Genomic DNA, 57671 nt, shown 5'->3' with positions numbered 1-57671 from the left:
GACACCCCCCGCGTGACGCCCGCCGAACGGGAAGCCACGTTGCGCAAGCGCAATCTGGGCCTGCAGATGCGCAGACGCTGGTAGGAAATATCCGGCATCCCCACCGCAGGGGATGCCGGATATTTCCGCTGTCGGCAGCGACCGTTCAGCGCGGTTCGTCTTGCGCGGCGGCAACCATGCGCGACCAGTCGTTCAGGCGCCGCCACAATATCTCGCGCGTCGAAGCGAAATTGTGCATGTGCGCCATGCGCGGCACGATGTAGAGCGAGACGTCGCGGGAAGCGGAATAGGCCGCCGGCTCCCGATAGGGCTCCGGGCACGTATCCCGCTCGCCATCGCCCACAAGCACCGGCACCGTGATGCGGGCGGCATCTTCCGCGAAGGCGCCGGGCAGCATCATCTGCACCGCGCAATGCGGGATGGTGAGGCTGCCATAGATCGGCGTGGTCTGCCGGATCGGATATCCGCCCTTCATGTCGTCGTCCAGGATGTCGGCGGGCACGTCTTCCCAGTGGAATGGATAGACATAATCGACGCCCTCATGGTCGTGCTCGATATGGCTTTTGACCTCACCGCTCGCCACCTTGTCGAAACGGCGTATGCCATGTTCGAAAGCGGCCTTGTCGCGCTGCGGCAGGACGGTGTGAATGGCGCTGACGCCAAAGGGCGCGATCGCGTCGAACGTTGCGAAACGGCCCTGCGTCAATATGCTGACGCCACCGCCCATGGACTGCCCCATCCCCACCAGGAAAAGCGACGACAGGCGGGGAAAGCCCTGCGCCGCCGTACCCTCGATCAGGGAAGCCGCAATCTGCTTCACGCAGGAATCATGCGTCGCGGCCATCGTCTGGAAATCGATCTTCGACAGATCGGGCATGCTGCTTTCGCCAACGCCCACATGATCGATCGCGACGTGGATCATGCCGTGGCGGGCCTGCCATTCCGCCTCGTCATAGCCTTCATGACGATCGAAATTCATCATGAAATAGTGGCGCGAATATCCGCCACCCGGACAGGCGAAGATCGCGACCGGCCGGTCCGGCATGGCCGACGGATCGGGCAGGGTCAGCGTCACGGCCATTTCGACCTTGTCCCCCAAATGCGGTGCGGCCGCCGTGACATCGATACGCTTGTCTATTCTCAGCATGGATTCTCTCCCGATATTATCCCGCGGCACAGGATCGGTTGTTCATATGGTCGTGATGGTGTGGCGCCGGTGCGGCTCACCCCATTTCCTGCATCGTGACCCAACGCCTTTCGGCATTGGCCCGCTCGACTGCCTCGACCACGCGGTGCACGGCTGCGGCCTCGGTAAAGCTGGGCGATCCTTCCGTTCCGTGGTGAATGGCATCGACCATATTCCGGAACATCCAGTCCATGGCAGCGAAGGCGCGCGGTTCCGCCGTTGCGCCTTCGACGCCGGGAATGGCGTAGACTGCATCGTCCACCGTCACCTCCTCGCAGGTCCGCTGGCCATAGGTCAGCAGCCGCGCGTCGCCGGCATAGAGCTTGGCCGACGGAAAATTGCCGAAACTGTCGTCGACCAGCAGCAGCCGGCCCCTGTCGCCCCACACTTCCACGCGCCATCCTTCGGTGTCGGGCACGCACCATCCCGCCTGCAGGCTGCCGATCGCGCCATTTTCCATGCGCAGCACCGCGCTGCCCAGGTCGTGCGTTTCCGGGCGCAACACTTCGCCATTGGGCAGGAACCATTCGGGCACGCCGGTCGTCAACATGCCGGTCGCCTCCGCCACTGGGCCGATCAGATGCGTCAGGAACAGCAGCGAATGAGTCGCGAAATTGCGCCAGGCGCTGCCGCCGCTGCTCTTTTCCGCCAGCCAGTAATATGGGTCGGTATGCTCCGAATAGGCGCAATAGGCATAGGGTTTGTCGTTGGCGACGATCAGCGGCAACATGAGCTGCACGTTGAAGCCAAGCGGGCGGCCAATGAAACCTTCATCAATCATGCGCTTCATCTTCTGCGCATGCGGGGACCATCGGAACTGCGCGTCGACGACGCCGACGACCCCGGCCGCCTTTTGCGCGTCGCGCATCGCTTCGGCGTCGGACAGGCTGACCGCGAAGGGCAGGGCGTCATAGACATGCTTGCCGTTCTTCAGCGCGGCCATGACCATGGGAAAGCGGAAGGACGGCCGCGTGCCGACATCGATGATGTGCAGGTCCGGATCGGCCGACATTTCCTCATGGTTCCAATAGGCCTTGGGGATGTCATATTCGCGTGCGGCCCGCTCCGCCGTTTCCTGCCTGGATGTGCAGATGGCGGCGACTTCCACGCCCTCGATCCGGCGCCAGGCCGCGCCATGCACCTTGAGGCTCCAGTTGGCGCTGATGATCCCGACCTTGAGTGTATCCGCCATTGCCCTGCACCTTCATTCCGTTCTAATTGAACCAATCTGTCCAATTAAAATGGGGCCTGCGCAAGCAGGAAGGGGATCAGGAATATGATGATTGCGCGGCACGCCTCCCGTCGACGCGGTCGACCCACGGCCGACGAGGCGCAAGCGCGGGAGCAGGCCATCATGGAGGCTGCCGGGGCGCTGTTCGAGCAGCGTGGTTTTGCCGGCGTGACCATGGCGGAAGTGGCGCGCCGCGCCCGCATCAGCAAGACGACGCTCTATGCCCGCTATGCTGACAAGCCTGCCCTGTTTCGCGCGATCTGCAGCTATGCCTGCCGCGTCCCGGCGCACCGCTTCGCTGCGGTCGCGACAGAGGGGCGCGATCCGATCGACGTGCTCGCCGACTTTGCCGTCGCGATTGCCGAAGCGACTGCCGATCCCGCCGCCGATCGATTCCTCCGCCTCGTGATTTTCGAGGCCGGCCGCTTCCCTGAACTGGCGCGGCAGATCCTGCTGGAAAGCCGCGACGTGGCCGCGCCGCTGGTCCTCTGGCTGGAGGAGCTGGCGCGGGAGGGGCGGCTTGCCAGTCACGACCCGGCCCTGCTCGCGCGGCAATTCGGCGCGCTTGTCACCGGCGGCCATGATGGCCTGCTGCAATGTTCCGAACGGGAGTCGGGGGAACGGATCGCATCGGCGATGGCGTTGCTGACGCCGCTGTTCCGCAATGAAAAAGACCGACAATGAAAAAGACCGGCACGGATAACCGTGCCGGTCTTCTGGCATGTCTGCGCGCCCCTTATCCGCGCCGACACTCCATCTCAGGCGATTTCATGCTGCCTGGCCTGCGCGGTCGCCGGAGCGCCGCGTACACCACGCACCAGGCGGCCCGGAAGCGCGTCGGTCGCCTCGCCGTTGCGATAGGTCACGGCTCCGCTGACGAGGGTCGCGACATAACCCTTGGACTTTTGCGACAGCCGCTTGCCGCCTGCCGGAAGGTCCGCGATCACCTGCGGCCGGTGCAGGATCATGTTGGGCAGGTCCAGGACATTGATGTCCGCCTTGTACCCAACGCTGAGGACGCCGCGATCGCGCAGGCCCACGGAGTTTGCCGGCTGGCTAGTCAGCGCCTTGACCGCGGTGGGCAGGTCCAGCCCATCCCGGCCCAGCCGCCCAGTCAGCAGGTAGGTGGTATAGGCCGCGTCGCAGATCATGCCGTAATGCGCGCCGCCATCGCCCAGGGCGACGATCATATTGTCCTGCCCGATCAGGTCGCGACTCTTGGCCAGATATTCCGGCACGTCCGACGAATAGGAACACAGGATCGCGCGTCCTTCATCCTCCAGCAGCGCATCGTAGATCATCTCGCGCGGGTTGACGCCGCGCCGCGCCGCCTCCGCCTGGATGCTGTCTTCCGCCGCGAAATTATAATCGGCCGGATCGCCGATGCGGAACAGGGCGCTGATCGACTTGATCAGCCCGACGAAAGCGGGGTTGGGATCGTCCGGTTCCTCCGCGATCAGGCGCGCGCGAAGTTCGGGATCGCGCATGCGCGCCACCTTTTCCTCCAGGGGCAGCTTCGCCAGCGGACGGTAGCTGGGATTGAGCGAGAAGGGATGATAGCTGAGGTCCAGCCCATACATCACCCCCATCGGGCGCGGCATGAACTGGCAGCGTATGGCAAGACCGTCCTCCGCCGCCTGGCGCACGCCCGCGACATAGCCGTCCCAATTTTCCGGCCGGGTCGGCATGGCGATCAGGCTGAACGTCACGGGGACGCCCGCCTCCCGCGCGATGGTGCGGAAGATCTTCAGCTCTACCTCGGCATCATTGTCCAGATTGGGATTGCACTGGAAGGTGCCCGCGCCCGCATCCTTCAGACCCTCTGCCAGGGCCAGCACCTCGTCCAGTTCGGTCGTGACGGAGGGCGCGAGCTCGCCGGAACGGAAGCGGTGGAAAAGGTTGCGCGAACTGGCGACGCCCAGCGCGCCGGCCTTTACCGCCTCGCTGACGCAGCGGCGCATCTCGACCAGATCCTCCAGCGTCGGCGGTTCCAGATTGGCGCCCCGCTCGCCCATGACGAACACGCGCAGCGGGCTGTGCGGGATCTGCGTCGCGAAATCGACGTCGGACACGCGCTGTTCCAGCGCATCCAGATATTCGGGGAAGCTGTTCCAGTTGAACGGCACGCCTGCGGCCATGACGACTTCGGGGATGTCCTCGACGCCCTCCATCAGCTTGATCATCAATTGATGGTCGCCATCGCGCACCGGCGCGAATCCCACGCCGCAATTGCCCATCACCACGGTCGTGACGCCGTGATTGGATGAAGGGGCCATGCGGTTTTCCCAGGTGATCTGGCCGTCATAATGAGTGTGAACATCGACGAAGCCCGGCGTCACGGTCAGGCCGCGCGCATCGATTTCCTCGCGCGCCGACGCATCGATCGCGCCGATCTGCGTGATGATGCCATCCTTCACGCCGATATCGGCGACATAAGGCTGGGCTCCGGTGCCGTCCACGATTGTGCCGCCGCGGATCACCACATCGAATTGACTGCTCATGCCTCTCCTTTCAGAATCGCCGCAACGGAGTCGCGGAGATAAATAGTATGTGCTATTTATAGCATCCGCGAAGACAGGACAATGGCTTAATGACGCATGCATGACATTTCCGATCGGTCGACTGAGGTCATTGCGCGCCGCCGCCGCGCGCGGCGCTCCACGGCGGAAATCCGCGCGCTCATCCTCGATGCCGCCCGTGCCGTTTTTGCGGAGCGGGGTTTTTCCGGTGCGACCACGCGCCATATCGCTGCGCGCGCGGAAGTGTCGGAACCGCTGATCTTCAACAATTTCGGCAGCAAGGAGGCGCTGTTCACCGAAGCGGTGATAGAGCCTTTCAATGCCCGTTTCCGGGAATTCCTGGCCTTCAGCGATACCCTGCCGCCTGACCGGGAAGAACGCAGCATGCGTTATGTCCAGGCGCTCTACCCCTTTCTGCGCGACCATGCCGACCTGCTCCTGGCAATGGTCAAGTCCAGGGGGGACGTGGATCTGGCGGCCATTCATGGAATGGATGACTATTTCGCCCGGGCCGTGGCCCGGATCCGTTCGCAATATCAGCAGGCCGGACTGGAATTCGACGTGCCGCCGGAACTGATGGTTCGCTATGGCTTCGGCATGCTGGCAGGTTCGGTGCTGCTCGGCGACTGGTTCTTCCCCGAGGGCGGGCCGGATACGGACGTGGAGGAAGGCGTGCTGGCACGAATGCTTTTCAAGGCCAGCGAACCCAGGAAGGATTAGCTCTCCGTCCATCGATCCATCACATGGCCGAAATTCCATCGCCCGGCTTGGCGGAATGCCGGGCGGCCGCCATGGTCGCGCCCAAAAGGAGGCGCGGATGGCGATTGATTTCAGTGGGCAGGTGGCCGTGGTCACGGGTGCTGGCGGCGCACTCGGTTCGGCCTTCTGCCGGGAACTGGCGCGCCGGGGCGCGGCGGTGGTCGCCAATGATCTGGGCGGCGATCCGACGGGACAGGGCGGTTCCACCGGCTATGCGGACGCGGTCGTCGACGAACTTGCCGGGATGGGCGCCCGCGCGATCGCGAACTACGACACCGTCGCGACGGAGGCCGGGGGCCGGGCCATCATCGATGCCGCGCTGGACGCCTTCGGACGGGTGGACATCGTCATCTCCAACGCCGGGAACCAGCGCAACGGCGCCTTCGGCGCATTGAGCGAGGAGGATCTCGAATCCGTATTGGCGGTCCATCTGAAGGGCGCCTTCAACATATGCCAGCCCGCCTATCGCGCCATGACCCGCCAGGGCTATGGCCGGATCGTTCTGGTGAGTTCGCAATCGGGCGTGTTCGGCAATCCCTATCGCGCCAATTACGGCGCCGCCAAGACCGCGTTGATCGGCCTGATGAACGTCATCGCGCAGGAGGCGCCGGCCGGGATCGCCGTCAATACCCTGTTCCCCAACGCGCAGGGCGGCCGGCTGGGCGGCACGCCGATCGATCAGCGCCCGGACGTCGATTTCCTCAAGGCCGCCGGCGCGCGCACCCGCCATTTCATCGAGGGCATGAAGCCGGAATTCGTCGCCGCCCTGGCCTGTTACATGGCCAGTCGGGACTGCGCCTCCTCCCAGCACATGTATTCGGTGCTGGGCGGCAAATATTCGCGACTGTTCGTCGGCCTGACCCGCGGATGGTACAGCCCCGGCCCGGATGCGCCCGACTGTGACGACATCGCTGCCCATATTGGCCAGATTGACGATCGCGCCGACTATGACGTGCCGTTGAGCGGCCTGGACGAGATGGACACGGTGCTGGCGGCGCGGCGCGCCCTGGGGCTGGATGGGTGATCGCGGTGGACGCCCCCGTGGACAGGGATGACCATGCGCCGACGCGCGAACCGATTTCCAACGTCCTCGACGTGACGCAGTCCGGCCCCGACCGTTTCATCGGATCGGCCGGGGCGAGGAATCATATCGGATCGGTATTTGGCGGTCGCTTGCTCGCCCAGTCCCTGCTTTCGGCGATGAAGACGGTGGAGGCGCTGCCGGCCAGTTCGTTCCACGCCTATTTCCTGGCCGCCGGCCGCACCGACATGCCGATCGACTATCAGGTGACGCGCCTGCGCGACAGCCGTCGTTTCGCCAACCGCCTGATCACCGCCCGTCAGGATGGGCAGACGATTTTCACGATGATGGCCGAATTCCACGCGGCGGAGGATGGCTTCGTCCATCAGGACGCATCGATGCCCCTCGTGCCGCCGCCCGAAGAAGTGGCCTCGATCCAGCATTTCGTCCGCGAACGGGCGGGGGAACTGGCGCGGGCGGTCACCCATAATTTCGCGGCGGCGCTGGTCATAGAGATGCGCCCGATCGCACCGGAAAGCTACTTGCTGGCACGCCCTGCCGAGGCGGCGCGATCCTTCTGGTTCCGGCAGTCGGGGGCCGCCGCCGTCGACGATGCCCGGCTGCAGCAATGCCTGCTCGCCTTCGCCAGCGATTACTGGCTGGGCGGTGCATCGGCCATTCCGCATTTCCTGCCCACCAACAGCGGCGAATTCCTGATCACCAGCATGGATCATTCGATGTGGTTCCACCGCCCCGCCCGTTGCGAGGAGTGGATGTTGCATCAGACGTCCAGCCCCTCGGCCAGCGACGGGCTCGGCCTTTCCAGGGGTCAGATTTTCGACCGCGACGGCCGTCTCGTCGCCTCGACGGCGCAGGAATGCCTGTTGCGCCGATTGCGTGGTTGAGGCGGGCGGCTCACTCCGGCTGGTCGCCCTCCGGGTAGCGGCCCATCATCAGGTAGAACAGGGCCGCCAGGAAGAAACTGCCTGAACAGGCCATCAACGCAATGTCGTAGCCGCCGAAATGATCATAGGCCATGCCGATCAGGCTGGCGCCCATCGCAACGCCCAGCGCAATGCCCAGGGTCGACAGGCTGTAGATGGTGGCATAGCTGCGCAGCCCGAAATAGCGCGCGATCATGAAGGCCACGATATCGATCTCCGCGCCCTGGCCAAGCCCGATCATCAATACCGCGCCATAGAAAAGCGCGGGCGGCACGTCGTGCTGGAGCAGCAGCAGGCAGCCGATGGCAGGCGCGAAGTTGAGGACGAACGCGACTGCCGGAGCCCAGAAACGATCGACCAGAACGCCACTGAGCAAGGCCCCCATGGCTGCCGCTGCCCCCATGACCGACACGGCACCGACCGCGGCCAGGGCATCAAGACCCTTCTCCACCGCCAGAGGCTTCATCTGGGAAAGCAGCGCCACCACCGGCACATAGTTCAGGACGGAGGCCGCGATCAGGATGCGGACCTTCCCATTGGCCAACAGGGACAGGGCGCTGTCCGCGGGCGGAAGCGATCCGCGACCGGACCGCAACTCCATGGCGCGGGAGGGCACCCAGAACCAGATGAGAGGCAGGGCGACCAGAAGGATGAAGGCGGCAAGCAGCAGATAGCCGCCTGCCGTACCGAAGCGCAGCACCACGGGATAGAGCGCCATCGGCATCAATCCCCCCGCGACCGCCAGACCGGACCGGCCAATGGCCAGAGCCGTTCCCCGCGTCCGCTCGAACGCGCCGCTCAGGATGCGGGTGACGGTGATGCCGGTCGTTGCCATGCCGACCAGCGCAAAGCCGAAATGCACCACATAGAAATAGCCGAGCGACCCCCTCATCGAAGCGAGCAGGCCATAGCCGATGGCGGTCATCAGCAGGCCCGCCGACAATATCGGCCTGACCCCGTAACGATCGGTCATCCGGCCGATGACCGGCGCGATGAAGGCGATGATCAGGCCGAAGCTGTGAACGAAGGCTATGTCGCCGCGGGACCAGCCGAATTGCTGTTGCAGGGGCTCCACGAACAGGCTGGATACCGCCGGGTACAGGGAATAGCCCAGCGATCCTGCGAACAATGCCGCAACGCCCGGACGCCAGGCGCGCCCCCATTCCTGCGCGACAAGGCGCAACTGGGATGCTCCGGCGGCGGGGGGCTGGTGCTGGCTCATGCCCCTGTTTCTGCGCGAAAGCGCGTGATGGGAACAGCCGCCCCTCTTTTCTACGCATATGTGTAGGGAACGCATCTTCCGCTTGCCAATGTGGCGGCGGCGGTCGCACCTTCGCGAAGAGGTCGGTCAGGAGAGGGTGATGGTCGAGGAAGATATTGTCGTTGAGCGGCCGGGACAGGATGACGGCATCGTGCTGCTGACGCTCAACCGGCCCGCGCGGATGAACGCCCTGCTTCGCGAGACTGTCGCGCATTTCAACGGATTGCTGGACGAACTGGCGGCCGATCCCACGTGCCGGGCGGTGATCATCACTGGCGCCGGGCGCGGCTTCTGTTCTGGCCAGGACCTTGCCGCATCCAATCAGCGCAACCAGACGGGCGCCAGCGGCGTCATCGAGAAACTGCACTGGCAGCAGCAGTTCGCCGGCATGGGCGGACGCATCCGGGCCATGCCGAAGCTGGTGATCGCGGCCGTCAACGGCCCGGCCGTGGGCGCGGGCATGGCGATCGCGCTCAGCGCCGACGTGCGGATCGCGACCCCTGCCGCGAAATTTCTGGTGGCGGCGGTGCGGATCGGCCTGACCGGCGGCGAAAGCGGCATTTCCTATCTGCTGCCCCGCATGATCGGCGCCGCCCGCGCCTTCGACATCCTGCTGACCGGCCGCGCGATCGAGGCTGGGGAGGCCGAACGCATCGGCCTGGTCCGTTCGCTTTCGGAGCCGCAGTCGCTGATCGACGACAGCATCGCCTATGCGCGCTCCGTCCTTGCCAACAGCCCCTATTCCGTCGCCCATACCAAGGCGTTGATGTGGGCCAATCTGGACGCCGGCAGCTATGACGCCGCGATACAGGCGGAAAACCGCACCCAGATATTGGGCACGATGACAGAGGATTACAGGGAGGCGACCGCCGCCTTCATGGAAAAGCGGCCGCCCCGCTTCTCGGGACGATAGGGCCGGGGGTCCCGGCCGCCGCCTGATGCAGGCGGCCGGGCGCCACGCGCCGTCAGTCGACGATCCGCTTCACCGCCCGGTTGCGGTCCAGCGTGGGGTCGAGATAGCGGCCCACCGCATAGTCGCCCATGATCGTGGTGCGGCGGGCGCTGCGCGGCACGTTCAGCGGCACGCCCTCGGCATGGTGGATCATCCGCCAATTGTCCCACACCAGCATGTCGTTCCGCTGCCAGTCGTGGAAATAGGCATATCGCTCGTCGGTCAGATGAGCCGCCAGTTCGGCCAGCAGTGCATCGCTTTCGGCCCGATCCATGCCCAGAATATACTGCGCCTGCAATGGCGAGATCTTGAGTGCCTTGCGGCCCGTTTCCCTTTGCGTGATGACCATCGGATGGACCACGGGCGGGAAATCATATTTCGCCCCGCTCGATGGCTTGGCGCGCGGCAGGGCGCGCAGGTCCGCGGGCACGCCATATTTGCACTCCAGGAAGTCGGTCACGAAATGATAGACGACTTCCATGCCATCGATCTTCTCCTTCATCTCGGGCGACAGCCGTTCATAGGCCTCGATCGCATCGATGAACCCCGTCCGGCCAAGCTGCGTGGCCGGCTGTTCCATGCGCAGCACGGCGCCGCGCACGATGGTCGGCATGAAGCTCTGGTCCCAGTGCCAGGGAATATAGCCCGCCCGGTCATGGCCGCCGAAATTATAATCGGTCTGGAACCGGGGCTTGTCGTCCGCGGGATCATGTTTCAGCGTCATCATGAACTGGTTGTTGGGATCGTTCATGTCCGCCGTGGCGGCCGGTTCCATATCGCCGAACAGACGGCTCAGGCGCATCTGCGCTTCATCGTCGGCCTTCGGATCGCGGACCAGCAGCAGTCCCGCCTCGATCCATATGTCGCGAATGGCCTCGGCCGTGGCATCGTCCACCGGACGCGAAAGATCGACACCGATGATCTCCGCACCGAAACCGGGGCTGAGCGCGCGGACCTTGATCCCGGCTTTTTCCCGAACCTCGTTTTCCTTCAGCATTATCCTCTCCTCGCATATGCCGCCGGGCCGTGATGGCGGACCAGTGCGATCATGCTAAACCTTATCGGTCGCCTGTATAATCGGGCAATTTACGAAAAAACCATTCAGGATCATTGAACAATGATCTTGGGGGGACTTGGGGCAACTCATCAGAAATCTGATGACATCGTTCCGGGTCCTCCGGCACCGGCGCCTATTGCTTCCTCCATGCTATAAGGGCTGCCAAGGCGGGGTAGCGGACGGCGGCCCTGTGTCGGACGATGTCCCCAGGAAGGAATGGAAAAGGATGAACAGTTTTACCGCGACCCCATGGCCCAAGGACCGTGTGATGCCGGCCAGAAGCTGGGAAAGGCCCGCCGGCATGCGCGTCATTTCCAGCGACGATCATCTGATCGAGGAGCCGGGGCTGTGGGAAAACCGGCTGAAGGGCGCGGACAAGGATCGCGCGCCCAGATATTGGAAGGACGAGACAGGATTCCATCTGGAAGTCGACGGGCAAAATTACGACGTGCCCGGCCTGCCGCCGACCTTCCCCGAAGGACGCGAGGGTTTCTGGGACGTGCAGCAGCGCCTGGTCGACATGGATGCGGAGGGCATTGACGCCGCCATCATCTATCATGGCCGTCTCAACAGCCTGATCCGCATGCCGGACAAGGAATTCTGGTTCCGCTGCGTCGATGTCTGCAACGAATGGGCGGCGGAATGGAAGGAAGCCGCGCCGGACCGGCTGTACCCGGTCGCGCTGCTGCCGACCTTCCTGTGGCCGGAACGGACGAAGGACTATCTCCAGAAACTGAAGCAGCTCGGCTACAAGGCGATCGACATTCCGGTCAGTCCCAAGGGCGTGCGCTACAACAGCAAGGACATGGACCCGTTCTGGGAAGCGATCCAGGACAGCGGCTTCCCCGTGTCCTTCCACATCGGCGCCTATCTGCAATATAGCGGCCGGGGATCGCTGGGCGCGAACCTGAACGCCAATCTGATGCCCTTCACCGGGCTGTTCGGGCAGTTGGTCTTCTCCGGCGTGTTCGACCGTTTCCCCGGCCTGCGCGTGGTCTTCACCGAAGGCGGCGCGAGCTGGGTGCCCGGCACTCTGGAAAATGCCGACAAGGTCGCGCGCGATTATGCGACCGAATTGCGGCCCAAGCTGGCGCAGAAGCCGAGCTGGTACTGGCATAATCACTGTTACACCACCTTCATGGAAGACGATGTCGCGATGGAGAATATCGCGCGCATCGGCGACGGCCGGGTGATGTGGTCGACCGACTATCCGCACCCGGAAGGCGTGATGGGCAGCAGCGACGTGATCATGAAGCGCATTTTCGATACGGTTGGCGAACCCGCCGCGCGCAAGGTACTGGGTGACACAGCAGCCCAGCTCTGGGGCATCTGACAGAAACAGGGGCCCGGTGGCGACGGCGACCGGGCCGGGAAACGGACTTGCCCCATCATGTCGCTTGAGGAGATCGTTGCAGGGGCCATCGCGCAGCGGGCGGCGATGACCAGGCGACGACCGATCATCGTCGGCATCTGCGGTGCGCAGGGCAGCGGCAAGTCCACGCTGGCGGCTGCGCTGTGCCGCCGCCTGGACCGTGCGGTGACGCTGTCGCTCGACGATCTCTATCTGACGCGCCAGGACCGGGAAAGGCTGGCGCGCGACGTCCACCCCCTGCTTCGGACGCGCGGCGTGCCGGGCACGCATGATATCCCGCTGGGGATCCGCCTGCTCGACTCCATCGGATCGGGGAAGGACGTGGCTCTCCCGCGCTTCGACAAGGCGCGGGACGACCGATCGCCTCCGTCGGAGTGGCCAGTCGCCCCGGCCGATACGCAGGTGGTGCTCCTTGAAGGATGGTGCGTCGGCGCGATGCCCGAAGACGAAGCCGCGCTCCAGCATCCCGTCAACGCCCTGGAATCGGCGGAAGACCCGTCAGGAACCTGGCGATCGTTCGTGAACAGGGCGCTGGCCGGTCCCTATCAGCCATTGTTCGACCATATCGATTTTCTGGTGCTGCTCGCTGCGCCGGGCTGGGATGTGGTCGCCACCTGGCGAATGCAGCAGGAACAGGCGCTCAGGCTATCCGGCGCTGCCGGTCCGGGCGTCATGGACGATGCGCAGCTCATCCGGTTCATCAGCCACTATGAACGCCTGACACGCCACATTCTCGATGAAATGCCCGGCCGCGCCGATCTGCTGATCCAACTGGACGAACAGCGAGCGCCCCTGGCCGTGCGATTGAAGGAAGAATAGGACCTGGGCGAACCGCGGGCGTCATGACGGCTTGCCGGAACTCCAACTCATCGCTCCTTCGGCCTTGCGCCTTCGCAAAGTCTCCGCTTCGATCTCCAGCGCGCCGGCCAGCGTCGTCTCCGTTCCTTTATCGATGACGCTCTTGGACATGCGGATCAGCGCGGGATCATGCGCCGCGATCGCCTCTGCGATCTGCACCGCCCTGGGCAGCAGTTGTTCCGCCGGCAAAAGCTCATTCACCAGGCCCACGCGCAACGCCGTGGCGGCGTCGATGGGCTGGCAGCTCAGCATCATCTGGCGAGCAAAGCGCGCGCCCACCGCGCGGGGAAGGCGCGACCCCATACCACTGCCCGACAATGCGCCGATCTTCGCATGGGTATCGGCAAAGCGGGCATCATCGCTGGCCAATATGAAGTCGCAGCCCAGCGCCAGCTCCAGGCCGCCAGTATAGGCCGCACCGCCAACCGCGGCGATGATCGGCTTGCCCAGATGCGGCACGCGCTGGATCAGGGCTGTCACGGACTGGCGCGGCGCATCGGGGGCGGAGAAGGTCTTGAGGTCCAATCCAGCGCAAAAGGCGGGCGGCGTCCCGGTCAGCACGGCGACCCGCCAGCGGTCTTCCTGCACGAAAGCGTCGAACGCCGCATTCATGGCGTCGAGCAGCACGAGATCGATCGCATTGCGCTGCGCCGGCCGGTTCATCGTCAGCAGCAATATGCCTTCGCCGACTTCCTCCCTCCAAAGCACATCATTCAGCTTGGCGTTCATATCCGGCTCTCGAAAAATTCGATGACATCCTGCGCGAACGCCCGGGGTTCTTCCATTGCGGCGAAGTGGCCGCCCGCCTCCATCTTCGTCATGCGCGCCACATTATACTGCCGTTCAGCCAGCGCCCGGCTGGGCATCGGATAGAATTCGCCGGGGAAATGAGCGAGCGCCGTGGGAACCGGCACCGGGCCGGGCGCCAGTGCGTCGCCATGCAGCCCATAATACATCCAGATCGAGGACATCACATTGTCGGTGACAAGATAGCTCATGAGGTTGGTGATCAGGTGATCCTTGCTGAAACGGCTTTCTATGTGGCCCTTGGTATCGCCCCAGCGCCAGAATTTCTCGACCACCCACGCCGCCCAGCCGACCGGATTGTCATGCAGGGCAAGGCCGATCGTCTGCGGCTTGGTGGCATGTTCGTGATGATAACCGCTTTCCGCCTCCGTCACTGCGCGCACCTGCGTCCAATAGTCGAGCAATTCTGCGTCGGCATCGGCATCCGGTGACGGCGCCATGAAGAAATTGAGATGGATAGCCGGCACCACATCGGCGTGGCTGATGCCCAATTGCGTTGTCACAGCGGATCCCCAGTCGCCCCCCTGCGCGAAAAAGCGCTCATAACCGAGTATGTCGACCATCAATGTCCGCCACATGGCTGCAACGCGCGCCGGCCCGATGGGGCGGGGCGGGCGGCCCGACCAGCCATATCCGGGTAGGGAGGGAATGACGACGGAAAATCCGGCCTCGACCAGCAGCGGCATCGCGTCCTGAAACTCCACTACCGACCCCGGCCATCCGTGCGTTAACAGGATCGGCGGCTTTCGGGCGTCGCTGCCCTGCACATGGTAGAAGTGGATGGGAATACCCTCCACCTCCGCCATGAACTGCGGCCAGCGATTGAGTTTCTGCTCCTCCGCGCGCCAGTCATATGTCGAGCGCCAATAATCGACCAGTTCGGCCAGATATCGCGCATCCATGCCATATTTCCACTGGTCGGGATCGTCGGGCATATAGCCGATCCGGCTACATGCCAGCCTGTGTCCGATATGATCGAGCACAGCCTGCGGCACATCGATGCGAAAGGGGGTAGGGGTCAACGCGCCTCTCCTGATGATCGCCATTTCATAATCCCTCCCTTGCTTCACCGGATATGCACGGGCGGATGCATCACAGTCGTGATCGGGTCTTCGGAATCATGACAGGTTTGAAAACCGATGGTACGATGGCGTATCCTGAACAAAAAAGAACAGTAGAAAACCACCAATGGAGGGGCGCCCATGGGCATCGTCATCCGCTATCCCCGTATCGATTTTTCGAAGGTCCGGGCCCATTGGGCGCCCAATATCGCCTTCGCCCAATTCCAGAATGCGACCTCTATCATCCCCGCGCCTGTGGAGCCTTGGCTGATCAAGGTGCTGAACATGGCGATGGAATTCCTGCCCGCCGGTTCGGACCGGCTGCGAGAAGACATGGCCGCCTTTATCGCTCAGGAATCGCAGCATTATCGCCAGCATCAGAAGTTCAACAAGGTCATTGCGGCGCAAGGCTATCCTCAACTCGCCGAATTCGAGAAGAAGCTCGCCGACGACTTGGACGGCTTTATCAAAAACCGCTCGCTCAAATTCATGCTGGCCTATGCCGACGGTTTCGAATCGCTGGGCGCGGGGCAAGGCAGCATATGGTTCGAACGGATGGATGCGCTGACGGAGGGCGCCGATGCCAATGCCGTGGCGCTCTGGAAATGGCATATGGCCGAAGAGTTCGAACATCGGGAAGTATGCTTCCAGATCTATCACCGGATTTACAGTCGCGGCCTGTGGGGCAGGATCTGGAACGGCTATTTCTATCGTGTCTATGGCTGCATCTACGCCATGGTTCATCTTCAGGGCTATATGGCCCGGATGTTCTCCTATCTGATCGAACAGGACCGCAGGGCCATGACGAAAGTGGAGCAAGCCGCCCTTGACCGTGACATCAAGGCGCTCAACAATTTTCAGCGAAGGGTCTTCTTCCCGCAATTGCTCAAGAATTTGCTGCCCTGGTATGATCCGGCGAAAAAGCCGACTCCTGCCGGCCTTTTCGATTATCTGCGCCAGTTCGAAAGGCCCGAGGTTGCAGCCTGACAATCAGACCGGTTCATGCTGCCAGCGGATGAGGATCACAGGGTCCTGTAAAGTTCCTTCAGCGCGAACTTGATCACCTTGCCGGTGGAATTCATCGGCAGGGCGTCCAGGAAGGTGACCCCGCGGGGGATCTTGTAATTGGCGAGATTGGCCTTTGCCCAGCCGATCACTTCCTCTGCAGTGATCGACGAACCGGCCGAACGCACGATGAAGGCATGCCCCACCTCGCCCAGCCGTTGGTCGGGTACGCCGATGATGGCGGATTGATGGATTCCCGGCAGACCGGACATCTGCTTCTCGATCTCGGCCGGATAGACGTTGAAACCGCCGACGATGTACATGTCCTTCAGCCGGTCGGTAAGCTTCAGATAGCCGTCCGCGTCAAGGCAACCGACATCGCCCGAATGCAGCCAGCCCTCTGCGTCCAGCGTGGATAAGGTCGCCTCCGGATTGTCCAGATATTCGATCAGCAACTTGTTGTCGCGGATCAGCACTTCTCCCGGCTCGCCCACCGGTAAAGCGCGGCCATCCGGTCCGGCAATCCGGATTTCCGTGCCGGCAATCGCCGTGCCGACCGTATAGGCGATGCGCTCCATCGGATCGCCCGGCCGGGTGTGCGTGGCGGAACCGCAGCATTCGGTCATGCCATAGCCGGTGCTGATCTCCTGGATCGGGGTTTCCGCCTGAAGCCGCTTCATCAGTTCGATCGGCACCACGGTCGATCCCGTCGACATGAATCGCCAGCTGGAAATGTCCCAGTCGCGCCAGTTGGGAAAGGCCAGCATCTCCTGGAACACGGTGGGCGGGGCGGGCATGACCGTGATGCCGTTTTTCGCCACCAGGTCCAGGACGCTGGCCGGATCATAGGCTTCGGGCCAATAGAGCGTGCTGCCCGCGATCAATGACGCGACCCAGCCCGCCTTGTAGGAAGCATTGTGGGAGAAGGGGCCAAAGGCGGCATAGCGGTCGTCCGCCGTCTGCCGCGCAATGTCCACCCAGGCCTGACCTCCACCCAGCGACCGGCGGTGATCGAACAAAGCGCCCTTGGGTGCTCCCGTGGTACCGGACGTGAACATGAGATCAGCCAGCGTGTCGGGCTTCACCATTGCTTCGCGCTCGGCAAGCTGTGCATCGCTGCTGCTGTCGGCCAGGGCGAGAAAATCCTCGAACCGGATTTCGCCTTCGCCCAATTGCTGCGGTTCGGCACGCAGCACGATGCGGCGGCGCAGTTCGGGCATCGCCTCGTCCTTCAGCATGGCCGGATAATAGCGGCCAAGGAAATTGCCGATGGAAAACAGGCGCAGGATCTTGCCCCGGCGCACGATGTCGGACACCTCGCCGCCCTTGAGGCGCGTGTTGAGCGGCACCATGACGCCGGCGGCGCGTTGGATGCCGATGGCTATGGCGACCCATTCCCACATATTGGGCGCCCAGATGACGGCCCGGTCGCCCGGCTGGGCGCCATCCGCGATCAGCGCCTTTGCGACCAGATCGGCCTGGCGGTCGAGTTCGCGATAGCTGATCGCTCCGTCTGTCTGCGAAACCAGGGCAGGTCGGTCGCCGTGGCGCGCGGCTGCGCTACGCATAAGGGCGGGAATAGTCGTCGTCATGATGGCCTTTTCAGTGCTTTGCCGATGCCGCATGGCAGCATGGGCCGAACGTGCCTTTGAAGGAAGAACGGCCGCGACATAAGCGCGGTTGTGATGGCTGTCCTCATTGATCCAGACGGCGCAGGAAGTCGCCGCGCGCCGACCACACCATCCATGCCGCGAGCGGCCCCGCGGTCAGGAGGCAGGTGATGATCGACCAGCCGAGCTTCATGGGATCGCCAAAGACATAATCCGTCAGAAAGCCGATCAGCATCGGCCCCAGCGCATAGCCGCACAGATTGGAAGCCAGCACCATCAGCGCGGCGAACCGACCGCGCATCTCCACTGGGGCGATCATCTGCACGGCGGCCATGGTCGGGCCATAGCTTGAACCCATGGTCATCATCATCAGTGTGATCGCGCCGAACAGCAGCGTGAAATTGCCGAGCGCAAAGGCAGCGGCCAGGCAAGGAGGAATGGCGATGCAGAAGCCGCACAGCAGTCGCAGCGCCATGTCGCGGGTACCACGCGCGAAACGGTGGTCGATGAACAGGCCGAGCGACAGGCCACCGATGATACCGCCCAACGCGACCGCGAACGACATCATTGTTCCGACGTCCGCCGCGCTCGCGCCGAGCACCCGACGGGCATAGGTTGGGGTCCACACCATGGTGCCCTGTATGGCGACTGCCATCACCGCCGATCCCAGGATCAAGCCCAGCATTAGCCGCGGATGCGTGCCGATATGGCGGAAGAACGCGCCCCAGGTCGCCGCCCGCCGGTCCGGCGGGGTCAGGCTGCGGCGCTTCGGTTCCCGAAAGGCGAACGCCAGGAAGGCGATCAGCACGCCCGGCAGGCCCGTCACCACCAGCACCTGCCGCCATGGCGCAAGGCCAGAGAGCGGGCCGCCCAGCGGCTGCGCCGAAAATAGGGCGAGCAGATTGCCGCCAAGCGCATATGACAGCGATATGCCGATGACGCCGGACACGGAAAGACAGGCGATCGGGGTGGTCAGCCGGTGCCGGGGGAAGATGGACGACAGGAGCGACTGCCCCGCCGGCGATACCGCCGCCTCACCCGCGCCGACCAGCAGGCGACCAGCGAACAACTCGTGGTAGCTGCGCGCCAGCCCCGTGCCCGCTGCTGCTAGCGACCAGACCACTATGCCCGCGAACATGATTGCGCGCCGAGAATAGCGATCGACCAACCCACCGATCACCAATCCCATAAGTCCGTAGAACAGAGCGAAGGAAAGGCCTTGAACCAGGCTGATCTGGAAATCGTTGAGGCCAAGGTCCGCCCGCATTTCCGGGATCAGCACCGATATGACCTGTCGGTCGATCATCGACACGATCTGGAAGATCGTCAGGATGAACACCGTCCACCAGGCGCTGGCAGGACCATAATTGTCGGGCCAGTCGCTGCTGTTGTCGGGCCTCTCCGTTCGCGCCGGGGGTGGCAAGGGCGATCAGGCCTTCAGATGAGCAGGCAGTTCCTGCATGAAGACAGCCTTGACCTCCGTGAAGCCGTGTAGTCCCTCCACTCCGCCTTCGCGGCCCACGCCGGACTGTTTGAAGCCGCCATAGGGGATGGTGTAATCGATGACGCGGCCATTATGGCCGAAATTGCCGGTTCGAATGCGCCGGGCGACTTGATAGGCGCGCTCGACATCCTGGGTGAAGACGCCGCCCGACAGCCCGTAGATATTGTCGTTGGCGATGGCGATGGCCTCTTCCTCGCTGCCATAGGCGATGATCGTGCCGACGGGTCCGAAAATCTCCTCGCGGGCGATGGTCATGTCATTGCTGGCGTCGGTGAACAGCGTCGGTTCCACAAACCAGCCCCTGTCGAGATGCGTCGGGCGATTGCCGCCGGTGACGATGCGGGCGCCCTGCGCCTTGCCTTGCCGGATATAGTCGAAGACGCGGCCATGCTGGCGCTGGGTGACGAGCGGGCCCATCTGCGTGGTTTCGACGAAGGGATCGCCCACCTGCACATATTGCATTGCGGCGGCCATGGCCTCCTCCACTGCGCCCTTCAGAGACAGGGGTACCAATATGCGGCTGAACGCGGCGCATTGCTGGCCGCACAGCCCGACGAGGTTCGGCATGATGCCTTCCACGACCTTGCCGATGTCGGCGTCGTCCAGGACGATGGCGGCGGACTTGCCGCCCAGCTCGGTCGTGATGCGTCCCGACCGCGCGCTGACGATCGAGGCGATATTAAGGCCTGCGGCGGTCGAACCCGTGAAACTGACCTTGTCCACTCCTTCATGCCGGATCAGATGATCGGAGACGTCACGATCGGCCGTCAGTACGGAAAAGACGCCCTCCGGCACGCCTGCCGCTGCAATGCATTCGGCCAGGATCAGTGCTTCCAGCGGCGTTTCGGGCGATGGCTTGGCTATGATCGTGCAGCCGGCGGCCAGCGCGAAGGCCACCTTGAGCGAAAGGGTGGCGAGCGGGGCGTTCCACGGCACCACGGCGGCGACCACGCCCACCGGCTCGTGCACGACAATGGCATGGCCGCCAGCCAGTGCGGGCCGCACCTCCTCAAACCCCTTTTCGGCAAGATTGGCGGCGTAGGTGTAATAGCCGCCCATGAAGGGCGCGGTCATCGACGACTGCGAATAGGGCATGCCCACCTGCATCGACCAGGCGCGCGCGAAATCGTCGCTCCGCTTGGCCATCTCACCGGCGATGCGACGCAGATAGACGGCACGTTCCGGGCCGGTCATACGCGGCCACGGGCCATTGTCGAAGGCATCGCGCGCGACCGCGACGGCGCGATCCATGTCCGCAGTCGTTGCCTTGGCGACGCGGCCCACCTTCTCCTCGGTGGCGGGGGAGATGATCTCTATTCCATCGGACCCGGAAGAATTGGTCCAGCCGCCGCCAATGAACAGCTTCTCCGGGCTTGCGAGATTGACGAGCGTATCGGTCATGCGAAGTTCCTTCAGGATACGGCAAATATGGGCGGGACGCTGGTCAGGTCTCGACAACGACGGGCAGCGACAGGATGTTGGCGACGCCGCCGTCCACCGGCAGCATGTGGCCGGTGATATAGCCCGACGCATCGGACGCCAGGAACTGGACCGGGCCGACCATCTCCTTCGGATCGCCGAAACGGTCCAGTGCTATGGCGCTTCGGAAGATTTTCGCCCGCGCCGGGTTTCCGACCGTGGGCGCGGCCATGTCCGTGTCGAAGAAGCCGGGCGCTATGGCGTTGCAGGTCACGCCATGGGGGGCCAGATCCGCCGCGATCGATCGCGTCAGGCCGAGAACCGCATGCTTGCTGGCGACATAGGCGGACAGGTTGGGCCGCCCCGTGTCGGACACATAGGAGGCGAAATTGATGATCCGCCCCCATTTGCGCGCCACCATTCCCTTAGACAGGTCGCGGCACAGCAGATACATGGACGATACGTTCACATCGAACATGTTTTCCCAATGCGCCAGGGTGGACTGGTGGAGCGGCCCCCATCCGCCGATAGCCCCATTATTGACCAGTATGTCGATGCCGGGCTCTTCGGCGTTCAGCCTCTCGGTCGCGTTCTGCACAGCTTCCAGATCCGCCAGGTCGAAGGCGATCGTTCGCGCCTGACCGCCTGCCGCACGGATGTTCTCGGCCGTTTCTTCCAGTTTTGCGGCGTCGCGCGCGGCAAGGACAAGCGATGCCCCGGCTTCCGCAAGCCCCAGCGCGATCGCCCGGCCCAGGCCGCGAGAGGCGCCCGTGACCATCGCCGTGCGGCCTGCAAGCGAGAAAAGCCCCGTCATTTTGTCCTCATCCTTGGCCAGACCTTGTTCCGATGCAATCATAGCGTTGCCAGCGGCCCGATTTCGATGGCGCAAGTCCAGCCATCATAAGAGCGATGTTCGTCGTCAAGGTCCGCACAAGGCTTGTACACCCTTTGCGCTTCCCCGCTATGCACAGCAGCTTGGGAAAGGAGAAAGCCATCATGGTCGAGGCGCACAGCGTCGTGGAGGCGGAAGCCGATTATGTCATCGTCGGCGCCGGATCGGCCGGCTGCGTGCTCGCCAACCGGCTGAGCGCGAACGGCCGTCACAAGGTTGCGCTGCTGGAGGCGGGCGGCGACGACAGGCCGCTGCAGAATCTTCTCAACCCCGCGCAGGCGATGAGCACGATGAACATTCACGTGCCTGCAGGCTTCACCAGGATGCTGAAGGATCCTCGCGTCAATTGGAACTATATGACCGAACCCGATCCGGGATCGGACGGCAGGCGGCATGTGTTCCCGCGTGGCAAGGTTCTGGGCGGCTCCTCTTCCATCAACGGCATCATCTGGGTCCGTGGCCTGCCGGAGGATTATGACGGCTGGCGGCAAAGGGGACTGACCGGTTGGGGATGGGAAGACGCCGAAACCTATTTTCGCAAGATCGAAAATCAGCAGGGCGCGGATGTCGGCAGCGACCGGCCGGTCGGCCCCCTCAAGATAAGCGACGTGCCGATCCGACATCCCATGCTGGATGTTATGACCAGGGCCTTCGAGGAAGCTGGTGCCCCGATCTCCAACGATCTGAACGGCACCACCCGGGAAGGCGTGGCCCGTATCCGGCTCAACGCCTATAAGGGCATGCGCGTATCGGCGGCCGTTGCCTATCTGCATCCGGCGATGAAGCGGCCCAATCTCCAGGTCATCATTCACGCGCATGCCACGCGCGTCCTGTTCGAAGGCAGGAAAGCCGTGGGCATCGAATATTGGAAGGGCGGCCGCATCCGGCAGGTGCGCGCGCGCCGAGAGGTCATCCTGTCGGGCGGTGCGATCAATTCCCCCCAATTGCTGGAGCTGTCAGGCATAGGGCAGGGCGAGCGGCTGCGGGAGCTGGGCATTACGACGCTTGTCGACAGTCCGAATGTCGGTGAAAATCTCCAGGATCATTATGCGGCGATGGTTCGCGCCCGCCTCAAACCGGGTGCTGCGAGCTTCAACGCCATGTCGCGTGGCTTGCCGTTGGTGGGGCAGATGCTGCGTTTTGCCATGAACCGGACGGGTCTGCTGGCGCTGGGCGGCTCGAATCTGACCGCATTCCTCAAGTCCGATCCGTCGTTCGACCTGCCCGATCTGCAATTCTTCGCCAGCCCCGCGACGGTTGATTTCGAGGCGCTCGCGCTGAAGGGCGCGATGACGATGGAAAAGCTGCCCGGCATCACGGTGGGCGGTTATGTGATGCGGCCGCAGTCAAAGGGCTCGATCCATATCAGGAGCGGCGATTTCCATGACGCGCCGGCGATCAGGCCGAATTTCCTTTCGGCCGAAGCAGACTGCCGGGCGCAGGTCGGTTGTCTGCGCTGGGCACGCCGCGTCATGGAAAGTCCTGCCCTTGCCCCCTATTTCGATCATGAACTGACGCCGGGCGCGGCATTGCAGAGCGACGAGGAACTACTGGGCTTTGCCCGCTCCAGCGGGTCGACCGGCTATCATCAGGCGTCGACCTGCGCCATGGGCGTGGGGCCGGACGCGGTCGTTTCCGGAAAGCTGAAAGTCAACGGCGTGGAAGGCCTGCGGGTCGTCGATGCCTCTGTGATGCCCGCTGTCGTCTCAGGCAACACCAATGCGGCGACGATGATGATCGCGGAAAAGGGTTCCGACATGATCCTTGCCGAAACCTGACGAAGATCGCCCTTTCACTTCGCCCGGATGGAGCTGTTCAGCTCGGTTGGCGCACCTGCTCCCCAAACAGCAGGAGCGACTGGTCGGTGGGCAGTGCATCCCAGATCTGGCGCGCGGCTGTGTCTATGTCCATGACGCCGATGCCCAGTTCCATCTGCCTGCGCATCTGCGATGCAATGGGATAGTCGCTGTCGGCCATGGCGGCGACATGGCGGGTAAGAGCCGTGTCGACAAATCCCGGCCGCACTGCCGTCACCCAGATATTGTCCTTTCCGCGCAGCGCCAGTTCCCTGCGGGTAACGCGAACCCACATTTCCTGGGCGGCCTTGCCCGCGCAATAGACGCTCTGTCCTATGGTAGGTGAACGGGCGGAAGAAGAGGACATGAGGACCAGCCCCGCCTCTCCGGCAAAGCCGCTCTCCCCGACCGCGCGCACGAACATTTCCGCCAGCCGCAGGGGCGCGGCGACATTGGCGACAATGTCGCGGGCATAATCGTCGGGCGCGACCTCTCCGACAAAGCCGGTCATCCCCTTCATGTGCGCATTCTGGATGAAGATCGCGCGGGAGCCGCGGAACCGGCTGAGGTTGTCGGCAAAATGAGAGCCGACATCATTCCAGCTTGCCGGATCAGCGAGGTCCAGGAAGACGCTCTCATGGTCGGGATGGGGCCGTCGCGACAAGTTGACGACGCGCGCGTTGACATAAGGAACATTGCGCGCCAGGCCCAATCCTATGCCCTCGGTGGCGCCTGAAATCCATATCAGGCTGTCGCAATCGCAATGCGCATCTGTTGTTTCTGCATTTTGCATGTATGATCTTCATCATGACGGTCGTCCTGCTGTCAAATCACACTGTCGCACCATCGCATGGATGATGCCGCGGCCCATGCTGCTTGCACCCCTTGGCGGTGCAGGCCATGGACATTCCAATCACCATACAGATAGCCGGAGCCGATCCGATGGAATTGCGCCTCGATCCCGATCTTCAGACCTTCCGGACGGAAGTGCGCGCCTTTATCGACAGCGTATTGCCCGCTGAGATGAAGGAACGTCAGCGTCGCAAGGTTGCCAATAACGCCGCCGTGCCCGATCTGCTGGAATGGATGCGCATCCTCAACGCTCATGGCCGATCCGTGCCGCACTGGCCGGTGGAGTTTGGCGGTTGCGGTTGGACACCGATGCAGCTCTTCATCTTCAATGAGGAACTGTACAAGGCCGACGCCCCTGAATTCGACTGGGGCGGCACGCATATGCTGGGACCGGTGCTCTATACCTATGGTTCCGGTTATCTGAAGGACAGGTTCCTGCCCATGATCCGCGAAGGCGCGACCATGTGGGCGCAGGGCTTTTCCGAACCGGGGTCGGGTTCCGATCTCGCTTCGCTGCGCACCAGCGCCGAACTGGTCGGCGACAAATATATCGTCAACGGGCAGAAGATCTGGACCAGCGGCGCCGCCCACGCGGACTGGGGCTTTTTCCTGGTCCGCACCGACAAGAATGTGAAGCCGCAGCGCGGCATCAGCTTCCTCATCATCAAGATGGATACGCCGGGCGTCACCGTGCGCCAGATCCCGCAGATCAACGGCGAAGCGCATCTGTGCGAAGTGTTCCTGGACAATGTCGAGGTTCCAGCCGACCAGTTGATCGGGGAACCGGGTATGGGTTGGACCTACGCCAAGTTCCTGCTGGAGCATGAGCGCACCACGTCGAGCTTTATCTACTGGAGCAAGCGTGAACTGGCACGCGCGAAGGACATCGCGCTCGGCGAAATGACAGGAGGCCGCCGCGTCGCTGACGACCCTGCCTTCCGCGCCCGTTTCGCCAGAGCGGAGGCAGATCTGCTTGCGCTGGAATGGTCGGTTCTGCGCGTGCTGGCGCATGAGGAATTCGACGCGCCGGAGGCTGCCGCCGCCTCCGTGTTGAAAATCCGGGGTTCCGAACTGCAACAGGAAATCACCATGTTGCAGGTCGACGCCTTGGGCGCGAAGGCGCTGCGCTTCTTCGATGTGGCCCCTGCGCCTCCCCCTGCGCCCACGGATGTGTGGGCCGATTATGCCCCCGGCCGAACGACGGTGGCGCTGATCAACCGGGCGGCGACCATCTATGGCGGGTCGAAGCAGATCCAAAAGAATATTCTGGCCAAGCTCGCCTTCGGCCTCTGACAGGAAGACAGGAACAATGGATTTCGCGAAGTCCGACATTCAGACGATGCTTCTGGACAGCGCCGAACGGTTGCTGTCTGAAAATGCCGACGTCGAATATTGGCGGCATCAGCGATCGAGCGCGACGGGCTTTGACGAGGCACGCTGGATGCAGTTTGCGGAGCTGGGATGGCTTGCCCTGCCGGTGCCGGAAGCAGCGGGTGGTCTGGACGGCACGATAGAGGATATTGCGCTGCTCAACATTGCGCTGGGCAAGGCGCTGGCGACCGAACCCTATATCAGCACGATCGTGCTTGGGGGGCATGTGCTCAAGCAATCCGCGGACGAAGCGCGGGCGCTGGACCTGTTGGGCGAGGTTGCGGGCGGCACGCTGCGCATCGCGCTTGCGCATCAGGAAAATGGCGCTCATCCGCTCGACGTCGAGGTGACCGGTACCAGCGCCCGCCGTTCCGATGACGGATATATTGTGTCCGGCACGAAGATCATGGCGTTCGATGCGCCCAGCGCGGGGCAGTTGATCGTCTCGGCCCGTCTGGAGGGGGAAGAGGGCGTCGGCCTGTTCCTCGTGCCCGCCGATGCGCCCGGCCTTTCGGTTGAATCCTATGCGTTGGTCGATGGCACACGCGCCTCCGACATCGTCCTTGCCGACGTGACGCTCCCGTCCGCGGCTCTGCTGATCGGCGGTAATCGCGGCGCGGCGGTGCTGCGCGAGGCCATCGATCGTGCCTCGATCGCGCTGATGGCGCAGGCGGTCGGCGCGATGGAAGCCGCGAACAAGGTCTGTGGCGCCTATGTGCAGGAGCGCAAGCAGTTCGGGGTCGCCATCGGTTCCTTTCAGGCGATCCAGCATATCATGGCCGATAATTTCGTCGCCGCCCATCAGGCGCGTTCGATGCTCTACCACGCCTTGGCCAATGCGGATGAGGATGAGGCGACGCGGTCGGCCGCGCTTTCCGCCGCGCGCCTTGTCATCGGAGAGGCGGGGCAGACAGTCTCGCGCAATGGCATTCAGGTCCATGGCGGCTATGGGCTGACCGATGAATATGCGATCGGCCATTATTTTCGCCGGTTGATGTGCATGGAAAAACAATATGGTGACCTGATCCAGCATGGCGAACGCTTTGGCGACAGCATCTTCGGCTAAGCTCTGCAAGGGATCACGCGGTTGAGGGCCGGACCAGGCTCTTGCGGATCGCCTCACCCTGTGTCTTTGTGGTGCCATGACGGGACGGGCCAGGACTGAAGAAGGCGAGCGCAGCGTGGAGGCATGCCGCGCCGCTCTCGAAGTGCATTATGCGGTGCACCGCACCATCCCATCCATGGCGGGCCTTGCCAGGCTGTGGGATTATGCCAGCAAATCATCGGCATCCCGGCGCGTCGATCAGCTGATAGAGGCGGGCATATTGCTCTGGTCGGCCGACCGGCGACTGGCGCCCGGACCGGCCTTTCGCATCCTGCCCGATCCGCAGGTGCAGGTCGACGAGGTTCCGGCGCCCACCGCGGCCGACCCGCTTCAGGCGGCTCTGGCTGCCTGGGCGACAGACTATGATCCGCTGCTGGTTCGCTCCTACTCCGTCACGACGCGCCTGTTGCGCCTGGCCCGGAGCATGGAACGGCACATGACACTGTCGGCCGCGCGGGAAGGGCTGACATCCGGCGACGTGCTCCTGCTCGATGCCCTGTACCGCGTGGGACCGCCCCATCGCATCGCGCCCACCGCGCTCAAACATTATTTCCTGATGTCGCTTGCAGGCGTCGCCAAGCGGGTCGATCGGCTGGAGGCGCTGGGCTTTATTCGCCGGGTGCCCAATCCGGACGATCGGCGCGGTTTGTTCATCGAATTGACGGAGGCAGGCCACGCCGCGCTCACCAGGCTGGTCGAGCTCGACCGCTCCGCTCCGCATATCCTCTGGCCCACCGCGCTCAGCGAGCAGCAATATCATGCGATGATAGAATCACTGAATATCGCAGAAGCGCTGGTCGCGGAGCAGGATAGGAACGAACGTTCTCATCATTATCGTTCGCCCATGTGATAATATCCAGTTTAATTGACTTTCAGGCGCCTATTGCTCCAGCATATGCAAATCCAGGTGAACTAGTCAGGAGGGGTGATGCGCAGCCGATCGGAAAATGTGGGAACCGTTGCTGACCTGTCGAGCGGCATAGATGCAGCAGCGCTCATCCGCACGTCTCAGATAATCGCCGGCAATTTCGATGCGCTCGATCCCGCTCTTGTCGGCAGGGTGGAACGGTTCACGGGCTGGCTCAACGAACAGCCGCCCCTGCGTCCCGAACAGAAGTCGGATGTCGAGTTGCAACTGCGCAAGCTGCTTTCGACTCGCCTGCGGCTCGCGGCGGACCGGAAACGCATTCCCGCCATCGCAGAGGAAAAGATAGAGCGGCCCATTTTCGTCATCGGCTTCGGCCGGACCGGCACGACACTCATCCATTCGTTGCTGGCCGAGGACCCCGGCGCGCGTACCCCGCTCTGGTGGCATAGCCATTCGCCAAGCCCGCCGCCAGGCGAAGTGCCGGTAACGCCGGAGCGGATAGAACTCACGGCCAGGGAACTGGACGAGCTGCTGATGCGCGCGCCCGGCCTGCTCACGCTTCACCCCTATTGGGACAAGCGCGGCCATTGCCCGATCGAATGCGAGGAAATCTTCACCCTCGACTTTCAGAACGCCTATCCGTCGCTATTGTACAAGCTGCCGGCGCTGGCGATGATCCTGGACGCCAGCAATATCGCCGCGGCGTACAGCTTCCATCGCCAGTTCCTGCAACATTTGCAGTGGCAGCAGCCGACCGGCCATTGGGTAGCCAAGGGAATATACCACCAGTTCGCGCTGGATGCGCTGTTCGAGGCCTATCCCGACGCGCTGTGCATCTGGCCGCATCGCGACCCGGTTCAGGTCCATCCCTCGATCATGGCGATCACGGCGGTGCTTTATGGCGGTATCACCAACTGGCAGATGGATTTTCAGGCCCTCGGTCCAGCCTTTGTCGAAAGCATCGCGGCATCGCTGGCCGAAACGATGAAAAATCCGCTGGTTGACGATCCTCGCATTTTCCATGTCGATTTCCAGGACCTGACAAGTGACCCCGTGGATGTGATCCGGCGAGCCTATGGCCACTGGCAAATGGATTACACGCCCGAATTCGACAGCCGGATGCGGACGTGGCTGGCCGATCCGGCAAATGCTTCCAATCGCTATGGCCGCTATGATTACGCCCTGGAACCCTTCGGCCTCAGCCGCGAGATGATCGAAACGGCGTTCGAGGGTTATTCGCGGCGCTTCGGGCTGGGCCGGTTCGCCCGGGCCTGAGGCTCCACCATGCCGGATGCTGATCCTGGAGGAGGGCTGATGACCAATCCTGTCGCCAATGAGGATCAATTCGCTGCCGAAGCGGAGGTCCGCGCCATGTGGGACGAGGCGGCGACCAGGGCGGCGCGCAATCATTGCGCGCAGCTTTGGCGCGTGGGTCACGGCAGTGACGTGCCGCTGGAGGTCGAGCCGCTTTTCGACGGTGCGATGGACGCCTGGATGAGCAATTATCTTTTCAAGGCTGCGGCCCGCGACCCCGTTCGTCCCCGTTTCGTGCGCAACTTCATGCCGGGCCATTGCTGGAATGGTGCGGCCGTGCCCGATGCGCGCATGGGGGGAGACAATCCGGACAACTGCTATCGGCTGGCGGGCATCGCCCATGGCGGTCGCTATCGGATTACCGGCAAGGTCATCAATGCCTGCCCGGCGCATATATCCTTCACGCTGGTGGAGAATTGGGGCACGTCGATCACGACGCAGACGGTCGAGATCCCCGGAATCGATGTCGGGGACGACGGCGGCTTCGCCATCACGATCGATGACCAGCCTGCCGCCGGGCGGCGCAATCACATGACCACCAATCCGCGCGTCAAATTCCTGTTCGTGCGGGATTCCATGATGGATTGGGAAAGGGAAACCCCCTTGATCCTCGGGATCGAGCGGATCGATGCGCCTGCCGTCTCTCCCATGTCCTTCGAACAGCGTCTGGAGGAGGCGCTGCGTCGCGCGCGGGAGGAGGTGCCCCTCTATTACTGGTTCTTCCGCCTGTCGGCAGGGCATGCGATCAACAGCATGCCTCCGCCTTTGAGGACGGCCAGCGTCGGCGGCCTCGTCACGCAGGCAAGCAGCCTTGGCCGCCTGCATCTGGAGGATGACCAGGCGGCCATAATCCGCTTCGATCCAGCAGGCGCTGCCTATAACAGCCTGCAACTGGCCATGTGGTGGTATCGATCGGTGGATGCGCATCGCCTGCAAAGTGGCCTGTCCGCCATGCAGGCCGCGCCCGGCGGTGACGGATTGATCACGACAGTTGTGTCGGCGCGCGATCCGGGCATCGCCAACTGGGTACAGACTGACGGATTGCGTGACCTGTTGCCGATGATCCGCTGGCAGGGGCTGCCGGACAGGGTACAGGGCGGGGGACCAGTCCACTGGCTCGACATCGTGCCATTCGAGCAGGTTGATGCGCATCTGCCCGATGATATTGCCCGGCTGAGCCGGGAAGAACGTCTCGCGCAGATTGATGCGCGTCGTGGCGCCTGGTCGCGCAGGATCAATAGTTGACTAAAAACATCCTCATGCCCGGAAAAAAGCATCCGGTTTAAACGTTGATGCAACATTTTGCCGAAAAGATATGGATTATATAATCATCTGAAAATAAAGCCGGAAAAAATGACGCTGGAACTGTGTCCTGAAAACAACGGACCACTTAAATCATCTTCCCTATTCCAGCGCATATGCAAGATCGCCTATCTGATGATCCATAACATCCGCCAATCAGGGGTTTGGCCGAGCGGGAAATGGCGCTAGCTGGCGTTCATCCGTTCGCCGGCTTCAAAGCAAAGCTATAGGCCGGTTCCATCAGTCCCTGAGAGGATGCAATGACCTATCGACGCTATCTTGCCGCGACTTGCGCGGTTTTGTTCGTTTCCGCACCCGCCTTTGCTCAGGATGCCGCGTCGCCGCAGACCGACGGCGTGTCGACCGGGGACATTGTGGTCACCGCGCGCCGCCGCGACGAGGCGCTGCAGGATGTTCCGATCTCTGTCTCGGCCATTTCGGGCGAGCAGCTTTCGCGGTCGGGCGTGACCGACGTTCAGGGCCTGCAATACCGCACCCCTTCGCTCTCGATCACCAGCGCGCAGAGCCAGCGCAACACCATTGCCTTTTCGCTGCGCGGCCAGCGGACGCAGGAAACGCAGCTCTTCACCGATCCGCCGGTGGGCACCTATTTCGCCGAAGTGGTGCAGCCGCGCCCCTACGGCTTTGGGAACAGCCTGTATGACCTTGAATCGGTCCAAGTTCTGAAGGGCGTGCAGGGCACGCTGTTCGGCCGCAACATGACCGGCGGCGCGGTGCTGGTCGAGCCTGCCCATCCGAAGCTGGGCGAGTTCGCGGGCGAAGTTCGTGGCCAATATGGCAATTACGACATGCACGATATCTACGGGATGGTGAACGTTCCGGTCGGCGATTCCGTTGCCCTGCGCGTTTCGGGGAAGACCCGCGAGCGTGACGGCTGGGCGCACGACATAGGCAGCGGACTGCGTCTCGATAACCAGAATTACGACACCTTCCGCGTGTCGGCACTCGTGTCGCCGGGCAATGGCATTGAGTCGCTGACCGTGTTCGATTGGTTCAAGTCGCGCGAAAACGGCACCGCTTCCTTCCTGACCTCCATCAGCTATCCCTCGGCTCTCAGCAGATATGCCAACCTGGCCGATATTCCGGGGCAGTTTGCCGAAGCGCAGCGGCTTTTCCGCACGCAACGCTACACGCTCAATTCCGGTTCGGGCGACGGCAGCAATCTCGACGTGTTCGGGCTGCCGCGCGAAAGCATCAAGAATTGGGGAATCACGAACAAGACGACCTGGGAACTATCTGATAGCCTGACGCTGAAGAACATCTTTGGCTACCGCAAGCAGCGTCGGGATATCGTGCAGGACTATGATGGCATCCCGGCGTTCCTGATTGCGCCCTATCAATATTCGCGCTCACGCAATATTTCGGAAGAATTGCAACTCCAGGCCAAGATGTTCGACAATCGGCTCGATCTGATCGCCGGCGGCTATTATTTCGAGGAAAAGGGTATTGACGGCTCGCTCGCCAACACCCTGCCTCAGCTGAACATCCTGGCGGCAGGCCTCAATCCGGCGACGACCGACGCGTCGCTCTTCGTCACCAGCAATCCGGGTGAAGGCTATGCACGAACCGCGGCCGCCTTTGTTGCGGGCACCTTCAAGGTCACGGATCAGGTAAGCCTGTCGGGCGGTCTTCGCTACAATTACGACAAGCGGAAAATCACCGTGTCGCCGTCGCAGCCCAACTATCCCAATGCGGACGGTACCTTCGGCCGTTGTACTTTCAACCCGGTCGTCCCGGCGGGCTATGACACCACCGTCCGCCAGACCGGGCCATGCGCCTTCACCAACAGCAAGTCGTTCAAGGAATGGACCTACGACGCGACCCTGCAATATGAACCTACGCCGGAAGTGACGACCTATGCGTCTTATCGTCATGGTTTCCGGGCGGGTGGCTTTTCGACTCGGGCAACCGGTGTGGTCACGCTGGCACCCTTCCTCCCCGAATTCGTCGACGAATATGAAATCGGCCTGAAGACCAATCATCGGTTGGGTGGCGGTCGCCTGACCACCAGCACGGCGCTGTTCCGTCAGGATGGCAGCGATGTGCAGAAACAGCGCGCCACTTTCGTCGACGGCAATGTCTTCACCATCGTCGACAATACCGCCAAGCAGCGCAATGTCGGTGGCGAGTTCGAGGCGAACTTCAGCACCGACACCTTCTCGCTCGCGGCCTTCTATTCCTACACGAAGGTCAAGATCCGGGCAGGCCGCGTCGTGCTGGCCAATGGTCTGACCGAGTTCGAGCAGCGCGGCGTTCCCAAGCATCAGCTGGGCGCCACGGCGACGATTTCGCCGCCGGTCAGCGAAGATCTGGGCCAGCTCAACTTCATCATGAACTACACGTGGCGCAGCAAGATCTATCTTGACGATTTCGAGATTCAGGGCGTTCAGCCAGCCTATTCGCTGATCAACTTGCGTGCCGAACTCAACAATGTCGGCGGGTCGGGCGCTTCGGTCGCCGCCTTCGTCAACAATGCGCTCAACGAAACCTATCGCATCGGCGTGCTGGGACTCATCGCCGAGGGGTTGGGCTTCCAGAACAGCGTCTACGGCGAGCCGCGCACCTATGGCATCGAGGTGGGCTTCAAATTCTGATCCTGGATCAGGGTGAAAGCATCAAGGGGGCGCAGAGTTCTGCGCCCCCTTTTTCTTGCGCGTTGCTGTCTGGCATTCTGCGCCAAAAGGACGACGGAGAGTTTCATGAACAAGGCTTATCCTGCTGACGCATTGCCGCTGCCGTTGACGCCGGAGCAGATCAACAGCGCGTGGCTGACTCGCGCTCTGCGACAGCGACTGCCCGGCGTGTCGGTGAGCGACTCGCAGATCGTCGATATCATCCTTGGGACCTCGACCAAGATCCGCGTCCGGCTGACTGTGGAGGGGGAGGGTGCCGAACAGATCGGCGAAACCCTGATCGTCAAAGGCGGCTTTGAGGAGCACAGTCCGAAGATGGCTGCGATGTACGCCAATGAAACGCGCTTCTACGCCGATATTCAGCCCTTGATCCCCATGCCTTCGCCACGCGCCTATTTTGCCGGAACGGACCCGAATTCCCACCAGTCGATCGTCATCATGGAGGATCTGAAGCGGCCCGGCGTCGATTTCTGCGATGCGCTGCGTCCGCACAGCTTCGATCAGATTGCGCGCCGCATGGAAACCATGGCCGCCTATCATGCAGCGACCTGGGCTTCACCCCATTTCCAGACGGGCGGCCGCTGGGCCGACATCGCCAGCCGGTTCGACGGCTGGGGACTGGAGTATATGCGCCGCTATCTCGTTCCAGATATCTGGGCACATTATATGGCCTCGCCGCGCGGCGCGGCGGTGTCCACGCGGTTGCACGATCGTGCCTGGATGGAACGGGCGCTGATGACCATCGGTGACATTCAGCGCGCCCAACCCCGCTGCCTCATTCATGGCGACACGCATCTGGGCAATCTGTACATATTGGAGGACGGCACGCCCGGCTATTTCGACGCGCAGGTAGCGCAAACCGCCTGGCACCATGAAGTTTCCTACCATATCGTCTGTGCCGCCGACCTTGCCGATCGGGCCGCATGGGAGGGCGAACTGCTGCGCATCTATCTCGACGCGCTGGCGCGGGAAGGTGGTCCGGTTCTGGATTGGGACGAGGCATGGCTGGATTACAGGCGTTCCATCGTCTGGGGTCTGTTCATTTTCCTCACCAATGAGGTGAGGTTCCAGACGGAGGCCGTCAACACAGCTTATGCCGCCCGCTTCGGACAGGCCGCACTCGACCATGAACTCCGTCAGTTATTGCCATAGGAGGCCCTTCGGATAGCGTGGATCAGATGCTTCTTGCCTCTTGCTCGATGAACTGGTCGATCCTGGCGTTCAGCCGGTCGACCAGCGCGCGGTCCGACAGTTCCACAAAATAACCAAGTTGATCCACGGTATCGAGGTGGATCACCGCCGGATCGCCATTGGGCATCGTCGCGCCCCAGCTTTCGAATACGCATTCGACGCCATCGGGCCGCTGCGAAAGATCATCGACTGCATAGCCGAGGTGAAAAATGCCTTCGCCCCGTGTTTCCAGCCATTCTTTGGCATTGCCGTACCCGATGAGCGGCTCGATCATCTCCAGATAGACATCGCCCCATCGGGTGAAGGCGTTCCTGTTGGCAAAGCGGCCGTGCCAGTCGCGATAACGGCCCTCATAATCGGTATCGAGCCGCCAGAAAGGGCCGAGCCCCAGCAGGTTCCGATAATGCGCCATGCCCGCGTCGATATCGCGAACCACCACGCCGATCTGATAAAAGTCGCCCCGGAATTCCATCGCCATCCTCTCATCTGCTTTTCCGGCGTTCGACCTGTCGCGACGGGGCGTTCACCCCTCAGCTCTCGCGGCCTGCCGCTCCGGATTCCTTATGTTCCGCGATGTCCTAACCAGTGATCGGTTCCGATCGCTTGGAAATCGCTTTAGGCCTCGGCCTGGGCCTTGATCCGATCACGCAACAGGAATTTCTGGATCTTTCCCAAGGGCGTGCGCGGAAAATCATCCATCAGGAACAGATGGCGAGGCACCTTGTAATTCGCCATCTGCTCGCGACTCCATGCCGTCAGCTCCGCCAGCGTCAGCGCTTCGTCATCCTTCAGGATGACGCAGGCGGCGCAGACTTCGCCCATGCGATCATCGGGCCAGCCGATTATACATACATCGGCAATGGCGGGATGTTTGCGCAGGATATTTTCGACCTCGGCCGGATAGGCGTTGAAACCGCCGACGATGACGACATCCTTGAGACGGTCGAGGATGCGCAGCGTGCCGTCCTCCGCAATGCATCCCACGTCGCCGCTGTGAAGCCAGCCGTCTGCGTCGATCGTGGCTGCGGTCTGCTCCGGCTCCTCGAAATAGCCCTGCATCACCACCGGGCCACGGATCAGCAGTTCGCCGCTCTCGCCCGTGGGCAGCGGATTGCCCTGCGCATCGATGATCCGCAGCTCCACGCCGGGCAGCGGCTTGCCGACTGTCCGCGCGATTGTTTCAAAGCTGGCATCGGGATAGTTGACGGTGGCGAGCGCCGTGCACTCGGTCTGGCCGAAGCTGGTCAGGAACAGGTCGAACCCGAATATTTCCCTTCCGGCGCGGATCAGGTCGACAGGAACATTGGAAGCGCCAGTGTGCCCGACCCGCAGCGATGAAATGTCGAACGCGCCGAAACGGGGATGGTCCATCAGCGAGAGGAAAATCGTCGGCGGGCCCATCAACACGCTGATCCTTTCGCGCTCGATCAGCGAGAGCAGCGCCTCGGCGTCGAATGTGGACAGCGGATAGACGGTGATGCCCGCCACCAGCGCGGAAATCCAGCCAGACCTGTAGCCGAAACTGTGGAAGAAGGGATTGACGATGGCCATGCGATCGCCGGCCCGCAGGTCATTGGATTCGTTCCAGATGGCCGGCACCCACAATGCCTGGCCATGATTGTGCATCGCGCCCTTGGGCTGTCCGGTGGTGCCGCTGGTGAAAAGAATATCCGCGATCGTTTCCGGCGTCACGGCCGCAATATGTGCGGCAAGTTCCGCCTCATCGGCCTGCGCGCGCCGGAACATGTCAAAACCAGGTCCGTCCAGTGCTACGATATGGCTTAGCGCCGGCAGATCGCGCACCGGCCCGGCCGATCCCGGGCCTCCCCCCGCCTGGGTCAGCATGGCGGCATAGTCATTGCCCAGAAACCCCGTCACGGTGAACAGGATCCGGGCCCGCGTCTTGGCCAATATGTAGAGCGCCTCGCCACCCTTGAAGCGAGTGTTGATGGGCACCATGATGGCGCCGATGCTCTCCACCGCCGCCGCCGCGATCATCCACTCCGCGCTGTTGGGCGCCCAGATCGCGACCCTGTCCCCATAAGCGACGCCATGGGCGATCAGCGCACGGGCAAGATCATCGACCCGTTCCTTGAATTGCGCAAAGCTGATCCGTGTGCCGTCCTCCCCGACGATGAAGGGCGTGTCGCCATAACGCGCGGCGACATGCGCGATGACCTTCGGCAATGTGTGGTCAAGCGTCTTCGGCAGGTCGGAAAAATGTGGATTGGTCAAGGCTGTCGCGCCGATCACAGCAGTCCCTTTTCCTCAGACGTCTTGACGTCGGGAGAGACGCCGGCTTCGCGCATGGCTTCGATAACCGCCGTCGTGGCGGATGCGATGCACGGGAATCCGACATAGGGGGTGAGTTGCACCAGCAGTCCTTCCAGCTCCTGCGGAGTCAACCCGTTGGCGATGCCGATCTTCACATGGTTTTTCAATTCCAGCGACTGTCGCATGGCAATAAGGGCGGATATGACGGCCAAGCTCTTTTCCTTGGGAGCAATGCCCTGATGCCGCCAGGCGTCATGAAAAGCCCAGCTTGCCGCCATGCGCGGGATGGCCGAGCCAAAGCCATCGGCGGTGCATGCGTCGCGAAAGGCATTGCCGAACCCTTCGCCCATGATGCCGCTGATGAAGTCGACGCCCGATTTCTGCTTCTCGTCCAACTCAGCCATCCGATGTCTCCATGCATTATGATTGTCTGGCCTATGGGCGGCGGCTTGCCCACGTCAACAATGCCGCTGCCGCTATGGCTAGGTAGCATATAGTGATCGGTCATCTGATGGAGCCGGTACTCCATCGCCTATGTGATGGCAGGTCCGGGTCGATATTCGCGCCATCCGCTCAAGCCTATATAGGTTTGGACACTGGATACCCGACTTTCATGTCGCATGGCCCAGACAATATCGAAATGACGTCACGACCTTGGGGAAGGAAGATTATGTCTGCACAAATCAAGGCGACGGAAACTTCGCCTGTTTATTCCGGTCCGATCTTTGATGCCGACACGCATTTCTGGGAAACGGATGAAGCCTGGACGAAATATCTGCCCCAGGATGCTGCCGAACGCTATGGCGTGACGTTCAAGACAGGATCGGACGGCGACTTCGCCATGTATGTGGGGCCGCGCAAGGTGGAAATCAGCGCCGACCATCTTTTTGAGGATGGCCGTGTCCCCGCGCCCGGCAAATTGCACGAATGGCTGCGCGCCATGAAGGAGGGCAAGGCCGAGATCGACATGCACGTGCCCAAGAGCGCGGACATGATGGAACCCGAAGCGCGGGTGAAACTGCTCGACGCCTGGGACGTGCGTTCATCCATTCTCTTTGTCGGCAACATGATCACGGCCATCAGTTTCCTTGATGATCCGCGTTACGCTTATCCCGTGTTGAATGCCTATAATGGCTGGATGTACGACCAGTGGAAGTATAATTACAACGACCGCATCTTCTCATGCCCCATCATGACGCTCGACAATGTCGAGGAGGCCTGCAAGGCGCTGAAGGATGTGGTCGCGAAGGGCGCAAAGCTCATCCTGATGCCGATGGGCCCCTATAACGGCAAGGCGCCCGCGCATCCCGACCATGATCCCTTCTGGGCGATCGCCAATGAAGCAGGTATCCGGGTCGTCTTCCATGTGTCCGAGGCTATTTACCTGAAGGATCATATGGCGCTGTGGGGGGAGGGCATGCAGCAATCGCGCATCCGCCAGTCCGCTTTCGTATGGATGCACGGCTATTCGGAACGGCCGGTGATCGAGACGCTGTCGAGCTTCATCTTCTGGAATTTCTTCGAACGCTTTCCCAATGTGAGGCTGCTGTCGGCCGAAAATGGGGCCGAATGGGTGCCGTCCATGCTGGTGAAGATGGACAAGTGTCGGGGCATTGCGAAGAACGGCTATTGGCCCGCCGGGCAGTTGAAGGATCGGCCCAGCAACATCTTTGCCCGCCATGTTTCCGTCGTCGCCTATCCGGAGGATGACCTGAAATCCATCATCGATCAGGTCGGCAACGCCGATTGGGTCTTGATGGGATCGGACTATCCGCATGCAGAGGGCGTGGAGGAACCGCGGCTGTTCGCCGAGGAAGCGTGCAAGGATCTGTCGGCCACCGATGTGCGCAAGGTTATGTATGAAAACGGCATGCGCTTCATGGGGCTGCCTGCCTGAAGCTTGCCTTCGGCCGACAGGCTATCCGCCGCGCGTCAGCTTCCCGCTGATGCGCGGCGGCCCGCCTCCACCGTGGCGCTCAAAAGCCGGTCGAAATTCTGCTTCATCCTGGCGAGCGGAGCGGCCAGTATCAAGGCTCCCAGCATATCCCCGTCGGGGCCCATGACCGGCACCGCCAGTGCCGCAGTGTCGCTCAACATTTCCCCGAAACTGGCGCAATAGCCCTGCTTGCGAATTTCCGTCAGGCTGACGCGAATGGCGTCGGGATCGGTTCGAGTGCTGTCGGTCAGTTGCCGAAGATGGGCGCGGGCCAGATAGTCGTCTACCTGCTCCGGACCGGCAAAGGCCATGAGGACGCGGCCGGCGGCGCTCGCGTACAGGGGCGCGCGCAGCCCAGCCTGCATGGCATAGCGCACCGGTTGCGGGCTGTTGCTCGCTTCGGTGTAGATGGCCTGCCCGATTTCCCAATCGGCGATGGCGAATCCCACCGATTCGCGCGTTTCGGCAGCGAGCTGCTTGACGAGGGACCGGACCAGTTCGGGCGCTGACCAGTGGCGCACGATCCGGCTCGCGAAATGATACGCCGCCGGCCCCAAACGGTAGCGCCCTTCCTGACAGGACAGATAATGCATGTCGCACAGGCCCCGCAGCGTATCGATGAAGGTGCTTTTGGGTACTGTCATGATCGCGCTGAGCTCGGCCAGGCTCATGCCGTCCTGCTTCCCCGCCAGCAATACCAGCAGATCGAGCACACGCGTGATCGCCTTCGGTCCCCGCGCACGGATCTCCTCGACTTTGGCCTCTTGCATCTTCCCCGCCCGTCCCCTGTTTTCTGCTCAGCCTGCATAGCTATTCGAAAATTCGAACGCAATTCGAAAAATCGTTGGACATTATATTTGTGATGCGATACGAAAATCCGTGCAGCAGATGCAATTTCATGCATCCGCGGGAGGAGAGGAAAGCCAATGGCCACCAGCGCATCCCGGACCATTAAATCCGCGCATCGAGTGCTGGAGATCCTGGAATATTTCGATCAGGATCGCCGCGTCGCCACCGTCATGGAAATGTCGCGCACGCTGAACTATCCGCAATCCAGCACATCCGAACTGCTCCGCTGCCTGACGCGGCTGGGCTATCTCCACTATAACCGGGTACGTCGGACATACAGCCCCACCGCGCGAGTCGCTCTGCTGGGCGCCTGGGTGAAGCCCTCGCTGTTCCGGGGCGGACCGGTGCTGTCCGCGATTGACGAGATCGCCAAGCTGACCGGCGAAACGGTGCTTTTGTCCACCAGTTCCAACTATGTGCTGCAGCATCTGCACGTCATCCACGGCAATAATGAAGATGCGCTGGACGCCCATGCCGGTGACCAGCTCTCCATCTTGCACAGCACCCAGGGCCGTCTGCTGCTTTCGAGCTATCGCAACGAGGGGATCCGTTCGGCGGTCCATCGCCTGAACGCGGAGGAGACCGACCTGTCGCGCCACGTCCGTGTAGCGGAGCTGCTGTCCGAATTTGCCGTGCTGCGCGAGAAGGGCTGGACCATAGAGCAGGATCGCGACGGCGTTGGCTGCGTCGCCGTGTTGCTGCCCTTTGGCCGGAACATGGATCGCCTGACCGTAAGCGTCATCGCCCAGCCGGCCGTGATTGCCGCGCGTGGCCAGGAAATGCTGGACCTGCTGCTCAGCCGCAAGGAGAGCATTGCCGAACTGCATCTGGAGGAAGATGGCCAGGAGCAGGACAACAGCAACGTCGTGAAGATGCCGGAGACGATAAAGATCGCCAGCTACCGCCGCCATTTCGCCTGATAGCGCTGTCCGGGTTCTGCATGAACCGTGCGGTGCTGCCCCGCGGAACGGGTGAAATTCGGCTTGCGGATGCACCATTGCCACCAGCACCGCGCAAGGACGCAGTGCTGGTGCGCATGCTCTATGCGCCTGTCAACCCGGCTGACCTGTTGGCGATCGATGGTCGATATTCCTTCGATCTGCCTCAAGATCAACCGCTGGGGGCTGAAGGCGTGGGGCTGGTGGAAAGCGTGGGCGAGGCCGTTGTCGATCTCCGCCCGGGCGAACTGGTGATGCCGCTTGAGCGAGGCAATTGGTGCGCGATGCGCCTTCTGCCTCGCCGTCATCTCGTGGTGCTGTCGGACATTGACCCGGTACAGGCGGCCATGTTGCGCATCAATCCGCCCACCGCGCATCTGCTGCTGCGCCATGCGGGCATGCGTCCGGGCGAGGCGCTGATTCAAAATGGCGCAGGGTCGGTCGTCGCGCATTGGGTTCGCGCCTTTGCCGCCCGCATGGACATCAAGGTGATCGATGTCGTGCACAGGCCGCATCCGGCGACACCCCATGCGCTGTTGGACGGCGATCATCTGGCGGAGCGCGCGCGGGCTGCATCCGACGGTCGGCCCATCCGCGCCGCCCTGGATTGCGTGGCAGGTGCGGCAACCGGCCGGCTTGCCAGTTGCCTCGCGTCCGGCGGCCGGCTGCTGCTGTTCGGCCATCTTTCCGGCGACCCGATACAGGTGCGGTCGCAAGTGTTGACCGGCGGCGGCCTCTCGATCGCGGGTTTCAGCCTTCGCCCCGCTGAAGCGGCACTGGGTGCGGCTGGCGTGCACGCGATGTTCAAGGAACTGGCCGCGCTTCATGCGGCCGATCCGCCCGCCTTGCCGGTGCGCGCCATCATTCCGCTTTCCCGCGCTGATGAAGGGATCGCGCTCGCGCGGGCGGGAGGGAGCGGACGGATACTGTTCGATCTGGCGCAATGATATCGGGCATGTGAAGCCCTTGGCGTCGCCGTTGACTTGGAAGGCCGATGCCTGCTGGGGAAGAGGCTCTTATATGGGAACAGCGCGATGAAACTGGATTTTACGCCTGAGGAAACCGCCTTCCGCAATGAGGTGCGCGCTTTCCTCCAGCATGCCCTTCCGGACGATCTGCGGCGCAAGATGATCAACAGGGATCATCTGACCAAGGAGGATACGGTGCGGTGGCAGCGCATTCTCAATGCGCAGGGATGGGCGGTCACCCATTGGCCCGTGGAATATGGCGGCCAGGCGTGGACGCCGGCCCAGCGCTATATCTTCCAGGAGGAAATGGCGCTGGCCCACGCGCCGGAAGGATCGCCGTTCAATGTGAACATGATCGGCCCGGTGCTGTGCAAATTCGGCACGGCGGCGCAAAAGGAAAAATTCCTCGCCGCCACCGCCAATATCGACATCTGGTGGTGCCAGGGCTTTTCCGAACCGGGCGCCGGCTCCGACCTTGCCAGCCTGAAGACGACGGCGGTTCGTGACGGCGATCATTATGTTCTCAACGGCCAGAAGATCTGGACGACCCAGGCCCAGCACGCCGACTGGATGTTCGGGCTTTTCCGGACCGACAGCAGCGGCAAGAAGCAGCAGGGCATAACCTTTCTGCTGCTCGACATGAGGACGCCGGGGATCACCGTCCGCCCGATCGAGACGATCGATGGCGAACATGATGCCAATGAAGTCTTTTTCGACGACGTGCGCGTGCCGGTGGACAATGTCATTGGCGAGGAAGGCCGAGGCTGGGACGTGGCCAAGCATCTGCTGGGCAGCGAACGCAGCGGCATCGCCCGCATCGGCCTGTCGAAGGAGCGCCTTTCGCAACTGCGCGCGCTGGAAACCCGGCTTGCCGAAGAAGGCACGCTGGACGAGGAAGAGCAGCGCCGTCTGGCCCACAAGCTGGCCGAGGTGGAGGTGGAATTGCGCGCGCTGGAACTGACGCAGTTGCGCGTCGTCGCGGCGGATGCCCATGGCGGCGGCGCCAATGCAGCAGCGTCCATCCTGAAGGTCAAGGGCACGGAAATGCAGCAACGCATGACCGAACTGGTTGCCGAGCTTGCCGGTCCGGCTGGGCTGGCCATGCCGGACCATGACCATGCGCGCAACGATCCGGACGACGGCTGGGTCAGCGCCGCCGCGCCATTCTATTTCACGATGCGCAAGGTGTCGATCTTCGGCGGATCCAATGAGGTCCAGAAGAACATCATCGCCAAGACCATGTTGGGACTCTGACGCGCCATGGATTTCGACCTGAACGACGAACAAAAGATGTTGCAGGAAACCGTCACGCGCTTCGTGGCGGAAACCTATGACTTCCAGAAGCGCGAACATGCGCTCAAGACAGCCGATGGCTGGAGCCGGGAGGCCTATGCCGGGCTTGCGGAGATGGGCCTGCTCGCGCTGCCCTTCGCCGAAGAGGATGGCGGTTTCGGCGGCGGTGGCGTGGAAATGATGATCGTCATGGAAGCGCTGGGCCGCGGCCTGATGGTCGAGCCCTATTTCGCGACCGTGGTGCTTGCGGGCGGCGCGCTGCGCCATGGCGGCTCGGCGGGGCAGCGCGCGGACATTGTTCCCGGCATCGCCGCGGGCGAACGCATCCTGGCATTGGCACATAGTGAGAAGGGACTGCCGCGCCATATACTGGCGGCGCGCACGACCGCATCGCGATCGGGCGACGGATGGACCATCGACGGTTGCAAGATCGCCGTGATCCACGGCCAGAGCGCGGACACATTCATCGTCAGCGCAATGACGGAAGAGGGGCTATCGCTCTTCCTGGTGGACGCGGCGGCGAAGGGTGTGACGGTGGAGGGCAAGCGCGGCTATGACGGCGTTCCAGTCGCCACGGTGGCCCTTTCGGGCGTCCATGTAGCGAACGAAGCCCTCATCGGCGCGCCGGGGCAGGGGGAGGACATCCTCTCCCACGTGTTCGAGGAGGCGACCGCCGCCCTGGTCGCGGAATCGGTCGGCGCCATGGCCGAGACGTTCGACGTGACCGTGGACTATCTCAAGACCCGCCAGCAATTCGGTGTCGCCATCGGCAGTTTCCAGGCGCTTCAGCATCGCGCCGTCGAAATGCTGATGCAGCTTGAACTGTCGCGCAGCATGTCGATCCTCGCGGCGCTGTCGCTCGACATCGATGCCGATCAGCGGAGCCGCAACATTTCAGCCGCCAAGGCGCAGATCGGCAAGTCCGGCCGCATCATCGGTCAGGAGGCGGTGCAGATGCACGGCGCGATCGGCATCACGGCCGAATATAAGGTGGGCCACGCCTTCAAGCGGCTGACCGCCATTGACGCGCTGCTGGGCGACAGGGACTGGCACCTTGCCCGTCTTGCGAAAATGCGCGGCGTTTATCCTGTCGCCTGAAGCAGGTTCCATGGGGTCATGGGCGTGCCATGACCTCAGCCGGCCGATGCGGACCGGACCCGCGCCCAAAATGCTTGCGCTGCGGCATCCAGCATGTCGGCGCCATAGGTGATTAGCTCCTGCTCGACGCGATAGAGCATGGCCCATTCATAATGGATCGCCTCGCCGTTCGCTGCGCTCCGGCGATAAGCGCGGGCTTGGACGAATGCGCATTCCCGATCGATGCCGGTTATGGCGATGATCTCGTCGTGCCGTTCTTCCAGCGCCTCCGCGCAGGACGCGGCGAAACGGAGAAAGGCTTCGCGTCCGACCAGCGTCTCCTTCGTACCGCTCGGGCCGAACAGGCTGTGCACCACGTCCGGATGGAAATAGTCCGCCGGGGAAGGCCGGCCTTGCTCCCCGACAGGGAAAACATCGGGATGTTGCCGGCCGTCTGCCGTGAAGCCGAACATGCGCGTCAACAGCTTCACGGCATCGTTCGTCATCTAGAGGATCGTGCGCAAAAGTGGGAACCGGTTTTGCGCAAAAACGATGCGACATCAAAAGCATAGAGCGCGCTGCATGACCCGGATCTAACGCAGCGCGCTCCAGCCCTCATCCTTCGGCCGCCTTGCGAAGCATGACGGCGCGGTCGCCGTCGCGCACGACGACCAGACGCATGCCGGCCTTCATATAATTGACGAAATCGTCGAAGCTTTCGCGCACGCCCGGATTGATCGGGCGCAGATAGCTGTCCTTGTCGATTGTCAGCGTGACTTCGCCGATCCGGTCGGCATCCACGGTCACGGTCGTCGGGGTGAAGGACTTCACCGTCGCGGCGATGGCGCTGGGGTTGGCGGCAGACTGGACGCGCGAGTCGAAGGAGACGCGCAGCCGGTCGCTATTGTTGGGCAGGCCGCAATGCGGCGTGCAGGGATGCACGACCAGCACGTCGCCGGGCATATAATCCGTGGTGGCCCAGCTTTCGGCCGGGATCACGTCGCGCGGGATCGGGAAAGGATTGGGCTTGCCGACATTGTGGAAATAGCCGCGCTTGTTCTGGCCCACCGCCAGCGCCAGCCCGCCCATGTCGCGCGTGCAAGGGGTCAGGGATATCCAGACTGGGCGATAGTCCTGGATGCCGGGGCTGTAAAAGCCATCCTGGTGCACCGTGCCCAGCTTGCTCCGGGGCGGATAGGTTCGATATTGCACGATGGGTACGGAGCAGGCCGGCTCTCCCAGCACTTTTTCCATCACTGCCTGATTGGCGGGATCTTCGATCAGACGGGCGGCGATTCCGGCATAGAGGTCGCTTTCCTCCATGCCCCCCACCGACGGCTTGCCGGTCCATTTGCCCGTGGGATCGCCCGGCTCGACCAAGCCCATCTGGGCGGCCACGGCCAGCATTTCATCGCGGGCGCGGGCGACACTGTCCTGATCGAACACGCCGCGCAGCAGGATATAGCCCTTCTCCTCATAGAAGCGGTTGAGCGCTTCGGGATCGTCCAGCAGATGGTTGCAGCTTTCCAGTTCGCCCGCCGCGACGACATCCTGTACATCCAGGTCTTCAGCTTCCGGGCGATTGATTACATCGACGCTCATTTCTTCCTTCCTCTCCACTCGGGCCGGTCAACCTCCGGAGGCGCCGGGACGGGGCCATATTAACATGGCGCGCCTCTGGTGGGTGGGATGGTTTTCGTCGACTTTCGGCTGTTATTGATCATTGTCCCGCGTAAGAAGCTTCAGCATCTGCATCAACTTTTCATCCTGCCAGGCGGCGATTTCCGCTACGCTTCGGCCGGCGGCTGCTTCTTCCATCTGTTCGACCAGCATCGTCTGCAACGCCGGATCGGCCAGCGGCGGATCAGCCATGGTTTCCCAGCGCTTCACGATCCCCGGCGCGAATTTCGGCAGGAATTCGGCGAGGCCGCCAGCGCCGCCCGAAGTATGGAAGGTGGTGAACTGACCCTGGATGGCCCATTTCAGCGCGAAGCTGTGCTTCATCGCCTTGTCGATGTCGCCGACGCTTGCATAACCCTCCGCCACCAGCCGCACCGCTTCCCGGAACATGGCGGCGGTCAGCCGGTTGCCGATATGGCCGAATATCTCCCGCTTCAACCGGATCGGCTGTTTGCCCATCGCGGCGTAAAGCGCGAAGGCGGCGTCCACGGCTTCCCCGGTGGTACCTTCGCCGCCACCTACCTCCACCAGCGGGATCAGGTGCACGGGGTTGAACGGATGGCCCAGCACGAAGCGATCGGCGGTCGCAAGCCCGGCCTGCAACCCGGTGATGGGCAGGCTCGACGTGCTGCTCGCGACCAGCACGTCCGGAGGCGCCAGCTGGTCGAGATCGGCGAACAGCGCCTGCTTGAGGTCGGTGCGTTCCGGCGTGCTTTCCTGCACGAAATCCACGCCCGCCAGTGCGTCGGTCAGGCTATCGTGGACGGAAAAGCGCGTGGCCCAGTCATCGCCCGCGCTCGCAAGGCCCAGCTCGACCATCTGGTCCCATGCCCCCGCGACATGGGCGATGGTGCGTTCGCCGGCCCCCGGCATGGGATCATGGAGGCGCACCGCCCGGCCGCTGCCCAGAAAGGCAGCGACCCAGCCATTCCCGATCACGCCGCCGCCGATCGCGGCGACGGCGCGAATGCTGTCCGCGTCGCGATAGGCGGGCATGGCGATCAATATCCCTTGAAGACCGGCTTTTCCTTGTTGGCGAAGGCGGTGGTCGCCGCCTTGTAGTCCTGCGTCAGCATCGTCATGGCTTCATAGGCGATGGACAGTTCGCCCGTCAGGTTCACCTGATCACGGATGCACTTGTTGACAGCCGCCTTTGACCAGCGCACGGCCCACATCGGCTGCCCGGCGATCTCGCGCGCGATCTTCAGCGCTTCCTCCAGCACCTGTTCCTTGGGGAAAGCATAGTTGACCAGGCCGATTTCCTCCGCCTTCTTGCCGTTCAGGAGCTTGCCGCGCATCAGATATTCCTTGGCCTTCTGCGGCCCGACCAGCAGCGGCCACATCACGGAGCCGCCATCGCCCGTCACCAGGCCGACGCGCACATGGGTATCGCCCAGCTTCGCGTCCTCCGCGACGATGCTCATGTCGCAGAAGGCGAAGAGCGAGGTGCCAAGGCCGATGGCGTCGCCATTCACCGCCGCGATGATCGGCTGTGGCGTCATCAGGATCTGGTCCCAGATCCGCAGCGTATTGATCGGCACGCGCAAGGCATATTTCAGGCCGTATTCGGTCTGGGCGCGCTCCGCCATCAGCTTGATGTCGCCCCCGGCGGAGAAGGCCTTGCCCGCACCGGTCAGCACGATGACCTTGATCCGCTCGTCGCGGGCCAGCTTCAGCCAGATATCCTCGAGCTGCCAATGATTATGCGGTCCCACCGCGTTCAGCTTGTCGGGATTGTTCATCGTCACGACGGCAACGCCGTCCTCGCCGATTTCGACCTTGAAGAAGTCGAACTCGCTATAGTCGATGTCGCGCTGAAACTCGTTGTCGCTCATGATAGTCTCCGGAAAATCCCTGTGATATTCTCTGTTTCGTTTCGTTCCGTTCAGGCCGCGGCGCGGTTCTTCTGCCACTCGGCGAAGCTCTGGCCCTTGTCCGCCAGCTCCGTCAGGAGGGCGGCGGGTTGCAGCGATGGATCGCCCGGCGTTTCGGCCGCCATCTCGCGCAACTTGGCGACGATTGTCGCCAGGCCGGTTTCATCCGCATAGAACATGGGGCCACCCAGATGCCGGGGCCAGCCATATCCGTTGATCCATACCAGGTCGACATCGGACGCCCGCAGCGCGATCCCTTCCTCCAGGATGCGCGCGCCCTCGTTGATGAGCGGGAACAGCAGCCGCTGCACCATTTCCTCTTCCGGAATGTCGCGGCGCGTGATGCCCAGCTTTTCCGACGTCGCGATGATGAGCGCTTCCGTCTCGGCATTGGGATAGGGGGTGCGATCGCCCGGTTCGTAGCGGTAATAGCCCGCGCCTGTCTTCTGCCCCAGCCGTCCGCTCTCGACAATGGCATCGGCAATGGGGAAGGGGGTTCCCCGGCGCTTGCGGATCGAATAGCCGATGTCGAGGCCGGACATGTCGTTCGTGGTCAGCGGGCCCATGGGGAAGCCAAGATTGGTGAGCGCGGCGTCAACCTGCTGGGGGAACGCTCCCTGCTGCAGCAGTCGTTCAGCCTGCGCGGAACGCTTGGCGACCATGCGGTTACCGATGAAGCCGTCGCAATTGCCGGACCAGACCGGCACCTTGCCAATGGCCTTGCCCACCGCCATCGCGGTCAGGATCGCATCGGGGCTGCTGTGCCTGGCGACCACCACTTCCAGCAGCTTCATGACATTGGCTGGCGAGAAGAAATGCATGCCGACGAAATCCTGCGGCCGTTCCAGCACCGACGCGATCTCGTCCACGTCGAGCGCCGATGTGTTGGAGGCAAGGATGGTGCCGGGCTTCACCCGTTTTTCAAGGTCGGCGAAGATCTCCTTCTTGACGCCCATATCCTCGAACACCGCCTCTATCACGATGTCGGCATCGGCCGCCGCGCCGCGGTCGGTGGCGCCGGTGATCAGCGCAAGACGGTCGTCCATCTGCGCCTGCGCAATCGACCCGCGCTTGACCGATGTGGCGTAATTGCCCTGCACGCGTTCCAGGCCGCGGTCCAGCGCCTCCTGCGTCGTGTCTATCACGGTCACGGGAATGCCAGCGCCTGCAAAGCACATGGCGATGCCGCCGCCCATGGTCCCCGCGCCGATGATCGCGGCTTTCTTCACGGGCCGCGCCTTTGCCCCCTCCGGCAGACCGGGGATCCGCGCAGCTTCGCGTTCGGCAAAGAAGAGGTGGCGCAAGGCGCGCGATTGGCTGCCCGCCATCAACTCGCGGTTGGCGACGGCGTCGATCGCCAATGCTTCGTCCAGGCTCAAGGTGAAAGAACGGCGAATGGAATCGATATTGGCCTGTGGTGCCGCCTGTCCCTTGCTGCGCGCCGTCAGCTTCTTTGCCAGCGCGTCGAAGCCTGACGGATCGGCACGGGTCGCCGCCAGCTTCTCATCACGGTCACGAACCGCCACGGCGGGCATGTTTTCGTCGATCACCCGGCGGGCGAAGGCGGCGCCCACAGCGGCCGGATCCCCGTCCTGTACGGCATCGACGATCCCCAGGTCCAGTGCCTGCGCGGCTCCCACCGGCTTGCCGGACAGCACATGTTCCAGCGCCTTTTCCGGGCCGATCAGCCGGGGCAGTCGCTGCGTGCCGCCGCCGCCGGCAAACAGGCCAAGGTTGATTTCGGGCAGCCCGACCTTGGCGGACGGGATCGCGACGCGGAAGGCGCAACCCAGCGCCGTCTCCAGCCCGCCGCCCAGCGCGGTGCCGTGGATTGCCGCGACAACCGGCTTCGCCGAACTTTCCAGCGCCGCGATGACGTCCTGCAAGGTGGGTGCTTGGCGCGGCTTGCCGAATTCAGTGATGTCGGCGCCCGCGAAGAAGGTGCGGCCTGCGCAATACAGCACGATCGCCTTCACCGCCGGGTCGGCGTTCAGTTCTTCCAGCGCGCCGACCAGGCCCTGCCGCACGCCGATGCCCAGCGCGTTGACGGGCGGATTGTCGCTGACGATGAAGCCGATATCGCCTTCGATGCGGATGGAGATCTTTTCGTTGATCTGGGTCATGGCTGGAATGTGTGGCCCTGTCTTGTAAAATGCGTCTGAAATCTGTTCCCACAAGCTATTTGCCGGCCGCAACTGTCAAGCTGGCGGCGGCGGCGCAGGCGATGTATCGTGAATGTGAAGGATCGTACCTGCAATCTTCGCATCGCGGCCATCCCCGATTAGGTCGAGGATAGCAGTTTATCCGCGGCATATTGAGCCGCCCTATGGGAAGCGAGCGATGCAGTTCGACTTGAATGAAGAGCAAACCATGTTCCGCGACGCAGTAGCCGCGTTCGCGCAGCGCCATCTGGCGACTGGAGCGCTGGAACGCGCGCACAGCGACGATTATCCGTGGGACGTCGCCAGGATGATGGCCGAACAGGGGCTGATCGGGATTACCGTGCCGGAGGACAAGGGCGGTCTGGGCGGAAGCCTGATGGACGCCGTCATCGCGATCGAAACGGTCGCATCGGTGTGCCCGCGTTCTGCGGATGTTGTGCAGGCCGGCAATTTCGGCGCGATCCGCACCTTTGCCCAGTTCGCGACGGACGCGCAGAAGGAACAATATCTGGCACCCTTGCTGCGCGGCGAGGGGTTGATCTCGGTCGCCATGACGGAACCCAATGCTGGTTCCGCCGTGACCGAACTGACGACCACGGCGGTGGAGGATGGTGACGGCTATCGCATCACCGGGCAGAAGATATTCACCACCCACGGCACCCATGCGACCGTGTTCCTGGTCTATGTCCGTTATGGGCCCGGCACCGGCAATATCGGATCGGTGCTGATCGAGCGCGGGCAGGAGGGCTTCACCTTCGGCAAGCCGATACGCTTCCTGTCGGGCGAGGAATGGAATCCGCTGTTCTTCGACAATGTCTATGTGCCCAAGGACAAGGTATTGCTGGGACCGGGCGGCTTCAAGAAGCAGATGGCCGGCTTCAATGTCGAACGCATCGGCAACACGGCGCGCAGCCTGGCACTGGGCCGTTACGCGTTCAACGCGGCGGTCGAGCATGCGAAGACGCGCAGGCAGTTCGGCAAGGCGCTATGCGAATTCCAGGGGTTGCAGTGGAAGTTCGCGGAAATGAAGCTGAAACTCGATGCGGCGCAATTGCTGTTGTATCGTGCGGCGACGAATGCGGATGCGGGCCTGCCTTCGCCGGAAGAAACCGCCATTGCCAAGGTGGCATGCAACCGCGCCGGTTTTGAATGCGCCAACGAAGCGATCCAGATCATGGGCGGCGCGGGCTATAGTCAGGACAGCCTGGTCGAATATTGCCTTCGCCGCACGCGGGGGTGGATGATTGCCGGCGGTGCGATAGAAGTGCTGCTCAACCGTATTGCGGAAGGCGTATTCGACATGCGTTTCCCCCAGGGACCCGCAAAAGGCTGATCGGCCAAGGGCTGACAGGTCGGAAATCGAAACGTCCCGCCAAGGAGAGGATCGGACAATGAACGAGATGATCAGCATGTCGAGGCAGAAAGCCGAGGTGACGGCCGATCGCATCCCGGTCGACGCCTATGTCTCGCGCGATTATGTGCGGCTGGAAAAGGAACGGCTCTGGCCCCGGGTCTGGCAGATGGCCTGCCGCACGGAGGAAATCCCCAATGCGGGTGATTTCTACACCTACGATATCGCGGATGAGTCGATCGCGGTGGTCCGTCAGAAGGACGGGTCGATCGCGGCCTATTTCAACGTCTGTCCTCACCGGGGACGCCGCCTGACGGAAGGCTGCGGCCGGATGGGCAAGTTCCATTGCAAATATCATGGCTGGCAATGGAGCCTTGATGGAAAGCCGACCGAGATCGTCGATCGGCACGACTGGGGCGAAGCGCTGCCTGATGAGGACGTCACCCTGCAAAGGGTGAAGGTCGGGCAATGGGGCGGCTGGGTCTTCATCAATATGGACCCGGACAGCGAAAGCCTGGAGGATTTCCTGGGCGAGGCGAAGACGATCCTCGACCCGTTCGAGATCGAGCATATGCGCTATGCCTGGCGCAAGCGCATCGTCATGCCCTGCAACTGGAAGACCGCGCAGGAAGCCTTCATGGAGGGCTATCATGTGCAGACGACGCACCGGCAGTTGCTCGCCTATCAGGACGACTACACCTATTCGAAGGCCTATGGGAAACATGCGATGTTCGGCTATGCGCCGACCGCGCTTTTCGGCTTGCCCAGCCCGCGCATCAGCGACCAGAGCGGCGACATCCGCAAGGGTTTCTACGAATTCAACAAGGAAATCTGGGACACGTTGCAGGCGACCACCACGCAGGAGATGCTTGCAGCGGGCAGGCGGTTGATGGAATTGCCCGAAGGGGTCGATCCGTTCACCATGTACGGGGCATTCGCCCAGTTCCATGCGGAGGAATCGGCCAAGAGCGGGCGTCCCTTCCCCGCAATCACCGGCGAGCAGTTGATGAAGGCGGGGACGGACTGGAACATCTTCCCCAACCTTGTCTTCCTGCAACAGGCGACGAACGTGCTGTTCTACCGCGCACGTCCTTATGGCGACGATCCCGACAAGTGCATCTTCGAGGTCAATGTGCTGGAGCGCTACGCACCCGGCGCCGAACCCAAGGTCGAGGTGGAAGATGGCGGCGACGGCAGTGACGGCAAGTGGCGCGCCCTCAACTGGGGCCTCATCCTGGAGCAGGACTTCCAGAATATGGAGGAAGTGCAGAAGGGCATGAAGTCGCAGGCCTTCAAGGCGGCCCGGACCAATCCGGTACAGGAGGTGGAGATCAGCAATTTCCACCGCGTCTATCACGAATATGTCGGGAAGGTGGACTGAATGGACGAGACGAAGTTCGACGAGGTCGCCGACTTCGTCATCATCGGATCGGGCGGCGGGGCGATGGCGGCCGGGCTGTATCTGAAATCGATCGGCAAGACGCCGCTGATCCTGGAGAAGACCGACAAGCTGGGCGGTTCGACCGCGATGTCCGGTGGCGTGTTGTGGGTGCCCAACAACCACATCATCAAGGCCAAGGGCATCAAGGACAGCCATGAGATGGCGCGCACCTACATGGATGCGACCGTCGGCAATGATGGCGGGCCGGGCGCCACGCCGGAACGGAAGGAAGCCTATCTGCGCAACGGCCCGGTCATGCTGAAATGGCTGGAAGAGCAGGGCATGAAATGGCTCCATACCGAAGGCTGGTCGGACTATTATGACGACCGGCCCGGCGGCGTGACCCGAAGCCGCTCTATCGGCGCACCCATGCTGGACGCGCGCGAGATGGGGCCGCTGTTCGACAAGCTGCGCCTCGGGCCGATGGTGATGCCGCTGCCGACGGACAAGGCAGGCATTATCGGCCTCGCGACGCGCACCCCCCGCGGAATGTGGGAGGGATTGAAGCTGCTGTGGCGCATGCGGGTCGTGGCAAGGCGCGGGAAGCCGATACTCAGCTTTGGCGGCGCGTTGCAAGGTCGCCTGCTGATGCTGGCGGACAAGGCCGGCGTCGACATGCGCACCGACTACCCCATCACCGAACTGATCGAGGAGGACGGCAGGATAATCGGCGTTCTTGCCGAGCATCGCGGCAGGACTCTGCGCATAGGCGCCCGCGACGGTGTGCTGATCAATGCGGGCGGTTTTTCGCGCAATGCGGAGATGCGCAAGAAATATGGGCCGCAGCCCAGTTCGGTCGAATGGACAAACGCCAATCCCGGCGACACCGGGGAATTGATCCAGATCGCCGAAAAACATGGCGCCGCGCTTGATCTGATGGACCAGGCCTGGTGGGTTCCGGGGACGATGCTGCCCGAAGGCGGCCCGGCGAACATGCACAATACCGACATTTCCAAGCCGCATTGCATCATCGTCAACCGTCATGGCCGCCGCATCCTGAACGAAAGCGGCTCCTATATGGAGAACGGCCAGCGTTTGTACCGGAATGACGTGCCGGCCTATGTCATCCTCGATAGTCGCCACCGCAAGCGCTATGCCTGGGGCTATTATCCGCCCGGCAAGACCCCTCAGTCCTGGCTGGACAGCGGCATGATGAAGAAGGCGGATTCGATAGAGGAACTGGCGCGCATGACCGGCATCGATCCGGCTGGCCTGAAGGCGGAGATCGAGAAGTTCAACGGCTATTGCGAAACCGGCAAGGATCTGGACTTCAATCGCGGTGGGCGTGGTTATGACAATTGCTTCGGCGACCCGACGGTCAAGCCCAATCCCAATCTGGGCAAGATCGACAAGCCGCCTTTCTATGTCATGGAGATCGTGCCCGGCGATGTCGGTACGTCCGGCGGCATTGTGACCGACGAGAATGCGCGTGTCCTGCGCGCTGACGGATCGGTGATCGATGGTCTCTACGCCACCGGCAATTCGACGGCATCGGTGATGGGCCGCTGCTACCCTGCGGCGGGTGCCAGCATAGGCGCCTCCTTCATCTTCGGATGGATCGCCGCCCACCATGCCGTGGGCAGCAACAACTGATCAGGCTCAGGCCCCTTGCCATCGGCAAGGGGCCTGTCAGTCGGGCCTCACGTCTGCCGCGGTTTCGCCCGCCATTCACTTGCGGTCATGCCGGCATGTTGACGGAACATTGCCCGGAACAGCCGGCTGTCCGAATAGCCGACCAGTTGCGCGATCCGATCGACCGAGCGCGTGGACTTTTCCAGCATTCGTACCGCCGCCTGGAAGCGGAGCTGCCCCACATAGGCCTTGGGCGACAGGCCCAGCGCCCTGTGGAATCGGCGATTGAGGGTGGCGGGGCTCGTCGACAGATGCCTGGCCAGTTCGGCCATGTTGATCGGTCCGGTGAAACGCTGCTCGATCCATAATTGCGCCCTCGCGACCATCGGATCGGGCGCCAGCAGTTCCTTCTCCTCATAATCCTGCCCTATGATCGAGGAGAGCCAGCGGGCGATATCGGGGGAGATCATCCGCTCCAGCACCCGGATGATCAGTTGCAGGTCGTTGCCCATGCCGTTGCCGATCAGCAGATGGCCGTGATCGACCAGCCCGAACCGCTCCTCGAAAGGCTGGCGCGGGAACAGGGTGCGCGTGAGCGGCTGCATCGCCCTTGCGACGGGCACCGCGAGATCGGCAGTGAAGCCGCCTGCCATCAGCAGGGTTGACGCTGCTCCGCTCGCCCCGATCACTGCCCCCTGTTTCGACTGGCGATGGAGCCAGTCGATCAATGGGCCTGCCTCTGCCAGGCGGCGTTCCAGCAGTTCGCGTCCTCCGGCACGGAAGGCAGGCAGCCAGATGAACGCCATCGGATCGTCCCTGTTCGCCGGACCGTCGACCGGAAAGGAACGGCCGTCGCCCAGCACCACTGGTCCCCCATCTGCGGAAAGAATGTGAAGCTGCGTCTCCATGCGCAGCTGCTCTTCCCCGGCGAAAACATGTTCCACCCGATCGCGGGCGATCAGGAAGCTGTCCACCAGCGCACCGACGCTGCTGGAATAGGCGCCGGGCAGCGCGACAAGAGCAAAATCAAAGGCCATGACTGAGAGAAAACAGCCGGTATATGCGCAAATTCTCCCTGTCAATCTTTCGCGCCCTGCGCGAACAGCGGCATAGCACGCTGGACGGGTCGTGCCCTTTGGGTCCATCTGCCTGGCAGACTGAGGAGAGAGGCCGCATGCCGGAACCGTTACGCCATTATGACCGTCTGGCCGGCAAGGTCGCCATAGTGACCGGCGCGGGCGCGGAAGGCGATGATATCGGCATTGGCCGTTCCATTGCCCTGCTGATGGGTGCGGAAGGTGCGCGGATCGTTTGCGCCGATCTTGACCCGGCGCGGGCGCAAACCACTGCCGAGCGGATCGAAGCCAATGGCGGAAATGCCCTGGCGATGGACGGCGATGTCGCCGACCCGGCAGCATGCGCCAGGCTGGTCGATGCGGCGCTTGCCGCATTCGGCAAGCTGGATATTCTGGTCAACAATGTCGGCATATCCGGTCCCGCCACGCTTGAAACGATGACGCTGGACCAGTGGAACCGGACGATGACCACCAATCTGACCAGCGCGATGTTGATGAGCCAGGCGGCGGTCCCGCATATGGCGCGCAACGGCGGCGGGTCCATCATCAACATCTCCTCGCTGGCCGGGATCAGGGCCATGGGCGCCATCGCATATGGGCCGTCCAAGGCAGCGATGGCGCAGCTATCCCGGGAGATTGGCGTCCTGCATGGCCGCGACGGCATCCGCGTCAATACGGTGGCACCGGGTCATGTCATGACCCCCCACGCGGCCCGTTACATGTCGGACGAGATGCGGGAGATGCGCCGAAGGGTCAGCCCTCTCGGCATCGAGGGCGATGCCTGGGACGTGGCGCAGGCCGTGCTGTTCCTGGCGAGCGACGAGGCCCGCTTCGTCAACGGTGTGGAACTGGCGGTCGACGGCGGCGTGGTGGGGATAGGCCCGTTGGCGGGCCATGCCCTGATCGTGGAACGCTGAGGGCGGCCCCCTGAAAAATATCATGGCTGCGATGAATGTTGCTCTGGCCATCGTAACGATTGAGTAAAACTATCCTTTCTACATGATCCTTTTCCAGAGCCGCAAAAGCGGCCGTGCCGGCGTGGTGCCGGACGATCAGGAGAGGAAGGATGACCATGTTCCGGTCCGCATTGCTTGCCGCTACATCGCTCTTCGCTACAGCCGCCGCCGCGCAGGATGCCGCGCCGCAGGCGTCGGGCGTCCAGGTGCCCGACATCGTCGTGACCGCGCGCAGGCGCGAAGAAGCTTTGCAGGATGTGCCGATTTCGATCACCGCCGTGAGCGGCGACTCGCTCGCGCGAAGCGGCGTCAGCGACGCACTCGGGCTGCAAAGCCGCGTACCTTCGCTCAGCCTGACCAATCAGGGCACAAGCCGCAACGAACTAGGCTTCGCCATTCGCGGTCAACGTACCCAGGAATCGCAACTGCTCACCGACCCGCCCGTCGGCACCTATTTCGCCGAAGTGGTCCAGGCCCGCAGCGTCGGCTTTGCCTATGCGCTCTACGATCTTCAATCGACCCAGGTGCTGAAGGGCGTGCAGGGTACATTGTTCGGCCGGAACATGACCGGCGGCGCCGTGCTGATCGAACCCAACAAGCCGGTGGACGAATTTCATGCCGAACTGCGTGGGCAGGTCGGCAATTATGACATGCACGACATTTACGGTATGGTGAACGTACCCCTGACGGAAGGCCTGGCGGTACGTTTCGCGGGCAAGATCAGGAAACGCGATGGCTTCACGACGGATGTGCTGACCGGTCGCGACTATGACGACCAGAATTACAAGACTTTCCGTACATCAATCCGCTTCGCGCCGACGCCTGAATTCGAATCCAATACGATCGTCGACTATATCAAGACGAATGAGCATGGCACGGCGCTGGTAGGTACGGCTGCCAATCCTGCTGCGCCCGCCATCGCCGGATATACGGTGCTGCGCGGGTTCGGCTTTCCCGTCTCGGATGTGGTGGGGCAGTTCGCGGCGCAGCAGGCGCGTCCGCATTATACCTTCGCTTCCGGATCGGGCACCGGCGGCACGCTCGACGCCTACCAGACCCAGCCGTTTGAAAGGTTGAAGAACAGGGGCATCACCAACCGCACGACATACAGCCTAGACAATATCACCTTCAAGAATATCATCGGCTACCGCAAACTGGACTTTGATCAGGTCATGGATCTGGACGGCGTGCCCGCCTATCTTATCAATTCCAATCGCTACCGCAGTATCGAGCAGTTTAGCGAAGAGTTCCAGGTTCAGGGGAAGGCGATAGAGAACCGGCTCGATTATGTGCTGGGTGCTTATTATTTCGTGGAAAAGGGGAAGGACGGTTCCACGTCCAGCCAGTTCCCGGAACTGGCTATCGTCGGCGCGGGACTGCCGCTCAATACGCCCGCGGCGACTTTCCTCAACGCCTATGCGGGTAGCGGCAAGGCGAAGACGTTCGCGCTGTTCGCGGCCGGCACCTACGCCTTTACCGATCAGTTCAAGCTGTCCGCCGGCCTTCGCTATACGACCGACAAGCGCAATGCGCGCGTTTTTGCCTATTATCCCAATCTGGGCACATGCCTGTTCCGCGTGGATACCGGCACGACCTCCTTCGTGCCTTCGTCGCTGGCCGATTGCCCGCAGACGAACAGCAAGAAATGGGATGCCGTCACCTGGGACGTCACGCTGCAATATGAACCAAATGCCAATCTGACGACCTATATTTCGACCCGTCGCGGCTTCCGCTCCGGCGGTTTCTCGTTGCGCGCGGCATCCACCGAAGAATTGAAGCCCTTCGATCCGGAAACGGTGCAGGAATATGAGGTGGGGCTCAAGACGCGCCATGCCCTGGGCGGCGCCACGCTGACCAGCAATCTTGCCATCTTCTACCAGGACTACAAGAACGTCCAGAAGCAGACATCGTCGATCGACAGTGCCGGCAATGTCAACACCGTCATCGACAATACCGCCCGTCAGAAGAACTATGGCGGAGAGCTGGAACTGGGCCTTATCGCTGGTCCGCTCAATATCAGCGCCTTCTATTCCTATGTCGGGGTCGATATCACCAGCGGCCGCCAGCCGGGCGAATTTGAATTGGTCGGCTCGCCCCATCACCAGATGGGCGCCAATGTCAGCTATGAAATCCCGCTGTCGGGCGATGCCGGCGCGGTCAACCTCAATGCCAATATCAGCTATCGGACCAAGCAGCACCTCGACAAGAATGACGTGCAGGGCGCGGAACCGGGTTATGAGCTGGTGAACTTGCGCGCGGGATGGGACAATATCTTCGGCACCGGGCTGGGCGCTGCGGCTTTCGTGAACAATC

The 57671-nt window shown here is 62.6% G+C and carries 49 protein-coding genes (2 of these 49 cut by a window edge); 27 read left to right on the top strand and 22 right to left on the bottom strand.

Going from position 1 to position 57671, the window contains the following annotated elements:
* Positions 1–84: the end of a DUF1214 domain-containing protein gene (locus ACN9MX_RS21095; RefSeq protein WP_363828963.1), read on the top strand. It extends 1224 nt beyond the left edge of the window; the window shows 84 of its 1308 coding nt (coding positions 1225–1308); its start codon lies beyond the left edge, outside the window; its stop codon occupies positions 82–84.
* Between the two features lie 61 nt (positions 85–145).
* Here the strand turns inward: ACN9MX_RS21095 and ACN9MX_RS21090 are convergent, their stop codons facing one another.
* Positions 146–1147, bottom strand: coding sequence for a hypothetical protein (locus ACN9MX_RS21090; RefSeq protein ID WP_363828961.1), 1002 nt, complete (start codon positions 1145–1147; stop codon positions 146–148).
* Between the two features lie 76 nt (positions 1148–1223).
* On the bottom strand, positions 1224–2378 hold the full coding sequence (locus ACN9MX_RS21085; RefSeq protein ID WP_363828959.1) for a Gfo/Idh/MocA family protein: 1155 nt from the start codon (positions 2376–2378) through the stop codon (positions 1224–1226).
* A gap of 84 nt (positions 2379–2462) precedes the next feature.
* On the opposite strand from ACN9MX_RS21085, the gene ACN9MX_RS21080 reads away from it, so the two are divergent.
* Positions 2463–3101 (top strand): TetR/AcrR family transcriptional regulator, encoded by a 639-nt coding sequence (locus ACN9MX_RS21080; RefSeq protein WP_363828956.1) that lies wholly within the window; start codon positions 2463–2465, stop codon positions 3099–3101.
* Between the two features lie 74 nt (positions 3102–3175).
* Here the strand turns inward: ACN9MX_RS21080 and ACN9MX_RS21075 are convergent, their stop codons facing one another.
* Complete coding sequence (locus ACN9MX_RS21075) at positions 3176–4918, bottom strand: N-acyl-D-amino-acid deacylase family protein (protein ID WP_363828954.1); 1743 nt, start codon at positions 4916–4918, stop codon at positions 3176–3178.
* A 96-nt stretch (positions 4919–5014) separates the two neighbouring features.
* Here ACN9MX_RS21075 and ACN9MX_RS21070 point away from each other — a divergent pair, with 96 nt between their 5' ends.
* The 3 genes from ACN9MX_RS21070 (at position 5015) to ACN9MX_RS21060 (ending at position 7621) form a co-directional block, all read left to right on the top strand.
* Positions 5015–5656 carry a TetR/AcrR family transcriptional regulator gene (locus ACN9MX_RS21070; RefSeq protein ID WP_133651334.1) on the top strand — a complete coding sequence of 214 codons (642 nt, stop codon included), beginning with the start codon at positions 5015–5017 and terminating at the stop codon, positions 5654–5656.
* Between the two features lie 97 nt (positions 5657–5753).
* Positions 5754–6719, top strand: coding sequence for an SDR family NAD(P)-dependent oxidoreductase (locus ACN9MX_RS21065; RefSeq protein WP_363828951.1), 966 nt, complete (start codon positions 5754–5756; stop codon positions 6717–6719).
* The gene (locus ACN9MX_RS21060) at positions 6716–7621 is read left to right on the top strand and encodes an acyl-CoA thioesterase (protein WP_363828949.1); all 906 of its coding nucleotides are present in this window, start codon (positions 6716–6718) and stop codon (positions 7619–7621) included. Before ACN9MX_RS21065 ends, ACN9MX_RS21060 begins: the two co-directional genes overlap by 4 nt.
* A gap of 10 nt (positions 7622–7631) precedes the next feature.
* On the opposite strand, the gene ACN9MX_RS21055 is transcribed toward ACN9MX_RS21060, so the two are convergent.
* Positions 7632–8882, bottom strand: coding sequence for an MFS transporter (locus ACN9MX_RS21055; protein WP_363828946.1), 1251 nt, complete (start codon positions 8880–8882; stop codon positions 7632–7634).
* 139 nt (positions 8883–9021) lie between these two features.
* Here ACN9MX_RS21055 and ACN9MX_RS21050 point away from each other — a divergent pair, with 139 nt between their 5' ends.
* Positions 9022–9834: an enoyl-CoA hydratase/isomerase family protein gene (locus tag ACN9MX_RS21050; protein ID WP_363828944.1), complete on the top strand. Its 813-nt coding sequence runs from the start codon at positions 9022–9024 to the stop codon at positions 9832–9834.
* Between the two features lie 52 nt (positions 9835–9886).
* Here ACN9MX_RS21050 and ACN9MX_RS21045 read toward each other — a convergent pair whose 3' ends face one another.
* Positions 9887–10870: a TauD/TfdA dioxygenase family protein gene (locus tag ACN9MX_RS21045; RefSeq protein WP_363828942.1), complete on the bottom strand. Its 984-nt coding sequence runs from the start codon at positions 10868–10870 to the stop codon at positions 9887–9889.
* 286 nt (positions 10871–11156) lie between these two features.
* On the opposite strand from ACN9MX_RS21045, the gene ACN9MX_RS21040 reads away from it, so the two are divergent.
* Together ACN9MX_RS21040 and ACN9MX_RS21035 are read left to right on the top strand one after the other, a co-directional pair.
* Positions 11157–12263 (top strand): amidohydrolase family protein, encoded by a 1107-nt coding sequence (locus tag ACN9MX_RS21040; protein ID WP_363828940.1) that lies wholly within the window; start codon positions 11157–11159, stop codon positions 12261–12263.
* A gap of 57 nt (positions 12264–12320) precedes the next feature.
* Positions 12321–13121: an AAA family ATPase gene (locus ACN9MX_RS21035; RefSeq protein ID WP_133651328.1), complete on the top strand. Its 801-nt coding sequence runs from the start codon at positions 12321–12323 to the stop codon at positions 13119–13121.
* 21 nt (positions 13122–13142) lie between these two features.
* On the opposite strand, the gene ACN9MX_RS21030 is transcribed toward ACN9MX_RS21035, so the two are convergent.
* The gene (locus ACN9MX_RS21030; protein ID WP_133651327.1) at positions 13143–13889 is read right to left on the bottom strand and encodes an enoyl-CoA hydratase/isomerase family protein; all 747 of its coding nucleotides are present in this window, start codon (positions 13887–13889) and stop codon (positions 13143–13145) included.
* The gene (locus ACN9MX_RS21025) at positions 13886–14989 is read right to left on the bottom strand and encodes an epoxide hydrolase family protein (protein WP_363828937.1); all 1104 of its coding nucleotides are present in this window, start codon (positions 14987–14989) and stop codon (positions 13886–13888) included. The genes ACN9MX_RS21030 and ACN9MX_RS21025 overlap by 4 nt, the downstream gene beginning before the upstream one ends.
* Before the next feature lie 180 nt (positions 14990–15169).
* Here ACN9MX_RS21025 and ACN9MX_RS21020 point away from each other — a divergent pair, with 180 nt between their 5' ends.
* Positions 15170–16015 (top strand): metal-dependent hydrolase, encoded by an 846-nt coding sequence (locus ACN9MX_RS21020; protein WP_363828935.1) that lies wholly within the window; start codon positions 15170–15172, stop codon positions 16013–16015.
* Positions 16016–16050: 35 nt separating this feature from the next.
* On the opposite strand, the gene ACN9MX_RS21015 is transcribed toward ACN9MX_RS21020, so the two are convergent.
* The 4 genes from ACN9MX_RS21015 to ACN9MX_RS21000 all read right to left on the bottom strand — a co-directional run bounded on the left by ACN9MX_RS21015 (position 16051) and on the right by ACN9MX_RS21000 (position 21380).
* The gene (locus ACN9MX_RS21015; protein WP_363828932.1) at positions 16051–17625 is read right to left on the bottom strand and encodes an AMP-binding protein; all 1575 of its coding nucleotides are present in this window, start codon (positions 17623–17625) and stop codon (positions 16051–16053) included.
* 103 nt (positions 17626–17728) lie between these two features.
* Positions 17729–19066 (bottom strand): MFS transporter, encoded by a 1338-nt coding sequence (locus ACN9MX_RS21010; protein ID WP_363828930.1) that lies wholly within the window; start codon positions 19064–19066, stop codon positions 17729–17731.
* A 6-nt stretch (positions 19067–19072) separates the two neighbouring features.
* Entirely contained in the window at positions 19073–20548 is a 1476-nt protein-coding gene (locus tag ACN9MX_RS21005) for an aldehyde dehydrogenase (protein ID WP_363828927.1), read from the bottom strand.
* A gap of 43 nt (positions 20549–20591) precedes the next feature.
* The gene (locus ACN9MX_RS21000; protein ID WP_363828926.1) at positions 20592–21380 is read right to left on the bottom strand and encodes an SDR family NAD(P)-dependent oxidoreductase; all 789 of its coding nucleotides are present in this window, start codon (positions 21378–21380) and stop codon (positions 20592–20594) included.
* Between the two features lie 182 nt (positions 21381–21562).
* On the opposite strand from ACN9MX_RS21000, the gene ACN9MX_RS20995 reads away from it, so the two are divergent.
* Positions 21563–23236, top strand: a complete 1674-nt coding sequence (locus tag ACN9MX_RS20995; protein WP_363828923.1) for a GMC family oxidoreductase — start codon at positions 21563–21565, stop codon at positions 23234–23236.
* A 37-nt stretch (positions 23237–23273) separates the two neighbouring features.
* Here ACN9MX_RS20995 and ACN9MX_RS20990 read toward each other — a convergent pair whose 3' ends face one another.
* Positions 23274–24047 (bottom strand): SDR family NAD(P)-dependent oxidoreductase, encoded by a 774-nt coding sequence (locus tag ACN9MX_RS20990; RefSeq protein ID WP_363828921.1) that lies wholly within the window; start codon positions 24045–24047, stop codon positions 23274–23276.
* A gap of 149 nt (positions 24048–24196) precedes the next feature.
* Between ACN9MX_RS20990 and ACN9MX_RS20985 the strand changes: the two genes are divergently transcribed.
* From ACN9MX_RS20985 to ACN9MX_RS20955, 7 genes are all read left to right on the top strand, one after another.
* Complete coding sequence (locus ACN9MX_RS20985) at positions 24197–25399, top strand: acyl-CoA dehydrogenase family protein (RefSeq protein WP_426387706.1); 1203 nt, start codon at positions 24197–24199, stop codon at positions 25397–25399.
* Positions 25400–25415: 16 nt separating this feature from the next.
* Complete coding sequence (locus tag ACN9MX_RS20980) at positions 25416–26543, top strand: acyl-CoA dehydrogenase family protein (protein WP_363828917.1); 1128 nt, start codon at positions 25416–25418, stop codon at positions 26541–26543.
* A 115-nt stretch (positions 26544–26658) separates the two neighbouring features.
* Positions 26659–27432: a MarR family winged helix-turn-helix transcriptional regulator gene (locus ACN9MX_RS20975; RefSeq protein ID WP_363828915.1), complete on the top strand. Its 774-nt coding sequence runs from the start codon at positions 26659–26661 to the stop codon at positions 27430–27432.
* Positions 27433–27510: 78 nt separating this feature from the next.
* The gene (locus ACN9MX_RS20970) at positions 27511–28725 is read left to right on the top strand and encodes a sulfotransferase family protein (RefSeq protein WP_363828913.1); all 1215 of its coding nucleotides are present in this window, start codon (positions 27511–27513) and stop codon (positions 28723–28725) included.
* A 39-nt stretch (positions 28726–28764) separates the two neighbouring features.
* Entirely contained in the window at positions 28765–30009 is a 1245-nt protein-coding gene (locus ACN9MX_RS20965) for a hypothetical protein (protein WP_363828911.1), read from the top strand.
* 317 nt (positions 30010–30326) lie between these two features.
* Positions 30327–32681, top strand: a complete 2355-nt coding sequence (locus ACN9MX_RS20960) for a TonB-dependent receptor (protein WP_363828908.1) — start codon at positions 30327–30329, stop codon at positions 32679–32681.
* 105 nt (positions 32682–32786) lie between these two features.
* Positions 32787–33872, top strand: coding sequence for a phosphotransferase family protein (locus tag ACN9MX_RS20955; protein WP_363828906.1), 1086 nt, complete (start codon positions 32787–32789; stop codon positions 33870–33872).
* A 22-nt stretch (positions 33873–33894) separates the two neighbouring features.
* Here ACN9MX_RS20955 and ACN9MX_RS20950 read toward each other — a convergent pair whose 3' ends face one another.
* The 3 genes from ACN9MX_RS20950 to ACN9MX_RS20940 form a co-directional block, all read right to left on the bottom strand.
* Positions 33895–34389, bottom strand: coding sequence for a VOC family protein (locus ACN9MX_RS20950; RefSeq protein WP_363828903.1), 495 nt, complete (start codon positions 34387–34389; stop codon positions 33895–33897).
* Positions 34390–34526: 137 nt separating this feature from the next.
* Positions 34527–36164: an AMP-binding protein gene (locus tag ACN9MX_RS20945; RefSeq protein ID WP_426387705.1), complete on the bottom strand. Its 1638-nt coding sequence runs from the start codon at positions 36162–36164 to the stop codon at positions 34527–34529.
* Positions 36161–36589 (bottom strand): carboxymuconolactone decarboxylase family protein, encoded by a 429-nt coding sequence (locus tag ACN9MX_RS20940; RefSeq protein ID WP_363828898.1) that lies wholly within the window; start codon positions 36587–36589, stop codon positions 36161–36163. The genes ACN9MX_RS20945 and ACN9MX_RS20940 overlap by 4 nt, the downstream gene beginning before the upstream one ends.
* A gap of 266 nt (positions 36590–36855) precedes the next feature.
* Between ACN9MX_RS20940 and ACN9MX_RS20935 the strand changes: the two genes are divergently transcribed.
* Positions 36856–38082, top strand: a complete 1227-nt coding sequence (locus ACN9MX_RS20935) for an amidohydrolase family protein (RefSeq protein ID WP_363828895.1) — start codon at positions 36856–36858, stop codon at positions 38080–38082.
* A gap of 35 nt (positions 38083–38117) precedes the next feature.
* Here ACN9MX_RS20935 and ACN9MX_RS20930 read toward each other — a convergent pair whose 3' ends face one another.
* A complete protein-coding gene (locus ACN9MX_RS20930) occupies positions 38118–38891 on the bottom strand; it encodes an IclR family transcriptional regulator (RefSeq protein ID WP_363828893.1) in 774 nt (257 codons plus the stop codon).
* Between the two features lie 156 nt (positions 38892–39047).
* Between ACN9MX_RS20930 and ACN9MX_RS20925 the strand changes: the two genes are divergently transcribed.
* The 4 genes from ACN9MX_RS20925 to ACN9MX_RS20910 all read left to right on the top strand — a co-directional run bounded on the left by ACN9MX_RS20925 (position 39048) and on the right by ACN9MX_RS20910 (position 43267).
* The gene (locus tag ACN9MX_RS20925; protein ID WP_363828890.1) at positions 39048–39890 is read left to right on the top strand and encodes an IclR family transcriptional regulator; all 843 of its coding nucleotides are present in this window, start codon (positions 39048–39050) and stop codon (positions 39888–39890) included.
* A gap of 20 nt (positions 39891–39910) precedes the next feature.
* A complete protein-coding gene (locus tag ACN9MX_RS20920; protein ID WP_363828887.1) occupies positions 39911–40855 on the top strand; it encodes an MDR family NADPH-dependent oxidoreductase in 945 nt (314 codons plus the stop codon).
* 87 nt (positions 40856–40942) lie between these two features.
* Positions 40943–42130, top strand: coding sequence for an acyl-CoA dehydrogenase family protein (locus tag ACN9MX_RS20915; protein ID WP_363828884.1), 1188 nt, complete (start codon positions 40943–40945; stop codon positions 42128–42130).
* A 6-nt stretch (positions 42131–42136) separates the two neighbouring features.
* On the top strand, positions 42137–43267 hold the full coding sequence (locus ACN9MX_RS20910) for an acyl-CoA dehydrogenase family protein (protein WP_363828882.1): 1131 nt from the start codon (positions 42137–42139) through the stop codon (positions 43265–43267).
* Positions 43268–43302: 35 nt separating this feature from the next.
* Here the strand turns inward: ACN9MX_RS20910 and ACN9MX_RS20905 are convergent, their stop codons facing one another.
* From ACN9MX_RS20905 to ACN9MX_RS20885, 5 genes are all read right to left on the bottom strand, one after another.
* The gene (locus ACN9MX_RS20905) at positions 43303–43752 is read right to left on the bottom strand and encodes a nuclear transport factor 2 family protein (RefSeq protein WP_363828880.1); all 450 of its coding nucleotides are present in this window, start codon (positions 43750–43752) and stop codon (positions 43303–43305) included.
* A gap of 109 nt (positions 43753–43861) precedes the next feature.
* Positions 43862–44848: a phytanoyl-CoA dioxygenase family protein gene (locus tag ACN9MX_RS20900; protein WP_363736208.1), complete on the bottom strand. Its 987-nt coding sequence runs from the start codon at positions 44846–44848 to the stop codon at positions 43862–43864.
* Between the two features lie 111 nt (positions 44849–44959).
* On the bottom strand, positions 44960–45922 hold the full coding sequence (locus ACN9MX_RS20895) for a 3-hydroxyacyl-CoA dehydrogenase NAD-binding domain-containing protein (RefSeq protein WP_363829446.1): 963 nt from the start codon (positions 45920–45922) through the stop codon (positions 44960–44962).
* Between the two features lie 5 nt (positions 45923–45927).
* Complete coding sequence (locus ACN9MX_RS20890; protein ID WP_133651301.1) at positions 45928–46761, bottom strand: enoyl-CoA hydratase/isomerase family protein; 834 nt, start codon at positions 46759–46761, stop codon at positions 45928–45930.
* A 50-nt stretch (positions 46762–46811) separates the two neighbouring features.
* A complete protein-coding gene (locus ACN9MX_RS20885) occupies positions 46812–48923 on the bottom strand; it encodes a 3-hydroxyacyl-CoA dehydrogenase NAD-binding domain-containing protein (RefSeq protein WP_363828877.1) in 2112 nt (703 codons plus the stop codon).
* A gap of 217 nt (positions 48924–49140) precedes the next feature.
* On the opposite strand from ACN9MX_RS20885, the gene ACN9MX_RS20880 reads away from it, so the two are divergent.
* Genes ACN9MX_RS20880 through ACN9MX_RS20870 form a run of 3 tightly spaced genes read left to right on the top strand, consistent with a single transcriptional unit; the run spans position 49141 to position 53347 of the window.
* The gene (locus ACN9MX_RS20880; protein WP_133651300.1) at positions 49141–50295 is read left to right on the top strand and encodes an acyl-CoA dehydrogenase family protein; all 1155 of its coding nucleotides are present in this window, start codon (positions 49141–49143) and stop codon (positions 50293–50295) included.
* 58 nt (positions 50296–50353) lie between these two features.
* A complete protein-coding gene (locus ACN9MX_RS20875; RefSeq protein ID WP_363828874.1) occupies positions 50354–51694 on the top strand; it encodes an aromatic ring-hydroxylating oxygenase subunit alpha in 1341 nt (446 codons plus the stop codon).
* Positions 51695–53347, top strand: a complete 1653-nt coding sequence (locus tag ACN9MX_RS20870; RefSeq protein ID WP_363828871.1) for an FAD-binding protein — start codon at positions 51695–51697, stop codon at positions 53345–53347.
* 47 nt (positions 53348–53394) lie between these two features.
* Here ACN9MX_RS20870 and ACN9MX_RS20865 read toward each other — a convergent pair whose 3' ends face one another.
* Entirely contained in the window at positions 53395–54363 is a 969-nt protein-coding gene (locus ACN9MX_RS20865) for a GlxA family transcriptional regulator (protein ID WP_363828868.1), read from the bottom strand.
* Positions 54364–54500: 137 nt separating this feature from the next.
* Between ACN9MX_RS20865 and ACN9MX_RS20860 the strand changes: the two genes are divergently transcribed.
* Both ACN9MX_RS20860 and ACN9MX_RS20855 read left to right on the top strand, forming a co-directional pair.
* The gene (locus ACN9MX_RS20860; RefSeq protein ID WP_363828866.1) at positions 54501–55319 is read left to right on the top strand and encodes an SDR family NAD(P)-dependent oxidoreductase; all 819 of its coding nucleotides are present in this window, start codon (positions 54501–54503) and stop codon (positions 55317–55319) included.
* 149 nt (positions 55320–55468) lie between these two features.
* Positions 55469–57671, top strand: the 5' portion of a protein-coding gene (locus tag ACN9MX_RS20855) for a TonB-dependent receptor (RefSeq protein WP_363828863.1). The gene runs 116 nt beyond the window's last position; the window shows 2203 of its 2319 coding nt (coding positions 1–2203); its start codon is at positions 55469–55471; its stop codon lies off the right edge, out of view.

The organism is Sphingobium sp. R-21, assembly GCF_049913335.1.
In the GTDB taxonomy this organism is placed as follows: Bacteria; Pseudomonadota; Alphaproteobacteria; order Sphingomonadales; family Sphingomonadaceae; genus Sphingobium.
Note: the sequence above shows the minus strand (reverse complement) of the source record. Positions and strands in the feature narration are given on the sequence as shown.

What these genes read in the sequence shown, in the direction of transcription:
- ACN9MX_RS21090 (WP_363828961.1), bottom strand. Translation starts at nt 1,147, where the DNA reads ATGCTGAGAATAGACAAGCGTATCGATGTCACGGCGGCCGCACCGCAT.
- ACN9MX_RS21085 (WP_363828959.1), bottom strand. Translation starts at nt 2,378, where the DNA reads ATGGCGGATACACTCAAGGTCGGGATCATCAGCGCCAACTGGAGCCTC.
- ACN9MX_RS21080 (WP_363828956.1), top strand. Translation starts at nt 2,463, where the DNA reads ATGATGATTGCGCGGCACGCCTCCCGTCGACGCGGTCGACCCACGGCC.
- ACN9MX_RS21075 (WP_363828954.1), bottom strand. Translation starts at nt 4,918, where the DNA reads ATGAGCAGTCAATTCGATGTGGTGATCCGCGGCGGCACAATCGTGGAC.
- ACN9MX_RS21070 (WP_133651334.1), top strand. Translation starts at nt 5,015, where the DNA reads ATGCATGACATTTCCGATCGGTCGACTGAGGTCATTGCGCGCCGCCGC.
- ACN9MX_RS21065 (WP_363828951.1), top strand. Translation starts at nt 5,754, where the DNA reads ATGGCGATTGATTTCAGTGGGCAGGTGGCCGTGGTCACGGGTGCTGGC.
- ACN9MX_RS21055 (WP_363828946.1), bottom strand. Translation starts at nt 8,882, where the DNA reads ATGAGCCAGCACCAGCCCCCCGCCGCCGGAGCATCCCAGTTGCGCCTT.
- ACN9MX_RS21050 (WP_363828944.1), top strand. Translation starts at nt 9,022, where the DNA reads ATGGTCGAGGAAGATATTGTCGTTGAGCGGCCGGGACAGGATGACGGC.
- ACN9MX_RS21045 (WP_363828942.1), bottom strand. Translation starts at nt 10,870, where the DNA reads ATGCTGAAGGAAAACGAGGTTCGGGAAAAAGCCGGGATCAAGGTCCGC.
- ACN9MX_RS21040 (WP_363828940.1), top strand. Translation starts at nt 11,157, where the DNA reads ATGAACAGTTTTACCGCGACCCCATGGCCCAAGGACCGTGTGATGCCG.
- ACN9MX_RS21035 (WP_133651328.1), top strand. Translation starts at nt 12,321, where the DNA reads ATGTCGCTTGAGGAGATCGTTGCAGGGGCCATCGCGCAGCGGGCGGCG.
- ACN9MX_RS21030 (WP_133651327.1), bottom strand. Translation starts at nt 13,889, where the DNA reads ATGAACGCCAAGCTGAATGATGTGCTTTGGAGGGAGGAAGTCGGCGAA.
- ACN9MX_RS21020 (WP_363828935.1), top strand. Translation starts at nt 15,170, where the DNA reads ATGGGCATCGTCATCCGCTATCCCCGTATCGATTTTTCGAAGGTCCGG.
- ACN9MX_RS21015 (WP_363828932.1), bottom strand. Translation starts at nt 17,625, where the DNA reads ATGACGACGACTATTCCCGCCCTTATGCGTAGCGCAGCCGCGCGCCAC.
- ACN9MX_RS21005 (WP_363828927.1), bottom strand. Translation starts at nt 20,548, where the DNA reads ATGACCGATACGCTCGTCAATCTCGCAAGCCCGGAGAAGCTGTTCATT.
- ACN9MX_RS21000 (WP_363828926.1), bottom strand. Translation starts at nt 21,380, where the DNA reads ATGACGGGGCTTTTCTCGCTTGCAGGCCGCACGGCGATGGTCACGGGC.
- ACN9MX_RS20995 (WP_363828923.1), top strand. Translation starts at nt 21,563, where the DNA reads ATGGTCGAGGCGCACAGCGTCGTGGAGGCGGAAGCCGATTATGTCATC.
- ACN9MX_RS20990 (WP_363828921.1), bottom strand. Translation starts at nt 24,047, where the DNA reads ATGCAAAATGCAGAAACAACAGATGCGCATTGCGATTGCGACAGCCTG.
- ACN9MX_RS20985 (WP_426387706.1), top strand. Translation starts at nt 24,197, where the DNA reads ATGGAATTGCGCCTCGATCCCGATCTTCAGACCTTCCGGACGGAAGTG.
- ACN9MX_RS20980 (WP_363828917.1), top strand. Translation starts at nt 25,416, where the DNA reads ATGGATTTCGCGAAGTCCGACATTCAGACGATGCTTCTGGACAGCGCC.
- ACN9MX_RS20970 (WP_363828913.1), top strand. Translation starts at nt 27,511, where the DNA reads ATGCGCAGCCGATCGGAAAATGTGGGAACCGTTGCTGACCTGTCGAGC.
- ACN9MX_RS20965 (WP_363828911.1), top strand. Translation starts at nt 28,765, where the DNA reads ATGACCAATCCTGTCGCCAATGAGGATCAATTCGCTGCCGAAGCGGAG.
- ACN9MX_RS20960 (WP_363828908.1), top strand. Translation starts at nt 30,327, where the DNA reads ATGACCTATCGACGCTATCTTGCCGCGACTTGCGCGGTTTTGTTCGTT.
- ACN9MX_RS20955 (WP_363828906.1), top strand. Translation starts at nt 32,787, where the DNA reads ATGAACAAGGCTTATCCTGCTGACGCATTGCCGCTGCCGTTGACGCCG.
- ACN9MX_RS20950 (WP_363828903.1), bottom strand. Translation starts at nt 34,389, where the DNA reads ATGGCGATGGAATTCCGGGGCGACTTTTATCAGATCGGCGTGGTGGTT.
- ACN9MX_RS20940 (WP_363828898.1), bottom strand. Translation starts at nt 36,589, where the DNA reads ATGGCTGAGTTGGACGAGAAGCAGAAATCGGGCGTCGACTTCATCAGC.
- ACN9MX_RS20935 (WP_363828895.1), top strand. Translation starts at nt 36,856, where the DNA reads ATGTCTGCACAAATCAAGGCGACGGAAACTTCGCCTGTTTATTCCGGT.
- ACN9MX_RS20930 (WP_363828893.1), bottom strand. Translation starts at nt 38,891, where the DNA reads ATGCAAGAGGCCAAAGTCGAGGAGATCCGTGCGCGGGGACCGAAGGCG.
- ACN9MX_RS20925 (WP_363828890.1), top strand. Translation starts at nt 39,048, where the DNA reads ATGGCCACCAGCGCATCCCGGACCATTAAATCCGCGCATCGAGTGCTG.
- ACN9MX_RS20920 (WP_363828887.1), top strand. Translation starts at nt 39,911, where the DNA reads ATGAACCGTGCGGTGCTGCCCCGCGGAACGGGTGAAATTCGGCTTGCG.
- ACN9MX_RS20915 (WP_363828884.1), top strand. Translation starts at nt 40,943, where the DNA reads ATGAAACTGGATTTTACGCCTGAGGAAACCGCCTTCCGCAATGAGGTG.
- ACN9MX_RS20910 (WP_363828882.1), top strand. Translation starts at nt 42,137, where the DNA reads ATGGATTTCGACCTGAACGACGAACAAAAGATGTTGCAGGAAACCGTC.
- ACN9MX_RS20905 (WP_363828880.1), bottom strand. Translation starts at nt 43,752, where the DNA reads ATGACGAACGATGCCGTGAAGCTGTTGACGCGCATGTTCGGCTTCACG.
- ACN9MX_RS20900 (WP_363736208.1), bottom strand. Translation starts at nt 44,848, where the DNA reads ATGAGCGTCGATGTAATCAATCGCCCGGAAGCTGAAGACCTGGATGTA.
- ACN9MX_RS20895 (WP_363829446.1), bottom strand. Translation starts at nt 45,922, where the DNA reads ATGCCCGCCTATCGCGACGCGGACAGCATTCGCGCCGTCGCCGCGATC.
- ACN9MX_RS20890 (WP_133651301.1), bottom strand. Translation starts at nt 46,761, where the DNA reads ATGAGCGACAACGAGTTTCAGCGCGACATCGACTATAGCGAGTTCGAC.
- ACN9MX_RS20885 (WP_363828877.1), bottom strand. Translation starts at nt 48,923, where the DNA reads ATGACCCAGATCAACGAAAAGATCTCCATCCGCATCGAAGGCGATATC.
- ACN9MX_RS20880 (WP_133651300.1), top strand. Translation starts at nt 49,141, where the DNA reads ATGCAGTTCGACTTGAATGAAGAGCAAACCATGTTCCGCGACGCAGTA.
- ACN9MX_RS20875 (WP_363828874.1), top strand. Translation starts at nt 50,354, where the DNA reads ATGAACGAGATGATCAGCATGTCGAGGCAGAAAGCCGAGGTGACGGCC.
- ACN9MX_RS20870 (WP_363828871.1), top strand. Translation starts at nt 51,695, where the DNA reads ATGGACGAGACGAAGTTCGACGAGGTCGCCGACTTCGTCATCATCGGA.
- ACN9MX_RS20865 (WP_363828868.1), bottom strand. Translation starts at nt 54,363, where the DNA reads ATGGCCTTTGATTTTGCTCTTGTCGCGCTGCCCGGCGCCTATTCCAGC.
- ACN9MX_RS20860 (WP_363828866.1), top strand. Translation starts at nt 54,501, where the DNA reads ATGCCGGAACCGTTACGCCATTATGACCGTCTGGCCGGCAAGGTCGCC.